Annotated in this window: 53 protein-coding genes and 1 riboswitch (2 of these 54 cut by a window edge); of the genes, 24 read left to right on the plus strand and 29 right to left on the minus strand. The window is 26.1% G+C overall.

What is annotated here, in order from left to right; all coding sequences use genetic code 4:
• The 11 genes from EXC48_RS01465 to EXC48_RS01515 all read right to left on the minus strand — a co-directional run.
• Positions 1 to 199, minus strand: partial view of a Cof-type HAD-IIB family hydrolase gene (locus tag EXC48_RS01465; RefSeq protein ID WP_041593752.1) — the beginning only. The gene continues 671 nt to the left of window position 1, outside the view; only the first 199 of its 870 coding nucleotides appear in the window; its start codon is at positions 197 to 199; the stop codon falls past the left edge of the window.
• On the minus strand, positions 183 to 920 hold the full coding sequence (locus EXC48_RS01470) for an L-ribulose-5-phosphate 4-epimerase (RefSeq protein WP_129720499.1): 738 nt from the start codon (positions 918 to 920) through the stop codon (positions 183 to 185). The genes EXC48_RS01465 and EXC48_RS01470 overlap by 17 nt, the downstream gene beginning before the upstream one ends.
• On the minus strand, positions 889 to 1,767 hold the full coding sequence (locus tag EXC48_RS01475) for an L-ribulose-5-phosphate 3-epimerase (RefSeq protein WP_129720500.1): 879 nt from the start codon (positions 1,765 to 1,767) through the stop codon (positions 889 to 891). The genes EXC48_RS01470 and EXC48_RS01475 overlap by 32 nt, the downstream gene beginning before the upstream one ends.
• Positions 1,742 to 2,395: a 3-keto-L-gulonate-6-phosphate decarboxylase UlaD gene (locus EXC48_RS01480; protein ID WP_129720501.1), complete on the minus strand. Its 654-nt coding sequence runs from the start codon at positions 2,393 to 2,395 to the stop codon at positions 1,742 to 1,744. Before EXC48_RS01480 ends, EXC48_RS01475 begins: the two co-directional genes overlap by 26 nt.
• Before the next feature lie 10 nt (positions 2,396 to 2,405).
• Entirely contained in the window at positions 2,406 to 2,885 is a 480-nt protein-coding gene (locus EXC48_RS01485; protein WP_015287097.1) for a PTS sugar transporter subunit IIA, read from the minus strand.
• Between the two features lies 1 nt (position 2,886).
• Entirely contained in the window at positions 2,887 to 3,174 is a 288-nt protein-coding gene (locus EXC48_RS01490) for a PTS sugar transporter subunit IIB (protein WP_015287098.1), read from the minus strand.
• Positions 3,175 to 3,190: 16 nt separating this feature from the next.
• A complete protein-coding gene (locus EXC48_RS01495; protein WP_129720502.1) occupies positions 3,191 to 4,936 on the minus strand; it encodes a PTS ascorbate transporter subunit IIC in 1,746 nt (581 codons plus the stop codon).
• 17 nt (positions 4,937 to 4,953) lie between these two features.
• Positions 4,954 to 6,009, minus strand: coding sequence for a phospho-furanose lactonase (locus EXC48_RS01500; RefSeq protein ID WP_129720503.1), 1,056 nt, complete (start codon positions 6,007 to 6,009; stop codon positions 4,954 to 4,956).
• A 200-nt stretch (positions 6,010 to 6,209) separates the two neighbouring features.
• Complete coding sequence (gene thiI, locus EXC48_RS01505) at positions 6,210 to 7,355, minus strand: tRNA uracil 4-sulfurtransferase ThiI (RefSeq protein ID WP_129720504.1); 1,146 nt, start codon at positions 7,353 to 7,355, stop codon at positions 6,210 to 6,212.
• Between the two features lie 11 nt (positions 7,356 to 7,366).
• Positions 7,367 to 8,914, minus strand: coding sequence for a transcriptional regulator (locus EXC48_RS01510; protein ID WP_129720505.1), 1,548 nt, complete (start codon positions 8,912 to 8,914; stop codon positions 7,367 to 7,369).
• Positions 8,915 to 8,948: 34 nt separating this feature from the next.
• Complete coding sequence (locus EXC48_RS01515; RefSeq protein WP_015287105.1) at positions 8,949 to 9,797, minus strand: HAD family hydrolase; 849 nt, start codon at positions 9,795 to 9,797, stop codon at positions 8,949 to 8,951.
• A 69-nt stretch (positions 9,798 to 9,866) separates the two neighbouring features.
• On the opposite strand from EXC48_RS01515, the gene EXC48_RS01520 reads away from it, so the two are divergent.
• From EXC48_RS01520 to rplL, 7 genes are all read left to right on the plus strand, one after another.
• A complete protein-coding gene (locus EXC48_RS01520) occupies positions 9,867 to 10,343 on the plus strand; it encodes a hypothetical protein (protein WP_129720506.1) in 477 nt (158 codons plus the stop codon).
• Complete coding sequence (locus EXC48_RS01525) at positions 10,343 to 10,852, plus strand: DUF4231 domain-containing protein (RefSeq protein ID WP_129720507.1); 510 nt, start codon at positions 10,343 to 10,345, stop codon at positions 10,850 to 10,852. Before EXC48_RS01520 ends, EXC48_RS01525 begins: the two co-directional genes overlap by 1 nt.
• A gap of 2 nt (positions 10,853 to 10,854) precedes the next feature.
• On the plus strand, positions 10,855 to 11,229 hold the full coding sequence (locus tag EXC48_RS01530; RefSeq protein ID WP_015287108.1) for a hypothetical protein: 375 nt from the start codon (positions 10,855 to 10,857) through the stop codon (positions 11,227 to 11,229).
• Between the two features lie 2 nt (positions 11,230 to 11,231).
• Positions 11,232 to 12,101, plus strand: a complete 870-nt coding sequence (locus EXC48_RS01535) for a Cof-type HAD-IIB family hydrolase (RefSeq protein ID WP_015287109.1) — start codon at positions 11,232 to 11,234, stop codon at positions 12,099 to 12,101.
• 382 nt (positions 12,102 to 12,483) lie between these two features.
• Positions 12,484 to 13,623, plus strand: coding sequence for an ICP22 family protein (locus EXC48_RS01540; RefSeq protein WP_015287110.1), 1,140 nt, complete (start codon positions 12,484 to 12,486; stop codon positions 13,621 to 13,623).
• A gap of 249 nt (positions 13,624 to 13,872) precedes the next feature.
• Positions 13,873 to 14,370, plus strand: a complete 498-nt coding sequence (gene rplJ, locus EXC48_RS01545; protein ID WP_015287111.1) for a 50S ribosomal protein L10 — start codon at positions 13,873 to 13,875, stop codon at positions 14,368 to 14,370.
• Positions 14,371 to 14,402: 32 nt separating this feature from the next.
• On the plus strand, positions 14,403 to 14,774 hold the full coding sequence (rplL, locus tag EXC48_RS01550) for a 50S ribosomal protein L7/L12 (RefSeq protein WP_015287112.1): 372 nt from the start codon (positions 14,403 to 14,405) through the stop codon (positions 14,772 to 14,774).
• 60 nt (positions 14,775 to 14,834) lie between these two features.
• On the opposite strand, the gene EXC48_RS01555 is transcribed toward rplL, so the two are convergent.
• From EXC48_RS01555 to efp, 5 genes are read right to left on the minus strand one after another with little or no spacing between them, the layout of a single operon-like run.
• Positions 14,835 to 15,854: a nicotinate phosphoribosyltransferase gene (locus EXC48_RS01555; RefSeq protein ID WP_220100391.1), complete on the minus strand. Its 1,020-nt coding sequence runs from the start codon at positions 15,852 to 15,854 to the stop codon at positions 14,835 to 14,837.
• A 17-nt stretch (positions 15,855 to 15,871) separates the two neighbouring features.
• Complete coding sequence (locus tag EXC48_RS01560) at positions 15,872 to 16,882, minus strand: MAGa3780 family membrane protein (protein ID WP_129720509.1); 1,011 nt, start codon at positions 16,880 to 16,882, stop codon at positions 15,872 to 15,874.
• Positions 16,883 to 16,884: 2 nt separating this feature from the next.
• On the minus strand, positions 16,885 to 17,217 hold the full coding sequence (locus EXC48_RS01565; protein ID WP_015287116.1) for a hypothetical protein: 333 nt from the start codon (positions 17,215 to 17,217) through the stop codon (positions 16,885 to 16,887).
• Positions 17,218 to 17,220: 3 nt separating this feature from the next.
• Positions 17,221 to 17,532, minus strand: a complete 312-nt coding sequence (locus EXC48_RS01570) for an MMB_0454 family protein (protein WP_015287117.1) — start codon at positions 17,530 to 17,532, stop codon at positions 17,221 to 17,223.
• Positions 17,532 to 18,095: an elongation factor P gene (gene efp, locus EXC48_RS01575; RefSeq protein ID WP_129720510.1), complete on the minus strand. Its 564-nt coding sequence runs from the start codon at positions 18,093 to 18,095 to the stop codon at positions 17,532 to 17,534. The genes EXC48_RS01570 and efp overlap by 1 nt, the downstream gene beginning before the upstream one ends.
• Before the next feature lie 227 nt (positions 18,096 to 18,322).
• On the opposite strand from efp, the gene EXC48_RS01580 reads away from it, so the two are divergent.
• The 7 genes from EXC48_RS01580 to EXC48_RS01605 all read left to right on the plus strand — a co-directional run bounded on the left by EXC48_RS01580 (position 18,323) and on the right by EXC48_RS01605 (position 23,916).
• Positions 18,323 to 18,730, plus strand: a complete 408-nt coding sequence (locus EXC48_RS01580; RefSeq protein WP_015287120.1) for a hypothetical protein — start codon at positions 18,323 to 18,325, stop codon at positions 18,728 to 18,730.
• A gap of 51 nt (positions 18,731 to 18,781) precedes the next feature.
• Entirely contained in the window at positions 18,782 to 19,777 is a 996-nt protein-coding gene (locus EXC48_RS01585) for a TMEM164 family acyltransferase (protein ID WP_129720511.1), read from the plus strand.
• Between the two features lie 167 nt (positions 19,778 to 19,944).
• Positions 19,945 to 21,186, plus strand: a complete 1,242-nt coding sequence (locus EXC48_RS01590; RefSeq protein WP_129720512.1) for an ECF transporter S component — start codon at positions 19,945 to 19,947, stop codon at positions 21,184 to 21,186.
• Between the two features lie 150 nt (positions 21,187 to 21,336).
• A complete protein-coding gene (locus tag EXC48_RS01595) occupies positions 21,337 to 21,507 on the plus strand; it encodes a hypothetical protein (protein ID WP_129720513.1) in 171 nt (56 codons plus the stop codon).
• A 59-nt stretch (positions 21,508 to 21,566) separates the two neighbouring features.
• Positions 21,567 to 21,716: a hypothetical protein gene (locus EXC48_RS04650; RefSeq protein WP_165035624.1), complete on the plus strand. Its 150-nt coding sequence runs from the start codon at positions 21,567 to 21,569 to the stop codon at positions 21,714 to 21,716.
• A gap of 40 nt (positions 21,717 to 21,756) precedes the next feature.
• Positions 21,757 to 22,203, plus strand: coding sequence for a phosphoheptose isomerase family protein (locus EXC48_RS01600; protein ID WP_129720514.1), 447 nt, complete (start codon positions 21,757 to 21,759; stop codon positions 22,201 to 22,203).
• An 804-nt stretch (positions 22,204 to 23,007) separates the two neighbouring features.
• Positions 23,008 to 23,916, plus strand: a complete 909-nt coding sequence (locus EXC48_RS01605) for a type I phosphomannose isomerase catalytic subunit (RefSeq protein ID WP_129720515.1) — start codon at positions 23,008 to 23,010, stop codon at positions 23,914 to 23,916.
• Positions 23,917 to 23,974: 58 nt separating this feature from the next.
• Here EXC48_RS01605 and EXC48_RS01610 read toward each other — a convergent pair whose 3' ends face one another.
• From EXC48_RS01610 to EXC48_RS01645, 8 genes are read right to left on the minus strand one after another with little or no spacing between them, the layout of a single operon-like run.
• A complete protein-coding gene (locus EXC48_RS01610; RefSeq protein ID WP_129720516.1) occupies positions 23,975 to 25,909 on the minus strand; it encodes a transketolase-like TK C-terminal-containing protein in 1,935 nt (644 codons plus the stop codon).
• Positions 25,910 to 25,913: 4 nt separating this feature from the next.
• Positions 25,914 to 27,449 carry a PTS sugar transporter subunit IIC gene (locus EXC48_RS01615; protein WP_015287127.1) on the minus strand — a complete coding sequence of 512 codons (1,536 nt, stop codon included), beginning with the start codon at positions 27,447 to 27,449 and terminating at the stop codon, positions 25,914 to 25,916.
• Between the two features lie 22 nt (positions 27,450 to 27,471).
• Positions 27,472 to 27,744: a PTS sugar transporter subunit IIB gene (locus EXC48_RS01620; RefSeq protein ID WP_015287128.1), complete on the minus strand. Its 273-nt coding sequence runs from the start codon at positions 27,742 to 27,744 to the stop codon at positions 27,472 to 27,474.
• Entirely contained in the window at positions 27,744 to 28,190 is a 447-nt protein-coding gene (locus EXC48_RS01625; protein ID WP_129720517.1) for a PTS sugar transporter subunit IIA, read from the minus strand. The genes EXC48_RS01620 and EXC48_RS01625 overlap by 1 nt, the downstream gene beginning before the upstream one ends.
• Before the next feature lie 10 nt (positions 28,191 to 28,200).
• Positions 28,201 to 28,506 carry a hypothetical protein gene (locus tag EXC48_RS01630; RefSeq protein ID WP_129720518.1) on the minus strand — a complete coding sequence of 102 codons (306 nt, stop codon included), beginning with the start codon at positions 28,504 to 28,506 and terminating at the stop codon, positions 28,201 to 28,203.
• Complete coding sequence (locus EXC48_RS01635; protein ID WP_129720519.1) at positions 28,499 to 29,167, minus strand: hypothetical protein; 669 nt, start codon at positions 29,165 to 29,167, stop codon at positions 28,499 to 28,501. The genes EXC48_RS01630 and EXC48_RS01635 overlap by 8 nt, the downstream gene beginning before the upstream one ends.
• Entirely contained in the window at positions 29,160 to 29,789 is a 630-nt protein-coding gene (locus EXC48_RS01640; protein ID WP_129720520.1) for a hypothetical protein, read from the minus strand. Before EXC48_RS01640 ends, EXC48_RS01635 begins: the two co-directional genes overlap by 8 nt.
• Positions 29,779 to 30,426: a beta/alpha barrel domain-containing protein gene (locus tag EXC48_RS01645; protein ID WP_129720521.1), complete on the minus strand. Its 648-nt coding sequence runs from the start codon at positions 30,424 to 30,426 to the stop codon at positions 29,779 to 29,781. Before EXC48_RS01645 ends, EXC48_RS01640 begins: the two co-directional genes overlap by 11 nt.
• Positions 30,427 to 30,539: 113 nt before the next feature.
• Between EXC48_RS01645 and EXC48_RS01650 the strand changes: the two genes are divergently transcribed.
• A complete protein-coding gene (locus EXC48_RS01650; RefSeq protein WP_015287134.1) occupies positions 30,540 to 31,385 on the plus strand; it encodes a MurR/RpiR family transcriptional regulator in 846 nt (281 codons plus the stop codon).
• A 43-nt stretch (positions 31,386 to 31,428) separates the two neighbouring features.
• Here the strand turns inward: EXC48_RS01650 and EXC48_RS01655 are convergent, their stop codons facing one another.
• The 4 genes from EXC48_RS01655 to secA all read right to left on the minus strand — a co-directional run bounded on the left by EXC48_RS01655 (position 31,429) and on the right by secA (position 36,789).
• The gene (locus tag EXC48_RS01655) at positions 31,429 to 32,106 is read right to left on the minus strand and encodes a 16S rRNA (uracil(1498)-N(3))-methyltransferase (protein ID WP_129720522.1); all 678 of its coding nucleotides are present in this window, start codon (positions 32,104 to 32,106) and stop codon (positions 31,429 to 31,431) included.
• Positions 32,106 to 33,725 carry an ABC-F family ATP-binding cassette domain-containing protein gene (locus EXC48_RS01660; RefSeq protein ID WP_129720523.1) on the minus strand — a complete coding sequence of 540 codons (1,620 nt, stop codon included), beginning with the start codon at positions 33,723 to 33,725 and terminating at the stop codon, positions 32,106 to 32,108. Before EXC48_RS01660 ends, EXC48_RS01655 begins: the two co-directional genes overlap by 1 nt.
• A 66-nt stretch (positions 33,726 to 33,791) precedes the next feature.
• Positions 33,792 to 34,145, minus strand: a complete 354-nt coding sequence (locus tag EXC48_RS01665; protein WP_129720524.1) for a hypothetical protein — start codon at positions 34,143 to 34,145, stop codon at positions 33,792 to 33,794.
• A gap of 112 nt (positions 34,146 to 34,257) precedes the next feature.
• Positions 34,258 to 36,789: a preprotein translocase subunit SecA gene (secA, locus tag EXC48_RS01670; protein ID WP_129720525.1), complete on the minus strand. Its 2,532-nt coding sequence runs from the start codon at positions 36,787 to 36,789 to the stop codon at positions 34,258 to 34,260.
• Between the two features lie 182 nt (positions 36,790 to 36,971).
• Positions 36,972 to 37,136, plus strand: a riboswitch (Lysine riboswitch).
• Between the two features lie 87 nt (positions 37,137 to 37,223).
• Between secA and pepF the strand changes: the two genes are divergently transcribed.
• Genes pepF through EXC48_RS01705 form a run of 7 tightly spaced genes read left to right on the plus strand, consistent with a single transcriptional unit; the run spans position 37,224 to position 48,410 of the window.
• Positions 37,224 to 39,050: an oligoendopeptidase F gene (gene pepF, locus EXC48_RS01675; RefSeq protein ID WP_129720526.1), complete on the plus strand. Its 1,827-nt coding sequence runs from the start codon at positions 37,224 to 37,226 to the stop codon at positions 39,048 to 39,050.
• Positions 39,051 to 39,067: 17 nt separating this feature from the next.
• Positions 39,068 to 41,971: an OppA family ABC transporter substrate-binding lipoprotein gene (locus EXC48_RS01680; RefSeq protein WP_129720527.1), complete on the plus strand. Its 2,904-nt coding sequence runs from the start codon at positions 39,068 to 39,070 to the stop codon at positions 41,969 to 41,971.
• 15 nt (positions 41,972 to 41,986) lie between these two features.
• Positions 41,987 to 43,147 carry an ABC transporter permease gene (locus EXC48_RS01685; RefSeq protein ID WP_015287141.1) on the plus strand — a complete coding sequence of 387 codons (1,161 nt, stop codon included), beginning with the start codon at positions 41,987 to 41,989 and terminating at the stop codon, positions 43,145 to 43,147.
• The gene (locus EXC48_RS01690; protein ID WP_015287143.1) at positions 43,148 to 44,455 is read left to right on the plus strand and encodes an ABC transporter permease; all 1,308 of its coding nucleotides are present in this window, start codon (positions 43,148 to 43,150) and stop codon (positions 44,453 to 44,455) included.
• Positions 44,456 to 44,463: 8 nt separating this feature from the next.
• Entirely contained in the window at positions 44,464 to 45,525 is a 1,062-nt protein-coding gene (locus EXC48_RS01695; RefSeq protein WP_015287144.1) for an ABC transporter ATP-binding protein, read from the plus strand.
• Positions 45,515 to 47,965, plus strand: coding sequence for an ATP-binding cassette domain-containing protein (locus EXC48_RS05085; RefSeq protein WP_129720528.1), 2,451 nt, complete (start codon positions 45,515 to 45,517; stop codon positions 47,963 to 47,965). The genes EXC48_RS01695 and EXC48_RS05085 overlap by 11 nt, the downstream gene beginning before the upstream one ends.
• Positions 47,913 to 48,410, plus strand: a complete 498-nt coding sequence (locus EXC48_RS01705; RefSeq protein WP_223216302.1) for a hypothetical protein — start codon at positions 47,913 to 47,915, stop codon at positions 48,408 to 48,410. The genes EXC48_RS05085 and EXC48_RS01705 overlap by 53 nt, the downstream gene beginning before the upstream one ends.
• A 95-nt stretch (positions 48,411 to 48,505) precedes the next feature.
• Here EXC48_RS01705 and EXC48_RS01710 read toward each other — a convergent pair whose 3' ends face one another.
• Positions 48,506 to 51,511 (minus strand): hypothetical protein, encoded by a 3,006-nt coding sequence (locus tag EXC48_RS01710; RefSeq protein WP_129720529.1) that lies wholly within the window; start codon positions 51,509 to 51,511, stop codon positions 48,506 to 48,508.
• Positions 51,512 to 51,677: 166 nt separating this feature from the next.
• Between EXC48_RS01710 and EXC48_RS01715 the strand changes: the two genes are divergently transcribed.
• Both EXC48_RS01715 and EXC48_RS01720 read left to right on the plus strand, forming a co-directional pair.
• Positions 51,678 to 57,095: a PDxFFG protein gene (locus tag EXC48_RS01715; protein WP_129720530.1), complete on the plus strand. Its 5,418-nt coding sequence runs from the start codon at positions 51,678 to 51,680 to the stop codon at positions 57,093 to 57,095.
• A 9-nt stretch (positions 57,096 to 57,104) separates the two neighbouring features.
• A protein-coding gene (locus tag EXC48_RS01720; protein WP_129720531.1) for an ABC transporter substrate-binding protein crosses the window boundary here: on the plus strand, positions 57,105 to 57,671 show its start. It continues 2,466 nt past the right edge of the window; the window shows 567 of its 3,033 coding nt (coding positions 1-567); its start codon is at positions 57,105 to 57,107; its stop codon lies off the right edge, out of view.

Consider the following 57,671-nt stretch of genomic DNA (forward strand, 5'->3'; position numbering starts at 1 on the left):
TAATTAGATGATTTTCATATTTAGCAAAAAAGTATGGTCTTCCTGTGATGATTCCAACTTTTTTCCCTTTTGCTTGTAGTTTTTTAATACATAATAATGTTTTTTCTGTTATTTGCTTTTGTGAATTAAGTAATGTACCATCTAGATCAAAGAAAATAGAATCTAAATATTTATCATTTATTTTATTTATCTTGTCCATAGTAAGCATTTGGTCCATGTTTTCTTGAGTGATGTTTATTTTGTAAGGTGCGATTTGCTTCTTTTTTATCAGGATTTAATATTTTTGTATATAAAGCCATTTTAGCTATTTCTTCTAAGGTTAGAGCTAAATTAACAGCATCAATTGGATTCTTAATTGATCATACAAATGGTCCATGTTCCTTTACTAATGTAGCGGTTGTTGATTCAAAACTTATATTGTTATTATTAAAGTGTTCAATAATAACTAATCCAGTATTATGTTCATATTCACCATTAATTTCAGCATCTGATAGTTCTCTTGTACACGGTACTGAACCAAAAAAATTATCAGCATGAGTAGTTCCAAGACATGGTATTTCTTTACCAGCTTGCGCAAAAGAAACAGCAAAAGGTGAATGAGTATGTACTATACCCTTTATATTTTTATTAGCTTTATACAATAATGTATGTGTTGGTGTATCACTTGATGGTTTATATTGTGAATCTATTACATTATTTTCAAGATCAACAACAACCATATGGTCAGGTGTTAATGCTTCATAACTAACTCCAGAAGGTTTGATTATCATATATTTTCTATCATTAGTTATACCTGATACATTTCCTCATGTATGAATAGCAAGACGATATTTATACAAAAGCATATTTGCTTCATAAACTTCTTTTTTTAATTTTAGAATTTCTGAATTATTCACCATTAGCTCTCTTTCATTGCTCATCGTAAAAATCCTTTGCTTGTTTTATTTTAGTTATATTTTGATCAACTGTTTCATCAGGTTTATTTTTAGATCACATTTCAATTAATATAGGAACATTAATATTATTTATTTTAATTTGAGTTAATGAGTGAGCGAAATCAACAGTTCCTTTTCCTCATTCAACTTCTTTAAATTTAGTTGGTAGTGTATCTTTAAAGTGAAATGCAACAATCTTATCTTTTCCTAATAAAATTTCATTATCAACATCCTTTGTAAATTGATTAAGATTCCCAAGATCTGGATATATATAAAAGTTTGGCATATCTATAAATTTTAGAAATGAAAGACATTTAGAAATTGTACCGGCAAAAGGAGTATCCATAGTTTCAAAAGCTAGAGTGACACTATATTTACTTGCAAGTTTTGCACATTCTTTCATACCATTTAAAAAGTTTTTTCGAGTCTCAGAATCAGCTTTTTCATAATATACATCATAAGCAGCAATTTGGATAATTCTGATACCTAATTTTTTAGCAAGAATAAGTGCTTTTTCCATAATCTCAAGTGATTTTTTTCTTGTTTCTTCATTTTTAGATCCAAATGGAAAGCGCCTATGAGCACTTAAACACATAGAGTTAAAGTAAAAATTATTGTCAATTAATGTTCTTAAAAGATTATTAATAGTTTCATCGTTTCAATCTAACCTTGATAAACGTTCATCTGATTCATCTACACTGAATTCAATAAAATCAAAACCTGCAGCCTTAGCAATTTTTATTTTTTCATCTCAATTAAATTTATTATTTATAGCTTTTTCATAAATTCCAACAAATCTTGTTTTTTTATTTTCAATATTTTTTAAATTCATCTTTAAATGCTCGTGCAGCTAATTCAGGATTTTCTGCATCTCTAATTGTTCTACCAGCTATAAATATATATATCGGAATATCTTTAAATAGTTTTATATCTTCAACAGCGACACCGCCAGTTACTGTTACTTTAAATCCCATTTGCGCAAGTTTTGATACAGTTTCAATATCTTTTTTACCTCATTTTACTCCTGATGCTTGTGCATCTCTTGCTCGATGTCAAACTACCTGAGGTACATTTGATTTTTTTCATGCTTCAACTTGTTCTCATGTGAAATTAGTTGTCATTTCAACTTGTAATTCTTTATTAGAATACTCATTTGAAAATCTTACAAGTTCATCCATTGTTTGGTTTTCTGCTGCACAAATTGCAGTTGTGTAATCAGCTCCTGCATCAAAGAACATCTTAGCAAAAATTTTTCCAGCATCAGCAATTTTTCCATCAGCAACAATTATTTTATTTGGAAATTCTTTTTTTATTTCACTTATTGCTTTTTTACCTTCTGATGCAAGTAAAATAGTCCCTACTTCAATTACATCAATATATTTTTCTGCTTTTCTTGCTGATTTTATAGCATCTTCAATAGTTAAATTATCAAGGGCGATTTGTAATAAAGGTAATGCCATATTTTCTCCTTTAAATTAAATATTTTTGAAAGTCAATTTTTGAAATTATTTCAATAATCTCATCACTAGTTTTTGCATTAATAATTTTTTCTAAATTATTGTTATCTTCAAAAATTGCAACTATTTGAGGTAGAGCTTCAGAAGTATGTATTTCAGCACTAGTTGCAGCTAGAGCAATCAAAACTCTTACAGGTCTTTCATCGCCTTCAAAATAAACAGGTGATTTTAATGTAATCAACGAAAAGGAGTTTTCTTTAACACCTGCATCGCTTTGAGCATGTGGCATAGCTAAATTTTCAGAAATTATGTAGTACGGACCATATTCAATGGTATTTTTAATAACAGCATCATAATATCTTGGTTCAACTAGATTATTATCAATTAATGGTTTAATTGATAAGAAGACAGCTTCTTTTCAATCTTTTGCCACAAGATTTACATTAATAGATTGATATTTTTTTAAAATATCTAATAAATTTATTTTATTCATATTAATGACCTAATGCACTTTTTAATGCTTCTCTAATTTCGTTTTCATCCATTAGGTTTGTTACACCTACAATTTTTGCTCTTTGATTGTGATCAAATTCACTTGATAAGTGCTTTGAAGAAATAATAATGTCAGCATTATTAGTCATACCTTTTGATTGCCCCATAGAAAGAGCTTCAACATCAGCACTAACACCTAATTCCTTCATAATTTTTTGAACTTTTAATTTTATTATCATGCTTGTACCCATACCATTACCACAAGCAGCTATAATTTTTAATGTTTGCATATTTCCTCATTTTTGGTTATTTATTTTCTGGAAGAAGAACCGGGTTAATTTTTAATATTTTTTGTAAAAATGTAGCTTTTGTTTGTGAACCATTATCTACAATCATACCGATTAGAATCATTGTTATTATTGCTAAAATAACTAATATTCAAGCAACTGCAAAGTGATATGATGAGAATCAGAATAGTAGTCCAAAGAATAAGTTTCAATCAGCCATTCCAATGTATCCACCAGAAAGTGGAGATAAGTTGTTAGCTGATCCATTGAATAATGCTCTTGAAGCAAAAGAAATAATTAATATTTCAAGGAACCCAATTATTCCTGGTAATAATAATGCAGCTTTTCATCCACCACTTGCATTTGCATAAACTCCTAATGATCCAGAGTTGAAGAATAAAGTAATAAACAATGGAATTCCAATAAATACTACATTTTGACCAGGTATTAATGAAAGAGCTATAACTAATGCAACACCTAAGAATTGACCTATAACTCCTGATAAGAATCCAAATGTTACAGAGTTAATTGAAAATCCATAGACAGCTGCAACGTCTACCGCAACAACAGCACCTGGTATTATTTTTTCACTAATTCCATGAAAAGATTGTTGTAATTCAGTAATGAACATTCTAACACCAGTGATAATAGCTATTAATGAAGCAACGATTTTTAATGAGCCACCAATAATATTTAGAGTAAAGTTAGCTCCACCAAAGGATTTATTTCATATATCATAATCTTTTGTGAATTTTATTAAATCTTTTTCAATTACTTTTGTTGGGTCAACAGCAATTAAAACAATAAATAAAGTTAAAAATAGTGAAAGAATAATGATAGTTTGAGTGAATATATTGTCTTCGAATATTTTTAAATAACTAGGCAATTTTTTATGTTCTGCTGAATCTTCTTTATTTCCTAGATATTTACCTAGTTTATATGATGCAGTAATTGCTCACATTTGTTGATGACCAATTGCAAAACCTGCATTTTGAGTTACTGCATTTGTACCTTTTATAGTTGATGTAGATGCAGTTGCTCAATAAATTCCTAAGAATAATCCGGATATTATCACAAGTCCAGTTTGTTCTCCAAAAGTAATTGTGCCATCGAAAATTCTTAGGTCTTGAAAAAGAATTACATAGAATATTGCAGTAACAACAGCGGCTTGTTGTAGCATAACATGCCCTGTAATCATTAGACTATTTGTGTTTGTTCATTTTTTTAATGCAACCATTATGATGTTAATTGCAAATCCTAAAATAAATGAAAATGAAATTAATGACACATAAGAATTATTTCCAAAAATATCTTTATTACTAAAGAAATTTTGTTGACTTGCTAGCGAGAAATAAGGATCAAGCGGAACAATACCAACACTTGAACCGGAAATTTTACTTATACCATCAAATACCGGTTTAGCTAATGATACTAGTGTTCCTGATCCGATTTGTAATAATATAAAACCAATAACAGTTTTTAAAAATCCTATTATTGATTCTCTTAAACCTCTACCAATAACTAAATATCCAATGAAGGTTAATGAACCTAAAAGGACCGCTGGAAGTTTAAAGAAGTTATCTAAATAAACTTTATTTAATAAAAATAAAAAGGCATCTAATCATGCTCGACCACTTCAAGGTATTTTATGTTGTGATGATTTCACAAGCAAAGTGGTTAAAATAATAATTAAATTAATTGCAGCAAAGACAATTCATCCAATTATTAAATTAGTTTTTTTTCTTTTTTCTAAATTATTAATCATATTTTTTATTCCTAATTTTATTTAACATTTAATGATCTTTTTAATTCAAGTACTCTAGGATTCACCTTAGAAGGATCAAATTTTCTTTTTTCATCAAATGATAAAATTTCTCTTGGATTATTAATTAAAATATCCTCAATTGCCTGGTCACTAACACCAACTTGTTTTAGTAATGGTATAAAGCGATCAAATAAGTAGCCTAACCCGAAAGTTTCTTTCCCCTTTTCTATACCATAATTTCTTTGATATAAAATTCTTCCTGCATCAAGTGCCATAGTAATGTGTTTTTGATATCCTTTATCAACAAGATATTTAATATTTTCAGCTAATGTCGCATCAGTGTAATATTTAACTCTGTCTGGACCATCAAAACATAATGTTACACCTAACTCTGAAATGATTTTTTCATAGTAATATTTATCCGGGTTTTTATTTAAGTGTGATAATTGAATTTTTCTTGGATTTGCACCAAAATCAATTAAATGTTGAGCAGCTTCATAAGCCATTGTACCAAGCTGAGTATGCACTAATATTGGCGCACCTGTTTCAATACTTGATCTAGCGGCAATTTCAAGTGATTTTAATTCTAATCTATCAATTGCAGCATATCCAGTTCCAGCCTTTATAATTCCTGCTTTTGATTTTGATCGTTTAACAACCGGACCACTATAGTTCATTTCATCCATTCCGATTTCGATTTCCGCTTTTATCATTTCTACGATATCATCAATAGGCGCAAGAGATAATCATGAAGCTCCTTTATCATAGAATGCTGCTTTGTGAAAACCAGTAGCCATTATAATATGTGCCTTACCTTTGAGTTTTTCAGCGATTTCAAGCATTTTATAAACATCCCTACCAACATTTGGCGGATCCATTGTAACAACAGTTCTTCCGCCTTTTTCGATGAATTCATTCATCTCCTTAATAGCAGCATTAATAGAAAGCATTACAAAATCTGGGTGTTCATGCGCTTCTGGACCATAATTTTTTATTAAATGATCATGACAATCAACGACCCCTAATTCCTTTGGATCAATGTCTCCTAATACTGTTCTTGCAAATTTCTTCATTTATACCTCCTCGTTTTAAAAATGACATTTGCTATATGAAAACAAACAAAATGTGTGAATGTTTCCACATATTTTTATAATACCATAAATTTTTTATTTTTAAAAATAAAACTTGTATGCATTTATAATGTTTATGTGAAATATAATGGATATTTATTTTATGGTTATATTTTGAGGTAATTAAAAAATCAAAAAGACTCTTAATAATCTTTTTGATTTATTTTTATCATTTCTATTTTTTGTTCAATTAATTCTTTTTCAAGTTCTAATAAATTAGTTAATTCATTTTCTAATTTTATAGCCTGTTCGATGGTAGGTTTGGTTATTGGCTCTTTTGGAGCGAATAATTCACAGGTTTCATTAGCTTTAATTATTGAAATATCATGAGTTTTAATTTCTTTTGCAATATTAATTATTTGATTTTTGTCAAATGTTAATAAGGGGCGCAAAATTTGAAGTTTTGTAGCTGATCCAATTGTGTGTAATGATTCAAGGGTTTGCGAAGCTACTTGTCCTAGATTATCCCCATTAGAAATTGCAAGAATTTTATGTTTTTTAGCAATTTGCTCAGCAATACGATAAAAACTTCGCCTCATAAGTGTGATTTTATATGATTCTTTTGAAACAAATGAAATATAGTTCATTAAATGTGAATAATCAGCAATAATTAAATTACAGCTATTTTGATAATTATTTAATATTTTCACTAATTGAACGATTTTGTCAATTGTTTTTTGGTCAGTTTGAGGAGGCGTGATAAATGTTAAAAACTCAACTCGTAGTCCTCTTTTCATCATTTGAAAAGCAGCAACAGGTGAATCAAAACCACCAGAAATTAAGTGTAAAACCTTACCTGAAACGCCAACCGGTAATCCACCTAATCCAGCAATGTAATTGGTAAAAAGAAATGTTTTTACACTTCTAACTTCAATATAAAAAATTTGATCTGGTGTATGAACATTCACACATAAATTTGTTTTTTTAAGTAGATATGAACCTAAAATATTATTAATTTGGTTAGAAGTATAAAAAAACTTTTTATTATTTCTTCTAGCAGCTATTTTAAATGTTTTTGTGTTTGGTTCTAAAAGGTTTGTTAGATTTTCTTTAAATATTTCAATATCATTTTCCACAACAATAACCGGTGAATATGAACTAATACCAAAAACGTATTTCAGTTTTTCAAGGCTTTCTTCGCTATAATCAATATACATACGATCAAATTCAATTTCTGGCTTTTGACCAACGATATTTAAAATATTATCAGCAAGTTGCTTTATAAAAGTTTTGCGATTTTTTTTCTTAAGAACAAGTTCACCATATCTTATTAAAATTTTTTCATACATAATAATCCTTATTAACTATTTTTTAATGCATCTTTTAAGACTTTAAATGCTTCTTTATAATTATTGTTTTTTAGATAAATGTCGCAATCCATTAGAATATTATTTAATCTTGAATTAGACTTTAATGATTTATTTTTTGAGATAAACACTTGTAGAATTTCAAACATTTTTTTATATTCTCTATTTTCATAAATAATCTTTATTAGCAATGATATTTTTTGTATAAACTCTTGATATTCTTTTTTATTAGTAATAAAATCAATTTTATTATTTATTTTTTTTTGATATAAATTATTTAAAAATTGTACATTTTCTTCTGTTGCAACGTTAGCAGGAAGTAGATCATTTTGAGTTGTTCAAAAATATAAATTAGATAATTTAAGATATTCATCATTTATTAGTTTAGTTTTATTTATTTTATAGAAATTAATTTGATGATAAATTACAAGATTTTGCTGCATTTTTAGCATTAATCTTAGCATTTGTCTTATTAATATTATTTTTTGATTGTTTTTTAATGATTCATTATACAAAGTGTTGTGCAGTTTTTTGATTGTTTCCATAGTCTTATTCAAAAAAGTATTATTTACAAATTTATTTTTTTCAATAATACCTTTAAAAGTTTTGATGATTCTATTGAAGAATGTTTTATTCCTTTTTAAGTATGAATCTAATAAAAAAGTCTCAAAGTTTGTAGTTTTAAACTTATGGATTGTTTCATATAGTTCAATTAATTCGTTTTTGATATTTAAAAAACTTTTCCTATTTCAATTGTGGTTTAATTTTAAATATTGATTATTCATTTTTTCATAAAAATCAAAATTATCATAATTTTTTAATGACTTAATTACAAGAGGTAATTGATAAAACATTACAAATTCAATTTTTTCAATTGAATTAAAGATATCTTTTATATCATTTATTTCTGAAATTATTTTTTCTGATTCATTTTTCGCAATATCAAATGAACCTTTATATTTTAATTTGTTTATCTTATCAAAGTGCAAGCGAATATTATTTGCTTTTTTATCTAGATAATTAAATGAAGTTTTTAAAAATCCCTTCTTTTTATTTAAATTTTCTTTAATGTGCTGGGTTATTTCTAAAATATGGGCAAAATTGACATCTATTTGACTTCATTCATTTTCGATATAACTTCCTCTTTTATCAAATTGTAATTGGAAGAATTTAATTTTTTTGAAGATTTTTTTAAGTTTAAAAAGTTTTAAAAATGACTTAATAATTTTATGATTTGAAAGTAATTCATTTGTTTTATCATAAATGCTATTTCAAATTGTTATATTGTCATAAATTAAATTATTTTTATCTTTTAAATAATCTAATAATTCAAGATACTTATTTTCATTTTTTGATAAATAAAACACTTTTTGCAAAATAGTTTTATTGTTATTATTAAGAATACTAATTTTATTTTTGATACTATTAGCTTTTTTATGAATAGCATCTAGAATTAATTTTCTAATTAAGAAAATAAACATAACAAGAAGCAATAGTGAAAATAAACCAAATAAAGTTCAAATAAAGACTTTTATAACCATATTTCTCCTTGTTAATATTTAAACAAACAACAAATTAATTTTGTTGTTTGTTTGATTTTTGTTGTGAAATTTCTCTTTTAAGATCAAAATCAACACGATATAAATAATCATCAATAGCTTCTGCAAGACCATCTTGATCAACAGTTGAAGTAAAATATTTTCCGAATGTTCTAGTATATGGATCAGAATTTTCCATTAAATATGGATATCCAACTATTTGAAACATTGATATATCATTTTGGCTATCTCCAATAGCCATAACATCATTTACATCAATATTTAAAACATTTTGACAAATTCATTTAATTCCGGAACCTTTTGATATTCCTGGTTTAGTAATTTCGATATGTCTATCCAAATCAACAATATTAAGATTAATTTTTCTTTCCTTTGCTAACTTATAAAACTCTTTTACTTTATCATATGAGCCATATGTTTCTATTTTGTGTAAATCATGAGGAATTTCACCATTCTCAATTCAATTGCTATATTGACAAAATTCAGTAAAGAATTCTCGATGCTTATCGGTCGCATCCTTTAAAAAAAATCGATGTGTACCAAAATAATAAAGCGGTAATTCTAATTCTTTAGCTAGGTCTCAAACTTTCTTAGCTTCATTATGATCGATATATTCAATATTTAAGATCTCATCTTTGAAATTATCATAGATAAAAGCACCATTAGAAAAGATGATATAACGAGCTTTTAAATTATTTGCTAAATTTTTTATCTTATCATAAGGGCCATTGCCAGTATTAATGATAAATTCCACACCTCTATCTACTATTTCATTGACTTTATCTTTGTTCTTTTTAGAAAGAATTCCACTGGGAAAGGGATAAATTGTTCCGTCAACATCACTAAAAATTGCTACCTTTTTCATATTAGTGTATATTATAAACTATTCAATAATTTAATTTATCAAATTTATTACATATTGTAAAATTTAGTTATGCAAGCTATTGTTCAAAAACTAAAAGAAAAGCAAGATTTACATCGCAAGAAGTTGAGGATTTATTCAATTTTAGACAATGTTTTTTCATTTGTAATTATTTTATTGAATGTTTCATCAATTGCCTTAGCGATATGAGCACTGGTAAAATTAGTTTTAATATCAAAAAAAGAACATATTACTAATCAAAGTCTTTCATTTATTTTGTTAATTACATTCGTTGTTTTATTGATTATTTCTTTTTTATTAACAATATTTCTAGCAATTTATAAACATAATACTAAAAATAGTGAATACCATAAAGTTTTAAATACGCTTAATTATATTAATGATAAATATAAAGCTAAAAAACTTAGCGATACTGACTTAAGCATTATACTTGATGCTTTATGAGAGAAGATTTCTTTAAAGCAAAAGCAAACAATTAAAAAGATTCTTAAAAAAGAGTTGAAAAGCACTAATAAAGTAGGTAAATAATGAAATCAAAAAACCAATCTGCTTTTTATAAAAGATTTCTTGAGCTTCAAAATAAGGCGAAAATAAAAAAATATATTTATGGTATTTTGTATTATTCTTTAAACACTATTACATTTATTTCAACATTATATGTTGCTATTATTGCTGTTTATTTTTTAGCAGGTAATAATTCGAATTACCAAAATAATGAAAATCCATATCGATTAGATTTTTGAAAAGATAGTTCAAACTACATTTTAGCTACTACAATTATTAATTCGTTAACAAGTATGATTAGTTCATTAATTGCGTTTTTTGCAATTAATAATAAATTTAGATTTTATAAGGAGAAATTCAACTTATTAAAATTTGAACATTTGTATTACCAAACTAGAAAATGAATTTATTTTGATCAATTAGATCAAGAAAATGATTTTAGATTAATGAAAAGAGCTTTAAATATTTTAGAAATTGATCGTTATAAGTCTTCATCATTTCTTTATGAAAATAAAATGAATAAGGAGGAATAATAATGACGAAACAAAACAAGGAAAAATTTTTAAAAGTGACAAAAAAAGCTCAATATAAACTTTATGTTGGTAGTTGAATATTTTTTTCTTTGAGTATTTTAGGAATATTCATTTCAACACTAATTATTATTTTAAACTTATATGCAATTAGATGGAATGAACGTCCTTATGATACTATGTATATATTTGTTCATATTGCAATCGTTTCTGCATTTACTACATTCTTTTTGTCAGTTCAAGCTTTTTTAAATATTTCAAAACGTAAACAAGAACTAAGTCAAAACATTTCAAAAATAGATGAAATAATAGAATTAATTTCAACAAAAGAACAACTTAATCAAGAAGATATAGATAATATTTCGGAGGTTATAAATTAAGAATGATTTATTTTAAAGAAAGAGAATACCAAAATCTTGAATTAAAAGACTTAGATAATTTTGTCTTTGATTTAGATGGAACATTATTGAATTCTGAAGCAAAAATTATTACTAAAAATCTTGAAGCAATTTTGAAACTAAAAGCATTAGGAAAAAACATTTTTATTGCAACAGGGAGACATTTTCATTCTGCTAGAACATATTTAGATCAAGTTATTCCAAATTTTCCAGTTATAACTGCTAATGGTGCAGCAATATGAGATTTAAAAAATATTCAAGTACTTAAAACATTTTTTATAGATAAAGATATAGCTAAAGAAATTTATGATGCCTTAGTTGAATGGAAATATGACTTTTCTATTTATACGCCTGATAAAATGATTGGACATAATGCAAATAAAACCGGTTTTTTTGAAAAAAGAAATTATATTGAACGTTTGGGAGATAAATATAAAGAAGGCAATATTAGTCACTTAATAAATGATCTTCAAGTATGTAAGTTTTATGTTCTTATGGATTCAAATGATGATCATACCTTTCATAATATAAATAGCATTATAAAAAAATACGGAGATAAAGTTCATGCTCAGGTTTCAGATTTTCCTAATGTAGATATTATGTCTATCAAGGCTTCAAAAGGTAATGCATTGGAATATCTTTTTAAGATCAATAATTTAGATTTTAATCGTACAATTTGCTTTGGTGATGGAGAAAATGATTTTTCAATGTTTAAAATTTCAAAATATTCAGGCTCATTTAAAAGTTCAAAACATCCTGAAGTATATGATCTAACATCAATGATATTTGAATCAAATAATGTTCCGTGAATTGATGAATTTTTAAAATTTATTAGTAAACCAAAAAATAAATAGTATAAATTTGCATTGTGATTTAACACAATGCTTTTTAAATGTTGAAAACCAAATGTAATTAATAGAATTCTTGATTTAAGCAATCTGAATAAGAAGATTTATGAAATATATTTTTTAAATATAATAAAAAGCTTTTACAAACCAGAAATTATTGTGATTTTCTTATCACTTTTTAATGTTTTATTAAACAACAAAAAGATTTTTCTGCATTTTACCACACTTTGCTAAAAAAAAAAAAAAAAAAGGAACTTGTTCGTTTTGTGATGATAAATTGATAAGTTTTATAATGATTGACCACTAAAATTTTCTCGTACTACATACACAACTAATTATTAAACCTATATTAAGTATTTTTAACATTTTTTAAGTATTAAGGAGAATAATGAGTAAATACAAGAAAATTTTTAGTGGTCTTGGATTATTATCAATTTCAACATTAATTGGTGCTGGTGTGGTTGCTTGTGCTAATAAAAAACCTAAAGCAAGTGATTCTAGTACAGAAGCAATAGATCAAAACAACAATCAAGGAAATTCAACAACACCAGAACAAGAAAAACCTGGACCAAATGATCAAGGAAATTCATCAAAACCAAAAGAAGGAGAAAATACACCTGGAAATCCAGCTCCACAAGCACCTAAAACACCAGGAAAACCTGAAGATTCAGCTCCAGAAAAACCGGAAAAAGCACCTGAACAAGGTGACGGTTCATCAAATGAAAACTCAGGAAATACTAATGAAACTGATAAAAAAGATAAACCTAATGAGGGTATGAATAAAAAACCAGAAAAACCTGACAAAGATCAAACCCCTCCGGTAACACTAGAACAAAAAGCAACATTACTATTAGCAGAAATTGATAAGAATCCAGGATATCCAAATCCTAAAGCGCAAGCGATAATGACATTAAGAAACGAAGTAGAAAATATTAAGAATGAAGCTGGTAAAACCGAAGAAGAAAAGTTAACCAAATTAAAGGAATTTAAGACAAAACTTAATAAAATTAAAGATGCTCTTGCGAAAGCTATTAAGGACATTGATGCATTGCCTTATCCTAAAGTACAATTAAATCTTCAAAAAGAAAAATTTGCTAAGGATAAGTTTAAAGATAAGCTAAACACTTTAACAAAAGTAGATGAAATTTCAAAAGTTTTACCAACAGATTGAGCTGATAAAATAAAGAAGTATAATGAAGTATTTGAAACGATTAAAAATTTCATTAATACTGATAGTTTAAAGAAAAGATTTGCACAAACTGATGATTCTACTAGTGGGCGTTTTACAGAAAGTGCATTAATTTGACATGTTTATGAAACTATAAGAAATAAATTTGAAAAAGAAGTTAATAATAGTTTTGGTAAAGAAAAAAAATCTGAGGCACAAAAATTTATTAGTAAATTTTCAAAAATTAATGAAAATGGTCACAATAAAAATGCTCAATGATTACTTGATGAAAGTAAGAAAATAGTATCCGAATTTTCGAAAGCAAAAGAAGAAGCAAAAAAATCTAAACAAATGGTATAAACAAATTCTTGAATAAATCATCCTTTCAAAACAATCATAAAAAATTAAAGCAATAAATTCTTTCAAAGAAAACATAAAGTTTTAAAGTGTTTTCTTTGAATTTTTATTTATGAAATTACATTTTTTTAATATAATTGTAAAGCAATACATAAAGACAGTAACTACTTTATTGATTAAGTTTAAATATGTTACCGAATGTATGTCTTAAAATGAGGTATTGCAATTAATAAATAATGAAAGGGGGACTCAATGACTGAATCAAAGTTTAAAATAGCAAAAAGAGAAGTTGTTTTAGAAATTTCTCAAAAGATAAAAAACTCACAAGCGCTAGCTTTTGCTGAATATCGTGGGTTAACAGTCGCTGAATTAGAAGAATTTAGAAGTGAAGCAGCTAAAGTAGGTGTTGATGTTAAAGTTTATAAGAATCGTTTATTTAAAATAGCTGCTGCTAATAATGGTTTAGCCGATTTATCAGAATATTTAGTAGGCCCAAACATTTTCTTATTTTCAGAAAATGATGGAATGGCTGCTGCTAAATTATTATCTTCATTTGCGAAAAAACATAAGATTATGGTTATTAAAGCAGGTACATACGAAGGTAAAGTACTTGATGCAAACGGTGTTAAAGAAGTTGCTACTCTTCCTACATATGAAGAAGCACTTGCAATACTTGCACGTTCAATGATGTCACCATTACAACAATTAGGTCTTGCACTTAAAATGTATAGTGAAGGAAAAACAGAATAATTATTAAATTTAATTAATAGAAAGGAAAAACTATGGCAAAATTAACTAAAGAAACATTTGTTGAATCATTAAAAGAAATGTCAATTAAAGAAGTTATGGAACTTGTTGAAGCAATGAAAGAGGAATTCGGAATTGATCCAATGGCTGCTATGGCAGTTGCTGCTGCTCCTACAGAAGGTGGAGCAGAAGAAAAAACAAGCGTTAAGGTTGTTTTAAAAGCTGATAACGGAAAGAAAATCCCAGTTATTAAAGCGGTTCAAGCTGTTTTGGGTCTTACATTAATGGAAGCTAAAAAAATTGTTGATGCTTTACCAGCAACAATTAAAGAAAATATTAATCCAGAAGAAGCAGAACAAATCCGTGCAACTCTTGCAGAAGCAGGTGCTGAAGTTTCAGTTGAATAATTTTTAACTTATTTATTAAACAAAATCCAGGACTTATCATCCTGGATTTTGTTATAATAATTATTTAGATTTATAAGTAATTAAATTTGGATTATGATGATATTTTCGTCCTTCTTTTGCTTGTTTTTGACCATTTAAAATAGTGGCATCAGCAGAAAATGAATTGTTTAACTTAAATATGCTTTGACCAACTCCATAATAATCAACAGGAGTATTTAAACTTTCAAAATACTTGATTTTATTTTCATCAAATCCAGAAGAAACAACAATTTTGTATTTGGTTGCCCCTGCCTCGTTAAGAGCTTTTCTTAATCTGAAAACTTGTTCTGGGTTTACTCCATAATGTGGTTCTTCATTATCAAACATATGATCTACCATATTTTTAGAAGTATCAATACGTACACCTCATACTTTATTACCTAGAGCATTTCATACTTTTAATGAATCTGAAATTACATCATTATGATAATCAACTAATGAAATAAGTTTATTATTTGGGAAATTTTTATGAAATGCAATAGTTGCCGCGACAACATCGCCATTAAAACCTTGAATTAAAGCATGAGGCATACTACCAAATACATTTTCTTCTTGTTCATTATTTGGATATTTTTGAGCTTCAGTAGAAACTAATTTTATTCCAGCAATTGCTATTGCTTTTCCATCGATTTCTTGATTTATATAATGATCAGCACGATCTCCCATAAAAATAACTTCTTTGTCACCAGCTGCTAATTTACATTTTCAAGCATTTGTTGCAATTGATGTATTTCTTGCTAGAATTCCATCAATCATTCCCTCTCAAATTCCAAAATCTTGATAATGTCCTTCTAATTCTAAAACTATATCAAGATTATTAATGATTGAACCATCAGGTAAGTATCTAATAGTATATTTAGAAGTATCACTTACTTCTTCTAATAATTCTAAAACTTCTGAAATCCCAGCTAACATCGAGTTATCCTTGCGCTGAAAAAATTGTAGAACAATTATATTACTTGGTCTTTCATTAGCTAAAATTGTTTGAGTTTTTTTGAAGTAAGAAGCTATATATTTCGTTTTTTTCATTTGTACATCCATTTTTTGTTTAGGCAAAATTATTCATTAGGCTTAGATTTGTTTTTATTTATTCTTCTGTTATATAATCATATTCATAATTTTGAGTCTTTGTGAAGGAAAATTAGTTTTGGAAGTGTTTTTTGATTTGGTTGTTTTATTCTTAAAAATCTTCTTATGATAAATCCGATGATTGGACAAGTTAAGACAATGAATGAAAGCATTATAATTATCAAAACTGCTCTAACATAGTTATTAGGACCTTCATATCCTAAAGGTTTAATTAATGAAACAACGGAGTAAAAAACTATTCCACGATTTATTTCGCTATTAAATTCTCTTGGTACAGGATTACTTTCATCGTAAAATAAATTAGTAAAATCTGGTGAAAATTGTTGTTTATGTAGGTTTAAAAATTTATATCCAAAAAGATAAATTGAGATCATAAAAAATGAATATATTAATGGATAAATCATTAAACATCAAATTGCTTTGTTACTAATTCTAATTGATTTTCTTTCTCAAAAAATTGTTACAATCCCGAGAATAGGACCTATTGCATGCCAAATAATTGTTCTATTAAAATCATTATCCTCTTCTAAGCGACCAATTAATTTAGGATCAAAAACAATTCCTGTTCAAAAACCAAGCATAACAGAAATGATAAATACTATACTAGAAAAATAAAGTCTTTGTGCAAGTTTTCCATTTTTGAAAAATGGAAAAAATGTTATACATGCTGCAAGAAAAATATTACTAATAAAGGTATAAAAATAAGATGATCCACCTCATAGTGCAGTTGTCGCATTAGGTAGGAGATTCGAATATACTTCTCTTTTTTCTATTTCATTTGCAGTATTATTAGCAATTTCTTTTATTTGTTCTATGATTTTTGGATTTTTATTATAGATATTTCAAATATTGTATGATTGATCATATCATTTTCAAAATATTGTACAAATGTATAAAATAAACAAAATTATTCCAATTGTAAATGTAATTGTTTCATATTTATTAAATGATTTAAATTTTTTGTAAACTACTTTTGTCATAATTAATTTTTCTCATAAACCATTAAGATTATTACAATAATTATTACAATTATAAAAACAATAAAACCACCGATAAAGTATCATTTAATTCTTGCTAATTGTTGATCTCTTTTGATTTTTTCAAAAGCTAATTTATTTACTTTTAAGTCTTCATTTTTGATTTCAAAACTTTTTAATTGATTATTAAGACCTTCAAGCATTTTTTGATACTTAATTGTTTTAGCGTTAATTTTTTTGTGCTTTTTTATTTTTTTTATTTCTTCATTAATTTCAGAAATAAAAAGAGATCGTAAAATTGCATAATCATTATGATTCGAAATTATTTTTTTATTCATTTTTTAATAATAATCACATAATGAAACTTGAACATTACATGGTTTTTTATCAATTAATTTTTTAATTTCTTCTTCAATACCAGAAATTAAATATTTTATTACATTGAATGAATTAGTCGCTTCTGAACTCTTTATTTTTATTTCTAGAAAAATTTGTAAATCTGTATGCTTTTCATTAATTAAAATCTTAACTGGTGAATTAAGTTTAAACCTTTTATCTTGTGAGATAAAATACTTAATTACATCTTTAATAGCATCTTCTTTAACTACATAAACTTGATTTGAATGATAAGGTACATTTACTCAATTAGACATTATTTATTATTCTTTCCAACATACTTACCAGTTTCAGTTGAAATTATAATTATATCACCTTCTTTAATAAACATTGGTGTTTCTAGTTCAAAACCAGTTTCTACTGTTACTTTTTTTTGTGGATTTGTTGTTGTATTACCTTTAACAGCATCTGGTGCAGTTGTTACAGTTAGTGAAATATTTGGCGCTAATTCAATATCTAATACTTCATCTTGGAATTTTCTAATTTGTACTTCACTTCCCTCTTTTAAGAAATTTAATTCCCATTGAACTCTATCTACTGAAATTTCAATTTGTTCATATGTTTCTCTATCCATTAATATAATATTTTCACCATCTGAATACAAATAATCCATTTTTCTTTTGTCGATGTGTGCTGGTTTAACCTTATCACCACCTGTGTAAGATTTAATTGTTGTTGCACCTGTTCTAAGGTTTTTTACTTTTGCCTTAACATTAGCCTGACCACGTCCTTGCTTAGAATGTTGAGCTTCTAAAACCACAAATATATCACCATCATCTTGAAATGTAATACCTGGTTTAAATTCATTAACATTTATCATAATCCCTCATTTCTGTTTCTAATTATAATTTTTATATATTTACTATTATACTACAATTGCATAACAAAACTTTTTAATAGACTTCTTGCTTTATATAGATATTTAGCTAATAAAATTTCTTCCCTTTTTAGTTCATCTGAAAATTAAATATATCATTATTTTGTAACAAGAAATTAATACATACAAAATTTATAAAAATAGAATTATGAATAAACAAAGGAGTTCAAATGGAACAAATAAAAATATTTAAAACTTATAAACTAAATGAAAGTCTTAAAAAAGGAATAGAAGGCTATTCTAAGATAAAATGTGAGAAAATAATGCCGATTATTAAAATTTTTGATGATATTTTATTCGGAATAGTTTTTGAAAAGGATGTTAATCCTAGTGTAAAAATTTATCAAAAGGCTCAAAAAGATTACTATTTATATTTTGATAGGTTTTTCCGAATTTCTAATGAAAACTTGATGAAAAATATTATTGAATCAAACGATGAAACTGATGTTGAAAATTTAGGAGACGAAAAAGAATTAGAAATACTTGAAAAAATTAGGAATAGTTTTGAAAGTAAGGAGGAAAACATCAAACTAACATATATTTATAAAAAAACCCTACAAGAAAACGCTAGTCAATAAAATTTTTTTATTTTGAGTAATTTTAATTATAATTTTTTCAAAGGAGAAAAAATGGGATTTTTCCACTGAAGAAGAAATGAAATTGATTTTACTACAGCAAAACCTTTATTTTTTAGCTTCTTTATAATTTCACTTATTGCTATGCTTTTTATGTGAATTTATAAAGAAAGAATTAACAAATATTTTACAAGTGAAAACAAGAAATTTTTGTTTAAAACACTAAATTTGGATCAATTGTTTATTGTAATCGGAATTGTTGCGATATTTTTTAATATTGTTAGATTAATTATTCTTTTAGTGTTAGATTTTCCTTGAAAATCTGAACTAATTCCATTACAATTATGTAGATTTTTCACATACTTTATTCCACTTTTATTTATTTTCAAAAGAGCTAGAAATATTAATTTATTTAGTATTATTGCTATCCTAGGAGCGATTATAGGTTATGCTTTTGCTAATCTTGGACCTAATGAGCAATTTATTAAAGATGATATTATGTATCATAATCTTCAACCGGGATCAATTGAATATCAAAAAGCTGGTTATAATGTTGGATACGATAATTTTATTTACTGAGATTTCATTTTTGCTCATTCTTTTATATTGATTATAACTGTTTTAACACACATTATCTATGGAGAACAAGCAAAAATAACACATTCCGTTTTTATAAAGGGTGGTATTTATATAATATTAATGGCAATTTTGGTATTTTTTGGGAATTGGATTTTAAACACAATCGCAAATAATGCTTCTAATGTTAGAATAAAAATCGCATTAGATGCTAATTGATTTTATTTAGGACAAGTAGGAATCAATGTATTAGGCAGTTTATCAAAATGACCAATATCATTACCAATCTTTATAATTTTTGGGACAATTGCATATATTATTGGATATATCATTTATATTTTATTATCTTGCATAAGCATTTCAATTAATAATTATTATTTACCGAATAAAATAATATTTAGTAGCTTTAAGAAAAAGTTTTGGGAGTTAAAAGCATCATTAAAGGATGTGTGAAAAGTTTGAAGTTTAGGATAATTATAGACCAAAAAAATAAAAAAGCGAAGTTAGACATAAAATAGTACTAAATTCGCTTTTTGAATCGAACAATGCTATTTAAAAGTACTTTTGAAATCATAATTAATTTTTGACTCAAAAATATACTAAAAATTATAATTTATTTTGTTATTTGTTAAAATTCAATTATGAATTTAAATAATATGTATATCGAAAACAAAAAAAGTATTAATTTAGCTTTTATGAATTTTTTTCTAAAATGCACTTCTATCGCACTATTTATCGTATTATTGCTTAATCAAATTAATGTAATAAATCTTTTTAACGTTACACGTATATTTGAAAAAACAGTTTTGTCAATTGTTCTATGACAATTTTATGCTTTACTGTTTTTTGCAACAACTTTTTTTATCATTAAAGAGCGAGAATATTGAAAGAAGATTTTTCATTATTTAGTAATTGAAAATCCGAAGGCATTTAAAAGGATTTTAATTATTTGTTCTCTTTATTTACCAATAGTTGATTTTTATAGAATCGCTTTTATTAATTCGCTATTTATTGAGAATGATTTAATTATTTCGAATTGAAAAGTAGGATTAATAAAAAATAATATAAGATTCTCAATTTATGACATTTCGTTAGCCGGTGTTTTAATGTGCATTTTCTTAATCATAGCAGCTGTAAAAAATTTTACACCACTAAAAATTGTTGGTTTAGATCCTGAATTTATTTTTTATATTATATTTGCTTTTTTCTTTGGAAAATTTAAAGGAGCTTTTTTATCATTTGTGGCCGACTTTTTCAATTTATTATTAGATGGAAAGATTGGATTTTACCATGAAGCCTATGCGATTGTACCAATTGTTATGACCATTTTAATAGGTGCATTTATAGATATGTTTAGGAAGTATAAACGGATTTGAGTTGTCTTGATGGAGTTTTTTTTAATACTAGTGTTTTGTGCTTTAATATATGTGTTTATATTAAATATGAATGACCCAAAAGGTATAAAAATTTCTAAAACATTTGGATTTAGTAGAGTTAGTTTAGGAGTCTTTATTGCTTTATTAGTTATTACATTATCAATATTTGCAATATTTAATGTATTTGTTATTAAATATTTAACAGCAAAAAACAAAGCAAGCAAACAAAGATATTCTTATTTGCTTTTATCTATTTTCTTAGTTGTTTTTGTCATTGTTTTAGCAAGATGAATTTGAGGTCCATTTGCATTTATTCAGTATGCGAATAGATATTTAGGACGAGGTTATGATTTAAGTAATAGATACTTAATTGTTATGGTTCCAATTATTTTAAGATCTGTTATCGCACTTCCAATTTATATTATTATTGTAAATGCTTTAATACCAATTTTGGCATTTTTGAAGAAAACAATTTTAAAAAATGAATATGATCTAACTTACTATTAAAATTTTTAACTAAGCCTTGCAGCTTAGTTTTTTATAATAATAAAAAGGTATATATTAAAATTAATGGTTTTGTTCCATAATGTACATATATTTTTTGATTTTATTTAATGTTAATTTTTATTTTTTATAATTAAATAATAAGGATAAGTGATGAAATTATTTATTAAAAATGATATTAAAACACTATCGTCAACTGAAAAAAAGCTTGTTGAATTTGCTTTAATTAAACCAAAAGAATTTTATAGTTATTCAATAAAACAATTATCTTTTAAAATTAATATATCAATTGGTACAATATCTAAATTAATTAAGAAAAATTAATTAAGAAAATTGGTTTTTCATCATTAAAAGATATGCAATTTTATATTTTTCATAATTATTTGAATTCTAATTTAGTTAATCATACAGAAGATTATGAAAAGAATAGTGATATATTAATAAAATTATTCAATTATTATAAAGAATCTGTTTCTCAAACTGCTTATTTGCTTAGTCTTGATGAAGTTAATGCACTTGTTAATGATATTTAAGATCTAAAGAGTCTATATACGAGGAGCTGGCAGTTCATTTTTGAGTGCTTTTGAACTTGATATAAATCTTCAAAAAATTGGGATAAATTCCAATGCCTTTAAAGACTTCCATTCATTCTTATTAGTTTCAACAGTTCAATATAATGAGCATCAAACAATTATACTTTTTTCAAAATCTTGCGAAACGAAAGAAAGGAAACACCTTATTGATGTTTTTCAGGAACAAAAAATTAATTTTTTCTTGATTACTGCTAATAAATCAATGAGAGAAATTTATCAAAATGTAATTATTTATCAAACACTTGAGCAAAATAAACGATTAGTTTTAATTTCATCAAAAATAAATCAACAGTTTATTTCAGATTTAATATTATTCTTAATTTTTAAATATAAAAGTAATGAACTTGATGCTATATATGATAAAAATCAAAAAATTTTAGATGGTTGAAATAAGCAGAAAATAATTTTTCTAAATTCTATTATTTAATTAGAATTTTTTTCATTGTGTTTTTTAATCTGAAAATAGTTCTATAATTTATTCAAGAACATACAAGAAAGAGAAAAAAGAATATATTTTCTAAAAATACTATAAAATCTTAAAGCAAAAAATTTTTTTATTATTGTCACTAAAAAGCTTAATGTTTAGAGGATAAAAAGTTATAAAACAAGTAATTGAATTGGGATTATTTATTAAAGATAAACATTAAATTTGTCCAGAAAATAAATTTGCATTTCCTTTTGAATGTTCTAAAATAATTTTGGAACGTCTTTTCATTCTTTATTAAGTTAAAAAAACACTGATTGAAAAGAATTTGATAATTCTGAAGTAGAATATGTGCTTTCAATTTTAAATTATAAAGAAGAGAGTCGGAATTAAAATAAAGCAATAATAAAAGCAAAATAATAAGTTTTTAAAATGTATATTTTGAAGAAGAAAAAAGTTAAAAAATTAAAAATAAAATAATGAATTAAAAAATAAATTAAATATTCTTATAGAGGAAATAGTATAGCGTGAATAAGAACAAAAAAGAATAAAGAATTTTTGTTTATTTTTAATTTGATACCGGAATTATTTTATTAATAATTAACATTATTTTAACAATTTTTTGTTCATCAGATTGTGCTAAATATATACTGAACAAAATATTAATTTATATAATTTAAAACTAGATATAGAACAATTTAAAAACTTATAGATGAATTTCGAAATTGGTACAAGTTATTTTGTTTATGGATTATTTACTTTATCTTTATTTATTGGTATTATTTCAATATTTAATAAGGAATTACAATGTCAAATATAATATTTCTAAAGCCCTATTTTAAAAAAACACCATGAGCTAATGAAAACTTAAAAAAGTTATTTAATCTTAAAGAAAACTTTGGAGAAGCTTGATTAATTTCTGCTGTTAACAATTGTGAGTCGATTGTTAAGGATTATGATTTAATTTTAAGTGAATTTATTAAGAAATATCCTAACTTCTTTGCTTTAACTAGACAAGAATCTGAAAATTTTATTTATCCAAATCTTACAAAAATATTAGATGCTAAATATCCTTTAAGTATCCAAGTGCACCCTGATGATAGATATGCTAAACAGTTTAATTCATTAGGCAAAGATGAATGTTGATATGTTTTAAAAACGTCATATGAACCATTTATTTTAGGTTCTAAAACCCTAGATATCAATATTATTAAAAACACTATTAATACAGACCGAATTGAGCAATATTTAAATAAGATAAAGCTAAATGAGGGCGATTTTGTCTATATTGAAGCTGGCTTAATTCACGGAATACCTTCTGAAACTATGGTTTATGAATTACAACAATCTAGTGATATTACTTATCGTTTATACGATTATCAAAGATTAGATAAAAACGGAAATAAAAGGCCAATTCACATTAAAGAGTCATTAGATACGATGAAATTAGATCTTAAACCAACTATTCAAAAATCGCTTAGTGAGAATAATTTTTATCAAACTAAATTATTTAATTTAACTAAAGTTGAACTTAATAATAATCAAAGAATAATTGATACTAATTTAGCAAAACATTGTATTGAAGTGGTGATAATTGAAGGTGAAGGTTTTATAGATGATAGACCTATTAAAAAATCAGATGTTTTATTGATTTCAAAAGAAGCAGGAAAAGTTTGTATAAAAGGTAAACTAAAACTATTTCTAAATTTTGTTTAATATACATAATTAAAAAACCCGCAGCAAATAGCGTGCGGATTTTTAATATTTTTATAAATTATTTAATTAAATCTTTAACTTTTTCAACAATTAATTTTTCATCAAAACCATTTAATTTATAAACAAAATCACCAGGAGCTGAATGCCCGAATTCTTTTGAAAGTTGTGCATCAAATTTTGAATATTTTGATAATTTAAATCATAATGGATCGTTAGAAGCTTCGATTGCAAAAAGAGGTTGCTGATCTAGTTTAAGTTCTTTAATTAGTTTTGAGTCTTCTAGTAATAGTTGTAAACAAGGCACAGAAATAACGTTAGCATTAATATTTTGTTCTTGCAATATTTTTGAAACATTATATGCTAAATGAACTTCTGAACCTGATGCTAATAATGTGATTTTAGCATCTTGGTATTCTTTAATAAAATATGCAGCTTTAAATTCATTAGGTTGAATATTAAATGATTTAACTTCTTGTCTACATGTGATAATTGCACTTGGTGTTTTTTGGTTGTTCAATGCATATTTAAATGAATTTAATACTTCACTTTCATCGCATGGACGAAATACTAAATAATTAGGAATTGAACGTAAACTTGTTAATTGTTCAACCGGTTGGTGAGTTGGTCCATCACCTCCAACTTGATATGAATCATGACTAAATACAGAAAGTGCCGGGATTTCCATTAATGCACCTAATCTTAAAGCAGCTTTAGCATAATCTGAAAACACTAAGAATGTTGAGCCAACAGTTTTAAGGTTTGAATGTAAATAAATACCATTATTTATAGCTGACATAGAGAATTCTCTAATACCGTACTTAATATTTTTTTGGTCTTTAAATCCTACTTTTGTAGCAGCTTGTAAATCAGCTGAACCACCCACAAAGGTGTCATATTTAGAATCTAAATATGACATTATTTCACCTACATAGTTTCTAGTTGCTACATTGCTTTGTTTAAATTCAAAATTATCAAAATTGTATTGCACTTCATTGTTTATAAGTCTTTCCAATTTATTAGTTAACTCAGGAAATTCAGCTTTGTATTTTTCAAATAATTTTAGTCATTTTTTATATGCATTGTTTTTAGAAACTAATAGTGATTTACCATACTCATATGCCTCTGAAGCGTAGTTAAAAGGTTCTGTCTCATTAAGTCCTAATGATTTTTTGTAAGTAATTGTATCTTCTGGGCTCAATACACCATTATGACCTTTTGGTGTGTTTGCGACCTTAGTACCAAAAGCAATTGTGGTTGGAACTTGAATATAAGTTGGACCACTTAATTTCTTAGTTTTTTCAAGTGCTTTAATGATTTCTTCTGGTTCATTTGATTTTAGAATCATTACATTAAATTTTTGCGCTTTGAAAAATTGTTTAAAGTCAACATCATTAACTTCTGATGAAGAACTATCAATTTGCATATTATTAAAGTCATGAACAATAACTAGATTATCTAATTTTTGAGTACCTGCTAATTGAATAGCTTCAAGGGCAACTCCTTCTTGAAGATCTCCATCACCACATAAAACATATATTTGGTGGTTAAATATTTCGAATTTTTCACGATTGAATTTGTTTTTTAAGTATCTCAAACTTCATGCCATACCAGTAGCCATTGCTATACCTTGACCCAATGGCCCAGTTGATGCATCAATGTATGCTAGTTTATCGATTTCGGGGTGTGATGGTGTTTTTGATTCGAAAACCTTATGATTTTTAATATCTTCGTGATTTAAAATACCAAGTAAATGATAAATTGAATAAAGCCCCATTGAACCGTGACCTGCTGATAACACAAAACGATCACGGTTAATTCACTTAGGATTTAATGTGCTAAAATTAACTGTTTTTCCAATAAGTGAATAAAATATTTCAGCGGCTCCTAATGACATACCAATATGCCCTTGTTTTGCGTTATTAATACTATCAAGTGCAATAGCGCGCATTGTTGAAATAAATTTTTTTGTTTCGTTTGTTGATTTTTTTTCCATAATTTTAACTCTCAGTTGTTACTTTTTTTCTTTTGTCAAAGACAAACTTTTTAAGTAGTCCATCAATAACTAATGCAAAGTATGCAAATAAAATTACTACTAGTGCTACTCATTTTCCTGCTTTTGGAATTAATCCTAAAATTCCTGGAATATAACCAATAAAGTAATCAGTATCTCCTCAGTTTAATGTGACAAGGTTTGTATTTCCATTTTTTCCATGTTGTAGAATTAATTTTCCAAGTTCATTAGTATCGGTTGGAGCTCAATTTCCTAAAACGAAGAAAACAGGAATAAATGTTATTATTAATCCACCAACAAATGGTCCAACAATAGCACCTCATACACCACCTTTAGCATTACCAAATACCCCAGCTGTTGCACCTAAAAAGAAGTGTGGAACTAGCCCTGGTAAAATAACTGCCGGAATCACTGCTGCTTTACCTAATCCAATTGTAATAAGCATTCCTAATATACCAGCTATAAATGATGATATAAATCCAATTATAACAGCATTTGGCGCATACGGAAATACAACTGGACAATCAACTGCTGCTTTGGAATTTTTAATTAGTTTATCACTAATTCCTTTGTACATCGGAACTAATTCACCAACAAATAATCTAACTCCAGAAAGAATAATTTCTACTCCAGCTGTAAAGGTAAATGCTTGAACAATCATTGTGACAACTCAATTGCCATTTTCGAGAATTTCAAAGGCATCTTTATGTGATTGTTTAGTAATTTTTCCAATTTCATATAAAATTCCACCCGGTAAAAACGCAGCTAGATAGAATATAAATACAGTAATCGAAATTGAAACTAATGTATTTCTGAAAAAGTAAAGTGATTGGGGGAATTTAATTTCTTCTGTAGATAAAACTTTACCTTTTTTAAGTTTATAAATTCCTTCACCGATTAAACCAGAAAGTGCATATCCGAACCCACCTGTATGTCCAAGTCCAATTTCATCATTTCCAATTATTATTTTCATATATCTTTGTTGTACGCTTGGTGAAATAACCATATATATAGATAAAACACCAGCCCCAGCAATTAATGCAAGTATAAAGTCTGGAACACTATTTTGGAAGTCAAATCCAACAACATACATTACAGCCGCTAACATTAATGAGCTATAATATAGAACATGCCCAGATAAATACACGTATTTAAATCTTGATGTTAATGCCAAAATTATATTCATTAACATACCGACCAACATAATTATGCTACCTAATGATGCTATTGTAGGTAACGCAGCTGATAATGCTCCTGCAAATGCATCATTATTTGGAATTATACCGTTTAAGCCATACACAGCTTGAAATACAGGCTGGAATTTAGTTAATGATCCAACTAAAACACCAGCCCCTCCACCTAAGATTATAAAACCAACTATAACCTTAAATGTACTAATTATAACTTGTGAAGCTTTTTTTCTTAAAACTAATGCACCAATCATAGTGAATATTCCAACTAAGATTGCCGGTGTCCCTACAAAAGCTTTAAGAAAACCAAGTATTCAAAGTAAGAAAGCCATATTTTCCTTTCTAATTTAAAATCTATAATTTAAATAATTCTTTAAATTTTGATTCTAATTCATCTTTTGATAAGATATTTTTTAATATAATCATTTTTTCTTGCGGAAAGTCTAGAACAGGGGCAACATCAGCTCCAACAACAACATAATCAACACCATTTTTTGTAAATGATGATATGTTAGTGTGTTCAACTGAATCATAATCAACACCAAGTTTATCAAGAACGGTTTTAACATTCATTTCTAATAATAAACTTGATCCAAGACCTGAACCACATACACATTTTATATTCATTATTTCACCTCGTAATTAGATATTAATTCAATAAATTCATGGAGACTTTTGATATTTAAAACTTTTTGTTTAAAATCCTGATTCATAAAGTAATCTCCAAATTCCTTTATAAAGTCAAAATGGGATATGTTATCTGGCGCAGAAAGAGTAATTATTATTTTAGCCATTTTTTCTGGTTGGTTATTAAAAACAATTTCGTCTTTTAAGATTAACGTACTAGTAGCAGCTTCAAGACAATGACCACCAGCTGGCGCATGAACCAAAGCAATACCTTTTTCTAAGACATAGTATGCTCCAAATTCTTTAGTTACTTCAAGAATTTTTTCTTCAAGTTCAAAAGTGGCTTTATTATTGTTAACTAATAATTCTACACCTTTATGAATCGCTTCTTTTCAATCTATTTTTTCATCTATTCATTCTAACATTTGAGTATTAAATAATTTCATTTGGTCTCCTTTAATTAAAATGTTTTATAAATGCTAAAACAAAAAATAATACAAAAAACAATAATAGCATTATAATAAATGCGAAAAATACGATTTTTCCACCGATAGATGATGTTTTAGTTTCGACTTCTTTTGGCACTGGTAATGATTTAATATAAAAAAACTTATTAGGGTTTTTCGCTATAATCAAAGATTCTTTTTCTTTTTGTTCATATAATTCATTTAATTCTTGTTCTGATAATTTATTTAAATATTTTTCATCCAAGTTATATTTATGAATTAAATGTTCTTTAAGCTCAATAATATTTTTACTCATTTGAACCTCAATTTTTAAATCATTTAGCTAAAAAAGCAATAATTTCAACATAAAATGCTAAATACTTATAGAAAAAACTAAATTTTTTATATTTTAAATAACTTAAAATCAACGCTAAGTGTTGATCATGGAATTTTTCTATAAAGTAATTTTTACTAAGAATGTAAGCATTTGCTAAAAATTTATAATAAAATATAAATTCAATAGCAATCATTAAAATAAAAAAGATACAAAGACTTAATGAAATAAAATATCAATTAAATATTAAAAATATCCATGATAAAGTAATTGACAAAGTAATTAAATATTTAAAAATTGTTCCAATTAATTTATGCTTTTTAGTCAGTAATTCATTAAAAAATTTTATATAAATCATATTTACAACTGCATAAATATTTTCGCTTAAAAAATCTTTTTGAATACTTATATATTTTTTTTTGGTATTAATGTGGTCAATAAATCAATTTTTATTTAACTTGATTATAAAATTATTTTGATATTTTTGTTCTAAGGAATTTTTTAAAATATTTATAGGTTTTTGATTGCATCTTAAATTAAATTTAGAGTATTTAATATTTAGATTAATTCGATAGATAAAATGCACAAAGAGTTGAGCTAATAATATTGAACAAATCAAGAAAATACCTCATATATTAAACATTAGTTTTATTTTTCATTAAATTATTATTTAAGAAAAACTCGCTTATATTTTTGATATTCAAAATAGCGTTTTTTTGCGTTTTGATTTCTTGATCTATTTGTTCAATGTTTAGAACTCGATAACTTGTTTTATTTATTAATTTATTGTCCTTATTTTTTTCATCTATTAAGATGATGATTTCAAAAGGTTCATTAAACTTTTTTTGCATATATTTTTCAATTTCACTTAATCATTTTGTATTATAAAAATTGCTTTTTATTTTTTGATTTGGTTTAATCAAAGTAATGCTATCAAAATTAATTTCAATTGTATATTGTTCAAAGGTGGTTATTAAATTAGTTACTATAAATATTTTTTCATTTGTTACAATAATGCCATTTAGAACAGAAAAACCTTGTTTTGCGAATTTGTTTTTAACTAAAATATTGCTTAAAATAACGCTATCATTCATTGAACTTAGAATAAATAACTTGTCTTCTGTTTTTTTAGTTGTATATCTATTTTGATTTGTTTCACTTGGACTTTTTTTGGTTATATATTCATAGATTCTTCAACCTAGAACTACCAAAAGTATAATTCCTAATATACCAGCTAAAGTATAAAGCGCAATATTAAGAATCATATTTTTCCTTTCATCAACATAAAAATTCCTTAATAGTTTCAAATGAAAAGATAATTGAGCCACCGACAGCGACATCGATATTATTTTTATAAAATTCCATTGAGTTATAATATCTTAAGCCACCATCAGAATAAATTTTAATATTTGGGTTAATTTTTTTTATTGTCTTTACTTTTTTAAATAAATTATTATTTAGCATTTGACCAGTTCCGCCAATTTTATCAATTGTCATTAAGAGGATTTTGGCAGAACATTGTATTATTTGTTTAAAATCTTCTGGATTATTTTCAGTTTCAAGCATAACCCCAAAGTAAATATCTGGATAATTTTTAGCAATGTTCATAAATTCAATATGATTAATTTCATTAGCTGGTAAAAATATTGTTTTAAAACCTAATTCAATAAGTTTTTTAATAATTCTAGTCGGATTTTTAACCATTAAATGTGCATCAAAATTAACATTTTGATATCTTTTTATTAGATAACTAGCTGCTTCAAACGAAAAACCGAAGTTTTTAGTGTAAAATGAATCCATAAAATCAATATGAATGTATTCTAAACCATTTTCAACCAGTTGGTCAATGGTCTTTAAAGATTCAAAACAATTTAATGCACAAACGCTTTGTGAATATTTCATAAACTTCCTTTCAATTATCCTATTAAATTATATTACATTTTTATATTACTTTTGAAAGAAAGCAAACTTTATTTTGAAAGTTTTTTACAATAAAGTATTATAATATATTCCAAATGGCTAGAAAAATATTATCACACATAAGTTCACTAACAAATGTTGAAACTAAAATATTTAATTTTGTTAATAATTATAAAAACAAAGAGTTTAATTTAACACAAAGTGAATTATCAAAAATTACATTATGTTCAGAAGCTTCAATTAGTAGATTTGCTAAAAAATATGGATTTGATAATTATCGTTTATTTGCATTTTTTATTAATAATAGATTAAAAGAAATAGATATTTTTGATAATGATCTAGAAAAATATCTTAAAAACGAAAAAAACCTTTTAGATATTTACCGTAGTCAAAAATATGCAATCGATAATGCGTTCCAAAAAGAAAATATTCATAAAATGAAAAAAGTTTCAAAATTCATCAATAATGCAAAGAGAGTTTTATTGTTCGGGCTTGGTTCTAGTGGGCGGATTATCGCTGAACTTGCTGCTAATCTTAAAAAAATAGGTATTGATGCTATATTTGAGTCTGATTTTCATACTATGTGTCCATTATTGGGGACATTAGAAAAAGATGATGTTATTATTTGCTTAACAAAAGAATTAAGGAATTTAGAAATCCTTTTTGCTTTAAATAAAGCAAAAGAATATCAAGTGAAAACAGTTGTGATAACTTCAAATAATGAAAATGTTTTATGTGATTTAATTGATATTAAATTCTTATATCGTAGAGTTACAGACGTTAATAAATTAGTGCCAATTGGTTCAAAAATATCACATTTAGTTTTATTAGATTATTTATTTGAATATATTGCTAACTCTAACCCAATTTATCAAAAAAAATTAGCAAAGGCTTATAAGGTTCTTAATGATTGACCTTTATTTTTAAAAAATAATATATAAAAACAACATTTTTAAATCTAATATAAAAGATTTGAAAATGTTGTTAATTTTTTATTTTGCTCATCATATAAATTGCAGCAGTTTCTGCCCTTAAAATTCTTTTGCCAAGACTAACAGGCTTAGCGCCTAATTTAATTGCCTTAAAAACTTCATCTTCAGAAAACCCTCCCTCTGGACCTACTAAAAATAAAGTATTTACTGTAATATCGTTTGGTATTAAATTATTACAATTTTCTTTTTCATGAGCAATGAATATTTGATAATTATTTAGTTTCAATATGTCTTCAAATTTAGTTAATGGACCAAGTTCTGGAATTTTGTTTCTAAATGATTGTTCAGCAGCATTTTGAATAATAGTTTTAAAGCGTTCTAATTTCTTTTGAAATTTATCAAATTTATATAATTCACCATTAGTATAATTGGTTATCATTGGAATTATTTTACTTGCACCTAATTCAACTAGTTTTTGCAAAGCTCATTCAAAGCGCTCATATTTTATTAACGAAACTCCTACCACAACCTCAAAATCAAATTCGTGATTTTCATTGATTTCTTCAATAACTTTTGCCCTATTGTATTCTAAAATACATTTGTAAAATTTTTCTTGATAAATGCAAATGAAAGGATCAGAATTAATCCTTATTACATTTAAATGCTTTAATGTTTTTGCATCTAAAATAAAATAATCCTCATCCTTTTGATTAACAAAAAATCTATTCATTATTCATCCAACATAATTTGTTCATATTCTTCTAATGTTCCTCTGAAAATAAAACTTTTCTCAGGGGATTGAAGCTCTAAAATAACATTAGCACATTGATTCACAAACGCTCTATTATATGTTGTAAAAATAGCACCACCTTTATAATTATTAACCCCTTCAATAACTGAGTCAATACTTTCAGTATCTAAGTGATCAAGCGGTTGGTCTAATATTAAGAAATTTGATTCAAGAAGCATCATTCTCGAAAACATTAATCTAGCCTTTTCGCCTCCACTAGTTACATTTACCTTTTTAAATACAGAATCATTACTAAATAACATTCTTCCTAAAAATCCGCGCATTCTTGCATCATCATTTTCTTGATTTACTTTTTCTTTATTTTCTAATGGTCATTTAGATATTCATTCGAGAATGGTTTCATCTGTTTCGAAAAACTTAGAATTATCATTTGGAAAGTAACTTGGCGTAATTGTTTGTCCTCATTCTATAGTACCTGAAGTTGGTTTTTTAATTCCGTATAAACATTCAAGAAGTCTTGTTTTAGCAATATCATCCTCACCAACTATTACCATTTTTTCACCAGGTTTTAATGAAAATGAAATGTTTTGAAATAGCACATCACCATTTTCGTTTTTGTATGTTAAGTTTTCGACATTAAGAATTTGCTTTCCATGATCACGATTCATATCTCATCTAATAAAAGGATATTTTCTATTTGAAGGTTTAATTTCATCGAGCGTAATTTTTTCAAGAGCTTTTTTTCTACTTGTGGCCTGTTTTGATTTAGATGCATTTGCACTAAAACGAGCAATAAACTCTTTCAATTTCTCCATTTGTGCTTCTTTTTTAACATTTGATTGTTTCATTAATTCTCTAGCTAGTTCAGAAGATTGTTTTCAAAATGAATAATTTCCTGTATAGATTTTTGCCTCATTATAGTCAATGTCAATAGTATGTGTACAAATAGCATCAAGAAAATCACTATCATGGCTTACAACAATAACAACATTTTGATAGTCAATTAAAAAATTTTCAAGTCATCTAATTGAGCGAAGATCTAAATGGTTTGTTGGCTCATCCATAATTAAAATATCAGGATTTCCAAAAAGTGCTTTTGCTAAAAGGACCTTTATTTTTTGATTAGCTGTTAATTCGCTCATTTTAGAATTTCATTTTGCTTTTGGAATGGAAAGATTACTCAATAATTCTTGAGCATCATTTTCAGCTGTTCATCCGCCAAGATCCCCGAATTTTTCCTCCAATTCACCGGCTCTTGTATAGTCATCCATTGTAGCTTCAGGATTCGCATATATAGCATTTTTTTCTTGCATTACTTGGAATAAATCAGTATTTCCCATAATTACTACATCTGTTACATTATGTTCATCAAAAGCATTATGATCTTGACTTAAAACAGAAATACGTTTATTTTTTTCTTTAATAATTTGCCCAGAGGTAGGTTCGATTTGACCAGAAATTATTTTTAAGAATGTTGATTTTCCGGCTCCATTTGCACCAATAACTCCATATGTGTTACCCTCTATAAATTTTAAATTTACTCCTTCAAATAATTTTTTATCACTAAAAATTTTGCTAAGATTTTGAACTTCTAACATGATAACTCCTTTCTTATATAAGTATTATTTATCTAAAATAAAGAACCATAGTTCTGATATGGTTCTTTAAGATTTCATTAAATCTTTAAAAAAGTTTCAATATTCAACAGAAAGTTCAACTAAGCTTAAATATTTTGGCTCATTAGACATTAATTTAGTTTCTATTTTTATCGATTTTTGAACTTCTGGTTTAAATGTTTTTTCATGAGACATTATGTTGGTTTCTTTTATTGGTTTATTAATTGTTTTTTGTTCAGTTTTGCATGACTTTTTAAAATTAATTTCACTATTTTCTAAAAAATCATTTTCAATATTTAAATTTTTGCCAAGAAATCTTTTGTATCTTAATCCTTCTTTTTTAGGATCAATTTCATCATTGTGATGTCTTAAAATTCTAGTGTTATTCTTATTTTTTCTCATAATGCTCCTAAAATGTATTTATATTTATATATTATATTATTTTATTTATTATGTTTTTAAAATTAAAAGTGGTAAATTAACAAGAAGTAAAGTTAAAAATATTATACATAAGTTATATTGCTTTTTGTTCTAATTCTGTTTCTTCTTGAATTTCCTGTAATCTTCTTTTTACAGCTAAATAGTGTTCAATAAGTTGCTTTTCTTGTTCTTCAATGCTAAGATGAGGATCTAGAACTCAATTAATTTGGATTTGTTCAAAAATTGGGTCATTTCTCATTTCTTTTGTAATCAATGATTTTTTTCCTCTACGATCTTTGAATACTTTAATCAAAACATCATAAGCTATATCATCAAGCATTGATTCAAAAAGTTTTGTACCCTCTTGAGTATATACTTGATACGGATTTTTTTGAGAATATTGAACTAAATTAACATTTGAACGAAGTTTATCCATTCTATTAATTTGAATTTGTCACTTATTATCAAGAACGCTTAAAATTGTAGATTTTTCAAAATAAGCAACTTCATATTGATCAGAGTTATTATGTGCATTCTTGGTTCATTCTTCATAAAGTGATAAGATAATATTTGCAATATATTCAGGCAAATCATTTTCATGAACCTTTACGATTTCATCTATATCAAATTTAAATGAAACTAGTTTACCGATGTTTTCATTTAAAAAATCAATTAGCGCATTATAATTATAATTACTATGTAAATAATACTCACCATTTTTAACAATAGATCTAGCAGCTGACATAAACATTCTTTTCAAAATAAAATCAACATCATTTGAAGTTAAAATTAAGTCTCTTTGTGCATAAATTAAATCACGTTGTTGTCTAATAACATCATCATAATTTAAAACTGATTTACGAGAATCATAATTGAATCCTTCAATTTTCTTTTGAGCATGATTGAATTGAAGTCTTAGAGTTTTGCTAGTAATTTCTTTTCCTTTTGAATCAGAATACGCTTCTTTAAAAGTTTCATATGAAGCAAATCTTCTAATTAATTGATCATCAAGTGAAATGAAAAACTTACTTGTTCCAACATCACCTTGACGTCCTGAACGACCACGAAGCTGGTTATCAATTCTTCTTGATTCAGCTTTATCAGTTCCTAAAACATAAAGTCCGCCTAATTCGATTGCTTCTTTGGTTGGTTTTATATCCGTTCCTCTACCTGCCATATTAGTGGCGATGGTAACTGATTTAGGGAGTCCTGCTTGAGATATTATTTCTGCTTCTGAAGCATTTTGCTTTGCATTTAAAACGGTGTGAGGGATACCTTTTTTAAGTAACAATTTATGTGCAATTTCTGAATCTTCAATTTGCGATGTTCCAACTAAAACTGGTTGTCCTTTTTCATATAATTCGGCAATTTTATTAACAACAGCGTTTCATTTGTCTTCTGCACAAGCAAAAATAGCATCAGGTTCATCAACTCTAACTGTTGGTCTATTTGTTGGCACTACATTAACACGCATATTATAAATGTCTATGAACTCTTGCTCTTCTGTTTTACCTGTCCCTGTCATTCCACAAAGTTTTTTGAACATCCTAAAAAAGTTTTGATAGGTAATGGTTGCTAGAGTTTTAGTTTCTGGTTCAATTTCAATTCCTTCTTTTGCTTGAATTGCTTGTTGAAGTCCTTCTGAATAACTACGACCATCCATAATACGACCAGTAAATGAATCAACAAGTTCAATTTTTCCATCTCTAACAATGTATTCAACATCAATTTTCATTATTTTATGTGCACGAAGTGCATTTTGAATTAAATGAATTCATTCACTATTTTCAATATTGTAAATATTTTTGGTTTGGAATCATTCATTAGCACGTTGAATTCCTGAATGAGTTAAAGCTATTGCTTTTGATTCTTCATCAATTATGTAGTCAGTATGCGCTAGGGTTCTAACAAATTGATCGGCAGCTATGTATGAAATACCATCTTCTTGATCTCCTCCAGAAATTATTAATGGCGTCTTAGCTTCATCAATTAAGATTGAATCAACTTCATCAATTAAACAAAAATTAAGACCTCTTTGAACTTTTTCATCTTTTGTTCTAACCATATTATCCCTAAGATAATCAAAACCAAGTTCTGAATGAACTGAATAAGTAATGTCACAAGCATAAGCTTCGCGTTTTGAATCAGGATCTAACTGAGCTTTATTAATTCCGACGCTTAGACCAAGAAAGTTAAAAACCTCACCCATTTCAATAGCGTCACGTTCAGTTAAATATTCATTAACAGTAGAAACAATTGCTCCTTTTCCTTCTAATGCATTTAAATAAACTGGTGCAATAGAAGTAATAGTTTTACCTTCACCAGTTTTCATTTCAGCAACAGAACCAAGATCTAATAATAAACCACCCAACATTTGCACATCGTATGGACGTTTTCCAAGGATTCTCTTAGTAGCTTCACGAGCGACAGCGAAAACATCTTCACGAATATCTTCAAGAGTATTCCCCTCTGCCAAAAGTTTCTTAAAAAATTCAGTTTTAGATCTTAATTCCTCATCTGAAAATTTAGAAACAATTTTTTCTAAGCTATTAATTTTTTTTAAAGCCCTTTCAGCAACCCGCATTTCAGTTGTCTTAAAATCAAAGAAATTAGCTATATTTTTCATATTAAAATTATATATTAAAATTATTTTTGCATTATTTTTTTATGTTATAATTTTGCTATGAAAAATTCACAAAGAATGATTAATATTAATATGTACGCGACTATTATTTTTAATAATCGCACCATTTAATATTAATCTGTTGTGTGGTTCATAACAGATTGAAAAAAGAAATCTGTTATGAAAGATACTATAGAGGAGCCTTTAGCATAAGTAAATATTTTAGCAGGCATGCGTAGAATATTGAAAGGGTATAAAGGCCGAAGTACTTAAGACGGCGGTTTTAAGTATTGGTAGAAAATCATAAAAGATTTCTACTCTTTGGTTTTTCCATTGGTACTATAGATTTACATTCTTAATTATTTATTCACATTAATAATTATTAGTTTTGTAGATTTGTAGTCTACAAAACTTTTTTAATGTTTTTAGGAGTATATATGAGTATAAAACAATATCAAAATTATAAAGATGTTCCTGAAAAATATCGTTGAGATTTAGAAGATATTTTAAAAGGTAAAACAATTGAACAATGATTTAAAGAATATGAAGAAATTATGTTGATTAGAATTAAACAAAAAAATTCTAAATATGATTCAATCGAAAATTATATTGAAGATATTAAAAACGCTGAGGCACAGAGCATTATTTCAAATAAAATTGATAATTACATTTCGAATAATTTTAATACTGATTTAGTTAATCCAATATTTATTAAATTAAAAAATGATTATGAATTAAGAGTTCATAAATTAGAAAATGAATTTGGCTCAGAAACAAATAGATTTTTTGCAAATATTGAAAAAATGAAAGTTTGAAAGGATGATCCAAGATTGGCTTCATATAAAAATGATATCCTAGATTCTATTGCGAGTTTTGATCATAAATTAGATGATAAAGTTGAAGAATATTTGATTAAAAGCTCAATTGGACAACCTGATCCACATTCAATATTTAGTGTTTTAAGTAACAGTGAATTAGATTTCGGATATGTTGAAATGCCAAATAAAAACAAAATTAAATTGAACAAAATTAATAGAACTAAATTATTAAAATCTAAAAATGAAAGTGTTAGAAAACAAGCTTATTTAAAATATTGAAATGGTTATATAAAGCATAAAGATTCATTTGCTGAGCTTCTTTATCAACAATTTAACCATTTATCAACAATTGCAAAAATTAGAAAATATAATTCAACTGTTGAAATGTTAACTTTTGATGATAAAGTAACTAATGAGATATTATTGAAATTATTTAATAAAGTTTCTGAAAATAAAAACATTTTGCAAAAATTTTATAAGCAACATAAGAAGTTTTATCAATTACATTTTAAAGAGAAATACCATGATTGAGATTATTTAAGAGAATTAGTTAATGTAAAAAGTACATATACTATCGAAGAAATGAACGATATTGTTTTAAAAGCTTTAGAACCTTTTGGAGAAGAATACACCTCACAAATCAAAAAAGCAATTAATGAAAATTGAATTGATTATATGAGTACTAAAACTAAAAGAAGTGGAGCATATAGTATTGGTTCAACATATGGAATTAATAAAAAATATATTTTAATGAATTTTGATGGAAGCTTGCGTAGCGTAGAGACACTAGCTCATGAATTAGGGCACTCAATGCATTCATATTATTCTGATAAGCATAATGATTTAAATAATTCAGACTATCCAATTTTTCTCGCTGAAATCGCTTCTATATTTAATGAATTGATGTTATTTGACTATTTGTTAGAAAATTCAAATAATGAGAAATTAAAATTCAATATTTTAAATAGTATTATTTCAGGATTTGAAGGAACTGTTTTAAAGCAAACAATGTGGGCAAATTATGAATATGATCTTTATAAAATGATTGATGAAGGAAAAACCAATTCAAGTTATGATTCAATTAGTAAGATATATTTTGAAAATGTAAAAAAATATACTTTAAAAGAAAAAGTTAGTTATTCAAATTTAAACACAATTGCTTCAATTTATGTACCACATTATTATTACCATTTTTATGTTTATAAATATGCGATTGGGCAGTTAGTTGCAATTTATTTCTTTAAGCAATATAAAAAAGAAGGAAAAGTAGCGTTGGAAAATTATATTAAAAACTTTTTAAGCGCAGGATGTAGTGATTATCCATTAGAAATACTTAAAAAAGTTGGTGTAGATCTAAAAGATGATATGTTTTATGAACAAGGTTTTGAATACCTTAAAGAAGCTGTTGATCAATGAACAAAATTAGGAAAAAAAATATTTAAATAAGTTAATTAGGAATTATTATGAGAAGAAAATTTTTATTATTATCAAGTTCTTTGATCTCGATGTCGCTACCCATTTTAGTCTCTTCATGTAGTGGCGGCATTGAACAAAGACAAGAAAGCGAGAAAAGAAAAGGAAAAGTTGATCCTAAATCTTTATTAAAAGAGATTATGGATCAACCGAAAAAAGCTTTTTCATCTCCTAGATCAGTTTCAAATAATTTTTCAGTTTTTGCAAGAAAGGGTGTTTATAAAAGAGAACTTAACTCCATATATAATGAGACAATTAGAAATTATGATTGATCTAGTTCATACGGTGGCTGAAGTTCACTTTTTGGGAATGAAGTTGCAACGTTATCAACATTTTTTAGATTAGAATCATTTGGACAACCTAGATTTACAGAAAAAATAAGCTTTGATAGACCAAAAATTAATAAAACATCAAAAATATTTTTCACTCGGCCATCTGTTACAAAATGAAGTTTTGATTATGCAAAATCAATTATATTGGTTGTAGATGGAAAAGAAATTGTTTATGATAATGATCAAGCAGAGATATTGGAAAAACCAGATCAAGAAGAAAAATATTATTCTAAAGCAGTTGTTGAATTAACCAGCGCAAATGAAAAATCAATTAATAATCCTTCATTCTTTAAAAATCTTGATAAGGCTTCATCATTTAAAATTCAATTAAGAGATGATGCTTATTGAGTAAACTCTAAGGGTGAAAAAACTAAATATAAAGTTCAAGCAAAAGACTTTTATTATGGTTTTATAAGAAGTATTTTATTTAATGATACAAAGTTGCGTAGAAGTAATGGGGGTTCACAAAATGCTGATATTTTAGCAAGAGCAATAATACCTGAAAATGATGATCAATTTAAAGAAGAACAAACATATACTAACAAATATATTTTTAGTTTGTATAATATAAGTTTCGATAAAATCTTTGATGAAAAAGAATTTATTAGAACAGAAAATAATAAAAGTTATGTTGTCTTTCATAAAGAAGATGAAAACTTAAGTGCTCAATTTTCTGAATTTTTTAAAGATAACTTGTATGGAAAATTTTCTTTTATTCCTGCACCAAGTGCATATATAGATGAGGTAAATGACAATTTAAATGATCATTTAAGTAATTTCGCAACTATCGATACACCAGAAGCAAAAAATAAAGAACATCAATTGAAAAATGAATTATCAAATGTTAACGGCAAAACAAGGCAAGCAGGGGTTTATTGGTATGGTTTAAATTTAGATCATACATTATATGCAGGTAGATATTATTATGCAGGTTATAATGCTAATGACTTTACTAGAAAATGGAAATTAAATAAAGAATATTGAGATAAAGACTATGTTAATAATAAAAGAAGAATTAAGGAATTTAATGTTGTATATAAGTCACAAAAAAAAGATGAGGAGTTATTTAAGAAAGAAGAATATAATAACTTCATTTCTGGAAGAACAGCAACAGTTGGCTTTTCATCACTTGATAAAGCAAATAGAGACTATATATTACAAAATAGAGATGATTTTGGTTTATCAAAAGTCCAAAGTAGAAATACTAAAACTACAATCGGAAGCTCTTTCGGTGTTCCAGTCCCTGATTACACTAAAAAAGCAGGAATTAAACCATTAGTTAATGATGCGTTCTCTCAATTAGTGTGGGGAGCAAAACTAGATGAAATTGCAAAAGGAACCGCAAAAGGTGTTTTAAAGCATTCGACAACTGGTGCTGCAGCTGAATTTAAAAATATATTAACAGCAGCAATAAATTGAACATATGTTGTTACACAAGCATATGCACCAAATGATGTTATGCCTTGATTGTCTGGAATTGCTCCTGATATAAGTTTAAAAAATGATACAAATGATAATTCATTAGCAAAAAATACTCCAAGAGAAAATTCTGAATTAATTAATCAATTATTTGTAGTTGATGCAAAGACAAATCAAAGAATTAATCTAGGCGATAATATTGGAACAGAAATTTCACCATCAGAAAATAATGTAACTGGAAAAGAAGCAAAATTAAAATATGCTTCATCTGCATTTGATACTTTAAAAAAACACTTTAAGAAATTAGTTGATGAATTTTACTCTCAACATCCTGGCTTAGAAAAAGATCCTAAAAATAACAAAATTATGTTAAGACTTCCACAAAGATATCTAAATACAACTGATGAACTTAAAAAAGCTTATGAAGGACAACTTGATATTTTAAATAGCCTTTACCCAGGTAAATTTCAGGTTGAATTAATTAAAATTACAAATGCGGATGATTTTTATAATAGTTGAATTTTTTCATCTAGTCCTATATCGATTTCAGGATGGAGTGCTGATTATGAACTTATTGGTAGTTCAATAGATGCAAAATCATGACAAAACCAATTAATGCCAATTTTAGTCGCAATGGTTTATGATCAAGAATATAAAAGTAAATTAAAAGATGCATATCCAATACTAGCAAAAACATCAGAAAAATTGAAATATTATCTTGAACATGATGGCAAAAAAATAAAATTCTCAATTCCGTTAGAAAAGTGGTCTAGTCTTAATAACAAGGTATTGCATAGTTTTTCAGATTATTTAGGTTTGTATTCATTAAATGAAAAGGATGAACTAGTTGAATTAGATAGAACAAAGGTAAGTGAATATGTTACTGCAACTGATTTTTCAGCTAAATTCTTTTTATTCTTAAATACTGATAAAGAGCAAAGTTTAAATAAAAAAGAACTTTTGGAACTTGCTTCTGAGGCTGCTAATATAACAGGGAATATTCTTAATACAAATCTTTCGATTTTAAAAGAACCAGTAACTGATTCGTTAGTTAATCCAAATTATATTACACCAAGTACATATTCAGATTTCGAAGATGCTTCTAATTATTTACTTATAAATGATGCTGAAGATTCAAAATAGAAATGAAAGGAAAAAATGATTAAATACATTTTGCAACGTATTGGTTTTGCTTTATTAACACTTGTAATTATTATGTTTGTTGTTTATGTTTTAACAGCGCAATTTTCTATTAATCCTTTTGCTGAGAAAGCAAATGGTTCAAGCGCAGGTTCAGAGGCAAACAAAAACAAAGAATTTTTAGAAAAGTTATTTGATTCTTCAGTTAAATATCATTTTCTACCAGAAAGTTGAAATGGTCAATATAATACTTATAAAGATATTTGAATTGATTATAAGCTAGATCCATTTACAAGATTTTGATATTGATTTTCTGATATTTTTAAAAATAAAGAAAATCCATTTGGACTACCTTATGATGGTGGAATCTTATCAACATTTGATGTAAAATCCATTTCGGAATTAGTATTTAAATACCTTAAGATATCGATAATTGTTACCATTCCCGCTTTCTTTATTAGCGCATTTATTGGAATAATTTTAGGAATATTCGCTGGATATAAAAGAGGAACCATCTTTGATGCAATAATTAATTTGTTTTCACTATTTTTTATAGCACTTCCATCATTTATTATTGCGCCAATTATGATTTCGATTTTATTGAATTTTAAGGTGACACCAAGTTTTATTAATCCTTATGGTAGTGATGCGAATGTTTATTCTAACTATGATATTTTTATTTCTTGACTACCCCCAATTTTAATAATTGTATTAGGTTCATTATCTGCTTATATCACTTTTACACGTAATCAAGTTATTACTGTTTTAACTTCGAATTATGTTTTAATTGCCAAATCAAAAGGATTAGGAACAATTGAAATATTTTTAAAATATGTTTTAAGAAATATTTCAATTCCGCTAGCTGCTTTATTAATTCCTTCATATATTGGATTATTAACAGGAGGAATTGTTATTGAAACATATTGAAATATTCCTGGTGTATCAAGAGTTATAACAGCAGCATTTCCAAAGGGAGAAATTAATATAATAATGTTTAATACTGTATTCTTTACATTTTTAGGAATTTTAACTACTATTGTTGTTGATGTTTCATATACAGTTTTAGATCCTAGAATTAAATATGCTTCCAAATCTGGTTTTAGTTATTTTCAAATGTTTCTTACTTCAATTAAAAGAAACAATGAATTTAAGTTATTAATAAATAAAAAGGAGAATTAAATGACAGCGAAAGACTTTAATAAAAAATATAAATTAAATCTTAATAATATTGAAAATCCTTTTGTATTTATTAATAAAACTAATAACTTCGCAAATGTGGCTGGAAAACCTAAAAAGTTTTTAATTGAAGTTTTTAAAAGATATTTTTTAAGTTGACCATCAGTATTATTTTTAATAGTTTTTTTAATTGTTTTAATAACTTCATTAGTAGTTACAAGCTTTTCACCTTATAGTGCTGATAAATCAATTTCAGAAACAATTAATTTAAATTTAATAGGAGATCAAAAGGGACAAACTACAAAATCAAGTTCTTCATTTGTTAACTTTCTTCCTACATTTTGGAGCGGGAAGACTAAATTAGATTTAGTAATAAATGATGCTGATTTTGCTCAAAATGCTAATCAATGATATGATTCAAAGTATTATGGAGGTTATTTATGAAAAGTGTTTAATCAACCTCAATATTTTGAAGTTAAAGGTGATGTGAGATACATTGACTTTTATAAATTTAATGAAGTTGATAATGTTAACATAGTCCTACGCGCTTCAAAAATACCTACTACAATTTCCGCACAAGAGGCTGAAAGATATTACAATGAAATATTAGCAGCAAACCCTCAAATTCATTTTAAGACATTTTTAGGAACAAATAAAGTTGGAATCGATATTTGAACTCAAAGTTGAATAGGAACTTGAAGAGCTATTAGGTTAGCTTTAATTGTTGCTACATTGCAAACAATAATAGGTGTCGCAATTGGTTCATATCTAGGATTTCATGTTGGAACTTCAATTGATACAATAATAATGCGTTTAGTAGATATTTTTTCAGCTCCTCCTACATTAATTTGATTATTAATATTTGCTACTACATTCGGAACAACTGATCTAACTTTAGGATTTGCGTTGGTTTTTGTTGGATGAGTTGGTGCAGTAGGAAGAACAAGATTATTCATTATTACTGTTAAAGATTCTGAATTTATTACTGCTTCTGAATCGGTCGGAGCTTCAAAAGCAAGATTAATTTATAGACACGCATTACCTGCAATTATAGGTAAGATTTCAACAAGTTATGTACAATCAATTCCATCAATAATTCTCTCAATTTCAGCGTTAGCATTTTTAGGGTTTTTCCAAGCGGATGATGCAAATTTAGGAAAAATTATTAATTCAGCCGCAGCATTTGCTTCAAATAATATTTGAATATTATTATTACCATCAATTATTTTATTATCAATATCAGTTTCATTACACTTTATAGCTCTTGGTATTCATGATGCACTTGATCCAAAAGTTATTAAGACTAGATAGGAGTATTTATGAATAATAACAACTCGTTATTAGAAGTTAAAAATTTAAAAGTAAGTTTTAGACTTAAAAGAAATAAATATATTAACATTGTTAGAGGAATTGATATTGAAATTAAAAGGGGTGAAATCATTGGAATAGTAGGTGAATCTGGATCTGGAAAATCGGTCACTTCAAAATCGTTTTTAAATATAAATGATAATGCATTTATGACGGCTGATAAAATGGAGATTGATGGTATTGATTTGCAAAAAAGTAAAAAGGAATCTTTTTGAAAGTTAATTAGAGGTCACAAAATTGGATATATTCCACAAGATCCTTTAACTTCATTGAACCCCACTAGAAAAATTGGAAAACAATTGTTAGATGCTTTAAATAAAAACATCGAATGATCTAATAAACTTTATTCAGAAAAACGTAAATACTTAGTTGGACTTTTAGAAAAGTTTGGAATTCGTAATTCAGAAGCTGTATTTGATATGTATCCACACACTTTAAGCGGTGGAATGAAACAAAGAGTTGTGATTACAATGGTTGTCGCTTTAAAACCTAGTTTAATTATTGCTGATGAACCAACAACTGCATTAGATCCAACTGTTCAAGCCTCTGTCTTAGCCTTATTTGATGAAATTAGAGAACAAATGAATATCTCAATCATTTTAATAAGCCATAATATTTCAGTTGTTGCTAAATTTTGCGATTATATTTATGTAATGTATGCAGGTAAAATAGTTGAAAAAGGTACAAAAAAAGATATTTTTACCGAACCAAAACATCCTTATACATGAGCATTAATATCTGCTATTCCTGAAAATAAAGAAGATAGGTTGTATTCTATTAAAGGGACACCTCCTGATATGAATAATCTTCCATTAGGTGATGCGTTTGCGCCAAGAAACGAATATGCCTTAGAAATCGATTTCATTAAAGAAGCTCCATTGTTTGAGGTTTCAGAAACTCACTCAGCAGCCACATGGTTATTGCACCCAGATGCCCCGAGTGTTAAACTTTCACCAGAGTTAGAAACAAGATTGCAAAATTTTAGAAAGGTATTTAAAGATCATGGACAATAAAAAAACAATCTTAGAAGTTATTAATTTAAAGAAGTTTTTCGTTAATAAAAATCATATTAATAAAGCTGTTGATGATGTGTCTTTTGATCTTAAAGAAGGAGAAATTGTCGGTTTAATTGGTGAGTCTGGTTCTGGAAAAACCACAATAGGTAGATCACTGTTGAGACTTTATGATGATTATAATGGATTTGTTCGTTTAGATGGAAAATTAATATCAGGAAAAAGAATTTCACGTAAAACTAGAAAATTCATGAGAAAAAATATCCAAATGATTTTTCAAGATCCAATGGCTGCATTAAATGGACAAAATACTATCTTTTCCATTTTGAATGAACCGCTTCAAGTTAATGGAATTATCAAAAGTAAAGTAAAAGAAATAAATAAAAATTGAAAAAGTGTTAAAGATCATTTCTATTACACATTTTTAGAAACAGCTCTTAAATTTAAATTGCAAAATTTAAAAATTTCTAATTCGTTAAATAGACCTTTTAATGATAAATGAAATAAAATTCTTTGCAATGTTAATTTTGACTTAGATGAACAAAGTTCTTATGATGATAAATTTAATTCATTTTTCTCTTACTTAGAAGAAAAAAATAAAAACAATTCCACAATTATTAATGATTTATATACTAATACTGATGATTTAATTAAGTTATATGAACAATATAAATTAAAGCTTGAAAAAGGTGAAATTGATTTTGATGAAATTGAATATGATAAAGCATTGGAAAAATATAATGAAATAAAGAAACTAACCAAAAGAACTGAGGAATATTATCAAGCTAAATCAAATCGTAAAAAATCTTTTAATAGCTTAATTTGTAATATTTCAAATTGGTTTGAAGTGTTTAAGTCATCAAAAAACTCGATTAAAAATGTAATTAGTGAATTAAAAAATGAAGCTAAGCTTAATAGAAATGAAGCTTATAGTTCACCTTATTTAGATATTTATTCATATAAGTTAAAGCTTTATTTATTAAATAAAAAAGTCAAAAATTTATTTAATGCACATAAAAGAAAACTTTATTATTTAAATTTTGATGAAATTCAAAGATTAATTAGAGAATTAGAGGTTTTATCAGTTAGTGTTTTTGAAAATGATTTAAATATTGAAATGAAATCTTTTAATTCAATTAAAGAGTATAAAGCGGAAATAATTAAAATCATTGACTTAAAATTTGATTTTGACTTTCGACCTTATATTAATGAATCATTATCAAGATCAAATGAATTCAAGAATTTATTTAAATTTGAATTCAAAAATTTTATTAAGAGTATTAAACTAGAATTTAGTCTTTTTAATAAAAAGCCAATTGATCATTCAAACGAACTTAAAAAAGCTGAAAATGAGTTAAATAAAGCAAGAGAGGTTCATAAAAGTGAGGTTAAAAAATATGTAAATGAACTTGAAGTTCGAATTCATAATTTAAATGACCAAATAAATTATGAACTTGCTATTAGTAGCGAATTAAATGATTTAGCAAAAATTAATAATGATTTATTTAATAAAATTACTAAAAAATTCATTAATCATTATCAAAGTACGAAAATTGATGTATTAAAAGCAAAAATTCAACAATTAAAACAACAAAAAGCAGAAAATTACAAAAAAATAAATAAATATGAGCAACAATTAAAGCAAGCCCAAGTAGATTTAAAAATTTATCAAACAAGCATTAAAGATAAATTAAATACTATTGCTTCATTTGATATTGAAACTAAATATCTAAATAAAGATCTTAATAATACATATATTTTATTAGGTAATTCAAAACTTGATAAATGACTAAGAAAAAAACCTTGATATTTTCAAATGCTTTTGGATTTTATTTTAAATCCATTTAAACTTTGGAGAATTAAAAAGCTTTTTGTAAAATCAACAATTTATAAGAGTCTTGAAGATGTTGGTTTATTAAAGCAATTTGCATATCGTTATCCGCACGAGTTTTCTGGTGGTCAACGACAAAGAATAGTCATTGCTAGAGCATTAATTACACAACCAAAAGTTATTGTTGCTGATGAACCGATCGCATCATTAGATATCTCAATTCAAGCTCAAGTTGTTAATTTATTGAAAGATTTGTGCGAACAAAAAAACATTGGAATGATTTTTATTGCACATGATTTATCAATGATAGAATATATCGCGGACAGAGTACAAATTATGCATTTAGGTAAAGTGGTTGAATCCGGCGATACAATCCAAATTTACAAAAATCCTTTGCATCCATATACAATTAATTTATTTAAAGCAATTCCGAAAATTTCTAATGCAAATGAAAAATTTAAGGATGTTAAGTTTGAACTTGAGTATATGAAAGATCAACAATATCCTAACATTCCAAATGTATATGCAGTTTCATCAGAAAAGAATCATTTTATTTATGCAACTGCAAAACAATTTAACAAGTGAGTTAATAAAGAAGATGATAAATAATTTTTTAAAGAACATTATTATTGAACTTAGAAAAAAACATTTTTATTTAATGTTTTTGCTTGGAATAATTATTTTTATCGTGATTATTGTAACTTATTTTATTACTAGAAATAAAATACTTACAAAAGATGTTTTTAGTTTATTAACTGTTTCTTCAATGGTTTGTTCTTTAATGTTTGTTATAATTTTTTTAATTAAAAAAGGATTTTGAAATTCAATTTCAAAATCATATCGTGAATCAAAAATTAGTGTTGGTTCATTTAAAGATGAAAGAAAAATGTTAAAAATGTCCCAAATTGAAAAGCAAGCATTTCGAGAAGAGATAAAAAAGAAGAACCAGGAAAAAATTAACAAACCTAAAATGAATAATCTAGTCCTTTTTTTAAATTCTATAATTTTTGGAATATTATTTATAACATTTCTTTTAATTTATTTAAGCATATAACTTTAATTTAAAATATAAAAATATACCTATTTTTTACTTCATAATAGGTATATTTTTTATCAACCTTGGATGTTATATAACACCAAAAATCAAATTTAGTTTTGTTCTAATGTTGTTTCAATTAATGAAATCATATTAATTATGTTTGTTTTAATTTTTGAAAGTGATTCTAAGGCATTGCTATATGAACTACTAGTATTTAAAATTGGCGCACTATTACCATAATGATGGTAAGGACTTGATGATACTTCATATGTATAAACTTTACTATTAATTCCTTTTTCAACTTCATTTTGAGTTTTAATTAATTTATCTTTTAATTCTCTCAAGGCATTTTTGAGATTATATCTATTATTATTGATACTTGAGATATTATTTTTATAATTTTCAATTTCATTTTCTAATATTTCATTTGCTCTATTTATGGAATTAATTTTTTCATCATTTGATAGTTCTTTAGCATAAATTTCATTATAATCATTTATCTTTTTTCTTAAGTCATCTTGTAATTTTGCGATTTGGTTATTATTATTTTGGTTTTGATTTTTTAATGAATTTATTTGGTTGTTTTGATTGTTAAGTTGATTATTAAGGTTATTAATTGTACTATTTAATTTATTAATTTCTTGATCTTTTTCATTAATGATAACATTTAGATTTGCGACATTTGTATTTAGTTCTAGGATCTCTTCTTCTAATTTTCTTATTTTTTGTTGTTTTTCATTTATTATGTTTTTTTGTTCATTTATCTTATTATCTTTTTCTTTTAAATTATGTTGTAAGCTTTCAACTTCTTTATTTAGATTTTGAATTTGAATTTCTTTTTCTGAAGAAACTTTTTGTAGTTCTTCATTTAGATTTTGAATTTGAATTTCTTTTTCTGATGCAACACTTTCTAACTCTTGGTTTAATCTCTTAATTTCATTATCTTTTTCTAATGTGACTTTTTGCAATTCTTGATTTAATTCTTGAATCTTATTTTTATTGTCTAGTACATTCTTGCGTAATTTTTCATTTAACTTTTGAATTTGTTGATTTAGCTCTTGGATTTGAACGTTCTTTTCTAATGTGACTTTTTGCAATTCTTGATTGATGCTTTGAATTAAATTATCCTTATCTATTTTTAATTTTTCTATCCCATAATTTAATTCTTTAATTTGAGCATCTTTTTCAGTGGTGATTTTTTCTAGTTGATTATTTAAATTTTGAATTCGAATATCCTTTAAAGAAAGGATTTTTTGCAATTCTTGGTTTAAATTCTTAATTTCATTTTCTTTACTTGTAATAACTTTTTTTAATTCTTGGCTTTTAGCCTTAAGCGCGTTGTTATCATTTTGAGAATTTTTAATTATACTTTTTAAATCTTTAATTTGTCCCTGATTTAATTGATCTCTAAGCGAAAGAAGCTTAAAATCATTTTCCAATAAATCTATTTTGATGTTTTTAAAATCAATCAAGGATTTTAAGAATGAAGATAAAGCGAAATTTTTGTTTTGTTCATTTATTATTTCATTATTTTTAGTATTTGATTTTTTTAATGTGGATTCATATTCTCTCACTTTATTAATAATTTTTTGAATTTCATTTGTTTTTTTAGTTATGACAAAATTATTAGTATTAATAAGTTCATTATTAGAAGCGATTTTTTTATCGAGTCCTTTTAGCTTTGATTCATCTGTATCTAAAAGGGCTATTTTTTGTTCTTGAATTATTTCGTTTTCTGATAATAATGATTTATTTTTTTGTTTTATATTTTCTATTTCTTGTTCATTTTGATAAACGCTATGATTTAACTTACTTATTTGATTTAGTATTTCAAGATCTTTATTTAGTTTAGTTATTTTTTGATTATAAAAACTTTGATAATTATTTACAATCAATTGATAAATATCTAAAATATCTAATGTAGTTTGATTATTAAAAATTAATATTTTTTCAAAAATATAAGTAACTTTATTTTCGCTTGTTTCTAAAATTAATTTTTTCATTACATTTTGTTGCTCTTTTTTGTGCTTTTCTTTTATATCATTAATTTTTTGTAAACTTTGAGTCCCGAGATTTTTATTGTTTGCTAGTGTTGTAAGAGTTTGTTCAAATGACTTATATTGTTCAAGATAGAAATTAATGAATTGATTGTTTAAATCATAATATTTCTTTGATATCGCTTTATTTTCTCTTGTTTGATCTTTGTATTTTCTAAAATTATCGATATGACTTTTTAGAAATTCATTATTTTTTATTATGTTAGTAACTAAGTTATTTGCAGATGATTCTTGATCCTTTAATAATTGATTTAATTTACTTAGATTGTTGATATTTATATCATTAAGATTTATATTCTGAAGAATTAATTCAAAATTGTATTCATTTAATAGTGTTATTTGATTGTATTCGCTTATTATTTTTGCAAATTGATTAAAAATATTTATAAATGATTGTTTAACATTAATATCAGAAATATTTAAAAAGTTGTTATTTTTATTTCAATCTTTTGAAATATTATTAAGTTTTTCTACTGCAATTAAGTTTGCTTCATTGTTTTGAAGTTTATTTTGTTCTAAAAAAGCTTTGTACTTTACAATTTCGTCATGAATTGTTTGAATTGAGGGATTAATTTGTTCAATTCATAAATTAGTTTTAATTTTCAGGGTTTTATATTCATCTTTTAAAAGAAGATCAGAATTTTTAAACTTTACAAATAGTTCATCATTATATATTTTTTTATAGATTATATCTTTTAGAACAAAAATACTTGATTTAATATTGGTGATAAAATTGTCATTTTTAACATTAAGTTCTCTTTCGACTTCTAGTTCCTTTGCTCTTTTTTTAGCAGATGAAATTTTTAAATTATTATTACTAATTTTTTTAGAATTGTCTATTAAAAAACCTGTCAATTCTTGTTTCTTTTTTGAATAGAAATTGTCTATTTTTGCCAAACTGCTTTGAAGTAGTTTGAGATCAAGATTACGTCTAGCCGTTTCTTTTATTCCGCTTTTTGATTTTGAAATTAAAATTGATAATAAAGGTATTGAAGTAGCAGCGCTTAATGCACATAAAATACCCCCAAACTTAATGAAATTTTTTAGCTTTTTTGTCATTTTTGTCTCCTTTCATTTACATTGATAAAAAAAGTGAAAAAAAGTAAAAAAACGGTACTTTTTTGCTCTATTTTTAGGGATAATATGGTAAAATTAATAAATGTTTATAGGGTAAAAAGAAGGATAGACAATTCTATAAGCAAAAAATAAAATTATGAGGTAAATTATGAAAACAAAAAAGTTAACTCTTAAGACTAAAACTTTATTGTCATTAGGTATTATTTCAGCTTTATCAATTTCTGCAATTGGCGGAATGTTTGCATATGCAAAAAACTCTGATGAAGTTAATGGTTCTTATTCACATTTGAGCCCACTTGATTTAAAAAATGATTTTTCATCTATACGTGATACAAATGGTAATCTTAAACCCCAAATTTCCATTTTAGACCCATCTAAAAAAAATATTATTGGTAAGATTGATTCTTCATATACGATGTTTTCGTTTGCTAATGACCCATCTAGTAAGTTTTATGATTTTAATGAATTTTTTAAAAAGTATTTTGAAATTTATAACGAAAGTTTTGTTTTAGAGGTTAAGTATGGCTCATTCAGTTTCTTTGATGAGTATGTTTTAGCTGTACATCCTAAGCAATTTATTGAATTTACCAAGTGGTTTATTGATAATGTAGCATGAGGACCTGATCTTGTTACACTAGAAAGCTTTAGAATTGTTCCTGGAGTTGAGCAAAATGGTAACGCAATTACCTTAGGTTCACACTCAACCGTTCATAAAGAAAGTAGTGAAATCAAATTTTTCCCAGATGCATTTTTTGGCTCATTACCAATTTATTCAAGCCAAGCTGGAGCTGGAAATGCAACAGATTCATTAACATATTCATTATTTGAAAAACAAATTTCAAAAGCAAGTGTTGATGATTTTCTTGCTAGCATACCAACTGCAACTGCAGTTAAAAATGCTAAAAGTAGAGGTGGCGGATCAGTGTTTTTATCATTAATCTTACCAAAAAGACTTATTGGAACCGAGTTTCTTGTGCTTAAAAATAAACCTTTTGATGCAAATACGGATTATGAGCAGCTTAAAAAAGAAAAAGATAGAGGTAAAGGTACCTTTGTACTTCCTAAAGGAACTACAAAGGCTCAATTTGAAAAATATTTAGATGAAAATAAATTAGACAAAAAATTATATAAATTTAATGATTTTAAATTAGCGACCGTTTCTAATGTGATTGTGAACGAAGAAAAGAATTCAATTAATGTTGAATTTAAATTTAAAGACAACTCAATTCATTCATATGAAATGCTTCAAGGTGAAGTGGACCCATTATGATATTCTGCATATAATGCATATAAATCAATTTTAGATCAGAAAATTATTAACTTTCTTGATTTCTATGATGTTGAAGCATATAAAACTATTGCTGATGGAAAAGAAAATAAAATATGAGTTTATAGTTCAAATGGTCAAAATAGATTTTTTAGAAGCAAGATAGAAGCTTTAAATTCAATCCCAGAATTTAAAAATTATGAAAAAGCTTCATTAACTGAGAAAAATAAACTTTGTGAATACCAAATAGAAGAATTAAAAGTTAAAAATAATTTTCTTTTAGCAAAATTAAAATCAGTTTCATCTACTAATAAAAAATCAAAGACTTTAAGTTTTTCATTTGATGCTAATAATATGACTCAAAAAAATTTAGATTTATTTAATGAATTTAAATTTGCATTAGGTTATCAAGGAGCAATTAATCCTATTACAATCCAAGCATCACCAGAAGATATTACATTAAAAGATGAAAATGGCAAACAAATAAAAGGATTAGCAAGTAGAAAATATCAAGTATTCGTTGAAACATACGATGGCTTAGTTGAAAAGGTCTTAGCTAAATATCCATATTTAGCAGTTAAAAGAAATGGACCTCATATCGTTAAAAAGTTAAATAGTAAATTTGTTTATGAGTATTCAATTGAAGATGGTGAATACTATGGTTTAAATGACACTGATAGAATTGGGTTGCCGTTAATAATTGGCGCTTCAATACCTAATTTTGATGGAATTACCACCGATTTCCTAAAATATGTTGGAGCTCATGAATATGGACATCACTACACATTAGATCAAAACCAAGCCTTAAATGAAAATGCAAATGCAGTTATAGTCGGCGGTCTATCAACAAGAGGTGGATTAAATGAGTCATCTTATTATTCTGTTGAGGGACTTAGAAATTATTTATATGCTAGAACAAACTTAGATTTTGTCAGAGTAAATGCATTAGGAAGAGAAACAATTAATGGTAGTTTTGCCAAATTTATCTTTAGAAAAAAAGATGGAAAATTAGAAAGGGAAACTGCAACAGATATCTGAGGTACAAATTCAAATAATAGAAACAACATTTATGAAGTGCTTGATAATCCAAGAAGAAGATTTTTACAAGATTTTAAAGGTTTAGAAAATGCTGCTAAATTAAGAAATGTTAATTTAGGTGATTTATTTATTGCAAACTCATTTGATGAAGAATCAGGAACTTTAAACCCATTTATTTCAGGTATTTCAAAAGTTTTTACCAAAAAGCAAGAAAATGGAAAAGAAACTTATGGATTTACAGAAGTTCAAGCAAAGAAGATTCTTGATTTTGTTCGTGATGGTAAAAAACAAGTTTGAAACGATAAGGCATTAGCAATTGACCCTGAAAATCCTAACTTATTCTTGTTATCGCCAGTAACATTCAAAGGATCAGGAGATAAAAGAATAGTAGAATCAATAAATATGCTTAATAATGATGGTTCACCGATAATTTCTGTACCCTTAAATACACCTTTATCACATAGTGATCTAGCTTATGTTGACAAGCAAGTGAAAATTATAAGAGATGCATTTAATAGTGTTATTTCACGTTCAGTAGCTGAATCTGGTTGAAATGGTCCATCAACAACATTGGGAGGGCGCCCAAAACTTGGAATTTCAGCGGCATTTAATACAAGAAATGGTGAAATAGTTCACAATAATCTTTTGTATAGATCAGATCAAGTAGAAATTGATCCAAGCGAGAATAATATTATACAAAGTAAAAGAAAAGCTTTTGAATATACTGCAATTCAATCAAATGTTTCATTGTTTTACCAAGTTTACAACATTTATTTAGCGAGTTTACCAACATTAACTGGTAACCGACAATATTCAAATTATAGTATTTCACAAACAAATAATACAATTGCATTTGTTTCAGGTGGCCAAACTAATGGTAAAAAAACACCATTTAAAATAGAAAGCACTTATACAATTCCGTGAGTAAAAGATGCAATTATTCCAAACTCTTCATATTCGGTAAATCAAAGATATTTAAATTCTTTAAGAGGTGCAGGATTAAATATTGACGCTGCATTTCAAACAACATTTAGTGATAATTTTGTTTTAGGATTCACAAAAATCGCATCGAATTCAAATTCACTAACTTCATTTATTTTCTTAGATGAAAATAATGAAAGGATTAATCCTCGTTTATTTACAAATATCACTCAAAATTTAGATATGTTACGTGATCACTTTAAGAAAATAGCCTTAAATCCTGGGAGACTTTCGGTAAATCAAAAATCACTTTATTCGTCATATGCTAATGGTATAGGTCAAGAAGTTTCGTTAAATGGTACAAGTAAAACAATTATGCCAACATTTACTACCTTAGATAAATTATTTGAATTTACTTCAATTGATTATTCAAAAGCCGAATTAGTTTCTGTATCAACAGATGAAAAAGGTGTTCAACATCCAAAATTCAATTGAGATATTAATTATGTAAAGACAAAATTTGATTTTCCTAAGTTTAGAAATGAAGTTGCAAAAGAGGCTGGTGTTGATCAAAAGACGAAAGATTTATGAAACACTAGTGATCAAGAATTAGCTAATGAATTGATGTATCGTTTTAGACACTCAAACCATTTTGCATTTGCAAAGGATTTTAACCCCGCTAATAGTTTAGTACAAAATCAAGCAATTTTATCAGAAGATTTTGGAATGAATTTATATAGTAAATCATTTAAAAATGGTTTTGTATTTGATTTAAGCAAAGTTAAAGATCCGACTGAAAAGAGATTAAAATTTGATGCTGAGAAGTTACAAGAAATTTTTACTGATTATGTAAAAGAAGAATTTGATGGTGAACCTCAAACTGTGATTAATAAAGTTATAAATACACTAAATACACAAGATTTATATAGATTAACAGGCGGTTTATTATGATTTGATAGCCACGGACAAACTGACAACGGTAACCTTGATATTTTATTTCCTGGATTTAGTGCAGGTGAACCTTCTGATGATGTTTTAAACTATAACTTAACAAGAGTCGAACCATTAATAAGTGATAAATTTACAGACTATATTTATAATATTGCTGAAACATTAACTAGAGATTATGTGCAAACTACATATGTACCTAATTGAAATGATTTTAAAGGATTACCAAGTTTTATTTCTGGTGTCAGTGAATCAAGAACTGGCTTAGACTATATTGTTGATGCAACTAGTTTAGATTTATGAAATGATAGAGTGAATAAACAAGCAGATATTAATTCATCTGTTTATAGTGTAGTTAGAGCTAGAAAATATGATAAATATTTAAGCGAATCAAAAGAAACATTTTTTGAATTTGCTAATAAAAAACATACTTATACAGATAAAATTTATGAATACAGTGACATTGTAAAAAATGGTGAAAAAGTAGAAACTAGTGATGGTAAGTTTATAAGAAAAAAAGTTACAGATAAAACTAAAATTGAAAGATACGAAAATTTAATTAAACGTTTTGAAAAAATCCAAGAAGATGAATTAAATAAAAGAAATGATAAAACCGGAAAAATAAGAGAAAAGGTTTATGGTGAATATAATACTGAAAGCCGAAGAATAATGTCATCTACTGAAACAAGAATATCATCATACTTTGGAAAATTATTGAGCAAAAACAACGGATATTTTAAAGATAGATTCCAAAAAGAAAAGATCGGAATGCAATTATATGATGATAATGCTAACCAAATTATTGATGATTCAATAAGATTAAAAGATTTTAAAGGAAATAAAATAAATTCAAGACCAAAAGCATTCTTTGTTTCGCAATTATTAAACTATGGTGTTGGAACAAGAACTGTTTCAGGAATTTTTAGAAATAAAAACAAAGATGCAGTAGCTTTATATGGTTATATTCCTTTAGAACTTTCTAAGAAAGTTAAGGCAATTAAATTTACTGATTTAGAAACTGGTGAGGCTAAATATTTAGATGTTAATATCGCAAAAACAAATAATGTATTTTATCTAGAAAGACAAGGTGATATTAATACAAAGAAAACTGTGGAAGATTTTGGATTTACTTCGTGAGTTTCTGATTTTGGGATAATGGGTAAATATCGTGATACTTTATTAAAACCAAGACATTCATATACTGTTGAATTTGTCGATGAGAAAAAAATGTATATAGCCGATATAACCTTAGGTAAATTAGAATATCTAACAGAAAATGGTAAAACAAGTTCGCAAGCATCAATCAAATTAACCAAGGGTTTAAAATCAAATGACACTAAAAAAGAGAAAACAATTATATCAGTTGATTATCAATTTAATATATCAGGATAGGAGAAGATAGTGACTAAAAAAAGAATTAAAAAATTATTATTTCCTTTGTTTGCCAGTTCACTTTCTATATTTTGTGTTGCAGGATTAATTTCATGTAAGCCAAAAGAAAGAGATCCAGAGGAAATTAGAAAAGAATTATTTGTTAAACGCGTTCATAATTCAGCCATCGATTATGATTTTGGGTTAGCTACCGATCCTATTAATAACCTTAACTATGTTAGATATAAATCAGTTGATAAGGTTTTGCCATCATTAGTTGATAGTTTTATTAAAAATGGACCAAATAATGCATTAAAAAGATTAATTAGTACAAATCAATTTGCAATGACTGTTGTAGATACATCAAAGTCGTTGGACGAAAAAAAAGAACCTTCTCCACTATTTGATGATTTTTGAAAGAACAAAAATGACCTTGCTGCAAATGATGGATATGGTCTTGTTACTGGTCAATATTATGAATTAACAAATTTTAATTTAGTTGGGGGATTAGGAAAACCTAGTTCTTTGTCTGATGTTACTAAAACATCTACTATATATACATTTAGAAATCCAAAGAATTCAGGCAATTATATGGCT

Origin of the sequence: Mycoplasmopsis cynos (assembly GCF_900660545.1) — a bacterium.
In the GTDB taxonomy this organism is placed as follows: domain Bacteria; phylum Bacillota_I; class Bacilli_A; order Mycoplasmatales; family Metamycoplasmataceae; genus Mycoplasmopsis; species Mycoplasmopsis cynos.